Source organism: Streptomyces sp. NPDC038135, from assembly GCF_055601245.1.
Map to the genome: position 1 here is coordinate 257,160 of NZ_JBVJXS010000007.1, position 55,558 is coordinate 312,717.

The window sequence follows — 55,558 nt, forward strand, 5'->3', positions numbered from 1 at the left end:
GCCGGCCCTGGACCTGAACGGCAAGTAGACCTGACTCCCAGCGGGGGAACGGCCGCGGCGGCGCGGAGGGGGAGCCGTCGCGGCCGAGGTGTGTCCGGGTACCGGACTCGGCCAATCCTTGGCGGGAACCATGCGATCTTATCGAACCTGTGGGCGATTTTGTCTACTGTCACTACCGTCCGGAACTTCCCTCCACAGGAGCTGATGTGAGCCGTACCAAGAAGATCGTCGCCACCATCGCCCTTGTGCTCGGCGCCACCGCCGTTGCCACCAGCCCTGCGTTGGCCGACAGCCACATGCCGGTGGGACCGCAGGGCACCGTCGTCGCCCAGCTGGGCCAGCACGCGCCCTGACGCTGGGCACTGTGTGTGGGGCCGGGCCGCGATGCCCGGCCCCACAGCCATGTCGCGAGTGCCGTGAGGCCGCCCACCCGTAGCGCTCACCGCACGGGCAAGCGCACAACGCAGCGACGTCAGCGCACCGGCCGCGCCACCGGGTTCGCCTTGCAGTGGTGGACCTGGAGGATGAGGCCGTCGTCGGGGTGGCCGAGGCTGTCGACGAGTTCCACCTGGGCACGGGCCGTACCCCTGGCCGGGACGGTGACCGTCGCGGTGTTGTCGGCGAGCGCCGTGCCCTTCCTGTCGTCGAACTCGACCCGCACGGTGAAGTAGCCCTCGACGGCGTTGGGGTTGGTGACCTCGACGGTCGCGTACTGGGCCTTCTCCGTCGCGCAGCTCACCAGCCTGGCCTTCGCGGCCTTCAGGGACGGCGTCGGGCTCGGCGTGGCACGGGTCCCGCTGCCACTGCCGGACGTGCTTCCGCCGGTGGTGCCGTAGTCGTCGTCGTAGTCGCGGTAGTGGCCGGACCCCGACTTGCCGATGCCCGACGACGTGTCGTGGTCCTGGCTGGAGCTGCTGCAGCCGCCGCCACCGCCCGAGTGTCCGCGGCTGTGCCCGTGCCGGCCCGTGAAGCCGGTCAGGGCGAGCACCACCATCGCCGACACCGCCGCGAGCCTGATTGTGTGACCGCTTCGTCGCATACCGTCACCCTATCGGCCGACTGTCACGCCACTGTCACCGCACGGCCGCCGTCCCGTACCCGGCGGCGGCCGCCCGTCCGCTCAGGGCGGTTCAGGTGGTCCGGGCCGTGCCGGTGCCCTTCTCCGCGTCCAGCGCGTACACGCACCGGTCCTTGCTGCACGCGTACACCACGCCGTCCTTCACCACCGGGGAGCCGGTGATCTCGCCGCCGGTGGCCAGCTTCCAGCGCAGGCGGCCGTCGTCGGACTTGAGGGTGTAGAGGAGGTGGTCGGTGGAGCCGAAGTGGATGCGGCCCTCGGCGACCACGGGGGTGCCCACGACGTCGCCGCCGGACTGGAAGCGCCACTTGGGGGTGCCGGTGACGGCGTCCAGGGTGTATAGGCCCTTGCCGCTGCCCACGTGCACATGGCCGGCCGCCACCAGGACCGGCTCGACGGAGGAGCGGGCCTCGGTGGCGATGCGCCAGCGGTCGCGGCCGTCGGTGGCGTCCAGGGCGTAGACCGTGCCGAGGTAGTCGGCGAGGTAGACGCCGCCGCCGGTGACGGCGGGGCCGGGCGCGAAGGCGGGCGGGCAGAGGAAGACCGCGGGGGCCTCGAAGTGCCAGCGCACCAGACCGCTCGCCACCTCGATCGCGAGGACCCGGGTGCCGGCGGAGACGTACACGTAGCCGTCGGGGGCCGGGGTGATGCGGACCGGAACACCGCCGCAGGAGGCCGCGTCGCCGATCGGGTACGACCAGCGCTCCTCGCCGGTGCGGGCCTCCAGGGCGCGCAGCCGGGCGTCCTGCCAGACGAAGACGGTGCCGTCGTGGACGGCGGGGCCGGCCTCGGGGGACTCGAAGTCGGTCTGGCAGCCGCTGATCTCCCACAGCTTCCGGCCGTTCGCCGCCTCCCAGGCCTGCGCGCCGCCGCCGCGGGTGCCGGTGACGACCGTGCCGCGGTCGGCCTGCAGGGAGTACACCCAGGCGTCCGTGTTGAGCCGCCACAGGTCGCCGCCCTCGCGGGCGTCCAGCGCGAACAGGGTGGGGCCGTCGGAGGCGTGGACGCGGCCGTCCGCGACCGCCATCGACCAGGCCACGTCCCGGGTCTTGAAGCGGCGGCGGCCGGTGGCCACGTCCAGCGCGTGCACCTCGAAGGAGGTGACGTAGACCAGTTCGCCGTCGACCGCCGGGGTGCCCCAGACGTCGTTGGACATGCGGAAGCGCCAGGGGCGCCAGCCGTTCGCCGTCTCCGGGGGCAGGACCGGGACGGGCGGTACGGCGGGGTCGGCGCCGGCGACGCCCTGGCGGGGCCGGGACCAGCCGGCGACCAGGCCGGCCTCCGGCGGGGGCGCCTTGACGGCGGCGGCGCGGGCGTCGGCGACGCGCGGGCCGGGGCCGATGGGCACGGCCGCGCCGGCCAGCCGGACCGGTCCGGTGTCGGGGGCGCCGGCCGGGACCACGGGGTCGTAGGACGGCGGCGGGGGCACGGTGGCCCGGCCGCCGCTGCGCGGGCCGGGGGCGGTGGGCGCCGGCTTGGCTGCGGGGCGGCCGCCGCGACGGGACTCGATGAGGCCGACCGCCTTCTCCGGCAGCCAGGCGGACGCGGTGCCGCTGTCGTCGGAGCCGGAGCCGAACAGGTGCGGGGCGAGCTGGGCCTGGAGGTCGGCGGGGTTGGGCCGGCCGGTGGCCTCCATCTGCATGCAGGACTCGATCAGCGGGCGCAGCTCGTCCGGCAGGCCGGTGAGGTCCGGGCCCTCGCGGAGCAGCATGAACACCGTCTCGACCGGGTTGGCGCCGTGGAAGGGCGGGTGGCCGGTGGCGGCGAAGACCAGCATCGAGCCGAGCGAGAAGACGTCACTGGCGCCAGTGACGCTACGGGAGTCCTTGGCCTGCTCGGGGGACATGTAGGCGGGGGTGCCGACGGCGACGTTGGTCATCGTCAGGCGGGTGTTGGAGACGCCGGACGCGATACCGAAGTCGATCACCCGGGGGCCGTCCTCGACGACGAGGACGTTGGACGGCTTGAGGTCGCGGTGGACCAGGCCCGCGCCGTGGATGGACTGCAGGGCCTCGGCCACGCCCGCCGCGAGCCAGCGCACCGCCTGCGCCGGGAGCGGGCCGCACTCGTTCACTATCTCCTCGAGGGAGGGCGCGGGGACGTAGGCGGTCGCGAGCCAGGGCACGGCGGCGCGGGGGTCGGCGTCGACCACGGCGGCCGTGTAGAAGCCGGAGACCGCGCGGGCCGCCTCCACCTCGCGGGTGAAGCGGACGCGGAAGAGCTGGTCCTCGGCCAGCTCGGTGCGGACCGTCTTGATCGCCACGCGCCGGCCGGACGCCGAGCGTGCCAGATAGACCAGCCCCATGCCGCCGGCCCCCAGCCGGCCCAGCACCTCGAACGGCCCGATCCGCCGCGGATCGTGCTGCGTCAGCTGATCCACCACTTGCCTGCCACCTCCCCGTACGAGCCGCGCCACCCACATATGTACGCGACCGAAGTGCAGCGTCTCACCACCGCACCGCCATGGCGGCACGCACCCTGATTCTTCCTGGCCGGGCGGCCGGTTGCGAACCCGGTGACGAATCGGGGTGTATCGTGCCGAATAAGGTCATTTCATCGTCGCGGCGCCTGCCTCACCGTTCCAGCAGGGCGAACGACGCCCCCTGATTGTCGGTGACGACGGCCACCCTTCCGTACGACGTGTCGAAGGGCGGCTTCTGCACCCGGCCGCCGAGCCGCCGCACCGCGCCGAGGGCGTCGTCGAGGGCGGTGACGCGGAAGTGGACGAGGAAGTGCGGGGGCATCTCGGCCGGGAAGACCTCGGTCACCTCCGCGCGGCCGAAGTCGGGCTCGGTCCCGGTGCCGAACAGGGCCTCGTGGAAGAGGTCGCCGTAGAAGGTGTTGGCCGCGGCCGTGTCCCGGGTGTACAGCTCGGCCCAGACGAACGTGTTCGGCTCGCGGCGCCGGCCGAAGCCGGCGTGGGCGCCGGGCTGCCACAGGGCGAACACCGCGCCCTCGGGGTCGGCGGCGAGGGCGGCGGTGCCGAGGTCGCCCACCGGGAACGGGGCCATCACCACCTGCCCGCCGGCCGCGATGATCCGCCGGCCGAGGGCCCGGGCGTCCGTGGTCGCGAAGGACACCGTCCACACCGTGGGCATGCGGCCGTCGGTCTTCGGGGCCAGCGAGGCGACGCGGTCGCCGTTCAGCAGGGCCCACACCGAGGAGCCGTACGACTCCTCGAACTCCCACCCGAAGAGCTCGCCGTAGAACCGCTTGCCCGCCTCGACGTCGGGCAGCTCGGCGTCCACCCAGCAGGGGGTGCCCTCGGGGTACGCCTCTTCGTTCGCGGATGCCCTGTTTTCGGCCATGTCGTCAAAGTAGCGGGGTCGCGCGCGGCCCGCAGACCAGCCACACCATGCCCATTTCCCTCGTGCACCCCATTTGCAGTCGGCCGAATCGCGCTCAGATCACCCGTCGGTAAGCTGACGACATGACAGGACAAGTGCGTACCGTCGACGGCCGCGTGGCCGGCAGACGTGGGCAGGCGACCCGGCAGAAGCTGCTCGACTGCCTCAGCGAGATGCTCAGCTCCTCCCCTTACCGGGACGTCAAGGTCATCGATGTCGCCCGGAAGGCAGGCACCTCGCCCGCGACCTTCTACCAGTACTTCCCCGACGTCGAAGGGGCCGTCCTGGAGATCGCCGAGCACATGGCGGCCGAGGGCGCCGGGCTGGCGGAGCTGCTCGAGGGACGCTCCTGGGCCGGGAAGTCCGGCTGGCAGACCGCGCAGGAACTGGTCGACGGCTTCCTGGAGTTCTGGCGGCGCAACGACGCGATCCTGCGCGTGATCGACCTCGGCGCGGCCGAGGGGGACAAACGGTTCTACAAGATCCGCATGAAGGTCCTGAACTCGGTGAACGGATCTCTCACTGAGTCGATCACCGAACTGCAGACCAAGGGCCGGGTGGACAAGGACGTGAACCCGGCGGCGATCGCGGGCTCGCTGGTCACGATGCTCGCCTCGGTGGCCGCGCACCAGAAGGGCTTCTCCTCCTGGGGCGTCAAGCAGGCCGAACTCAAGCCCAACCTCGCCCTGTTGGTCCACCTCGGGGTGACCGGCAAGAAGCCGAGCAAGTAGCGGACGCACCTCCGTCCGGGCATCCGGACCGCAAGTGATCGCTTCATCGCAAGTCCTGTCTGGCCGGCGGCGGCCCACTCGAGTGGGCCGCCGCCGGCTTTTTCGCTACCCCCGCGCCGCCGGCAGCGGCCGGTCCCGCACCACGTGCTTCATCACCAGCGTCGAGGTGAGCCGCTGCACCCCGGGCAGGGTCGCCAGGCTCTCGTCGTACAGCCGCTGGAAGGCGGCGAGGTCCGCGGTGGCCACCCGGAGCAGGTAGTCGGGCTCGCCGAACAGCCGCTGGGCGTCCAGCACATGGTCCAGTTCGCCGACCGCCCGCTCGAACTCGGCGACGGTGTCCCGGTCCTCCTGCCGCATGGAGACGAAGACGAGCGCCTCGAAGTTCAGCCCGAGCGCGCCCGCGTCCACCACCGCCCGGTAGCCCTGGATGGCGCCGGAGCGCTCCAGCTCGCGCAGCCGCCGGTGGCAGGGCGAGACGCTCAGGCGCACCCGGGCGGCCAGCTCGGTCACGGTCAGCCGCCCGTCCTGCTGCAGCTCGGCAAGGATCTTCCGGTCCACGTCGTCCATGCGGAAGATTCTCCCTCCGAACCGGCGGTGCAGGGAAAACTTCAGGAACACTTTCGGGCCATTCACGCCTAATGTCGCCGGTATGGAACCGGGTCTGCTCTTCTCCTTCCTCGCCGTCGACCTGCTGCTGGTGTGCGTGCCGGGCGCCGACTGGGCGTACGTGATCGCGGCCGCCCTGCGCGGCGGCCGGGTGCCGCGCGCGGTGGCGGGGCTGGTCTGCGGGTACGCGCTGCACACGGTGCTGGCGACGGCGGGGCTCGCGGTCCTGGTGGCGGGCTCGCCCCGGTTGCTGACGGCCCTGACCGTGGTGGGCGCGGGCTATCTGCTGTGGCTGGGCTGGGGGGTGCTGCGCCGCCCGGCCGTGCCGGACGCGGACGCCGGGCCGCCGGCCGACGGGAGGCTCTTCCTGCGGGGCGCCACGATCAGCGGCCTCAACCCCAAGGGCCTGCTGCTCTACCTGTCCGTACTCCCCCAGTTCCTCACCCTGTCCGGCGACCGGCTGCCGGTGCCCGCGCAGACGGCGGCGCTGGGCCTGCTCCACATGGCGTGCTGCGCGGCCGTCTACCTCACCGTGGGCGCGCTCGCCCGCGTTCTGCTGGCCGCCCGCCCGGCGGCGGCCCGCGCGGTCACCCGCACGTCGGGGGCGGCGATGCTCGGCATCGGCGCGCTGCTGCTGGTGGAGCGGCTGGCGACGCTCTGAGGTCCGGCGGCGCCCCGCCGGGCGCGGTTCCGCGACCCGGTGGCGCCGCGGCCGGGCCGGGAGCGTCCGGGACGAGTACGGCGGCCGTCGGCGGCCATACTCGCCCCATGGCACAAAAGGATCTCCACGACATGCTGCGGTCCCTGCGGGTCTGGGCCCCCGGGGTGACCGAGCTGCGCCCCTTCGACCCGGAAACGGCTCCCCCGACGCCGCTGCCCCTGTTCACGACCTGGTTCGCGGAGGCGGTGGAGGCCGGTCAGCCGGAGCCGCACACGATGTCGCTGGCGACGACGGACGAGGAGGGCAGGCCGGACGTACGGATCGTCATGATGCACGGCGCCGACGCGGACGGCTGGTCCTTCGGGAGCCACTCGACGAGCCGCAAGGGCCGCGCCCTGGACGTCCACCCCTACGCGGCCCTGGCCTTCTACTGGCCGGCGCTGGGCCGCCAGGTGCGGGTGCGCGGCGCGGTGGCGTCGGCGCCTTCGCACGAGAGCCTGGCGGATCTGCACGCGCGCTCGACCGGCGCGCTGGCCGCGGCCCTGACCGGACGGCAGAGCGAGGACCTGTCCTCGCTCCAGGAGCTGCGGCAGGTGTCGGAAGCGGCCTGGGAGCGGGCCCGCGCCAACCCGGCCGAGCCCTCCCCCACCTGGACCCTCTACCGGCTGCGCCCGGAAGCGGTGGAGTTCTTCCAGGGCGACCCGGACCGCCGCCATGTGCGCCTCGAGTACCGGCGTACGGAGTTCGGCTGGAGCAAGAACCTGCTGTGGCCGTGACTCACCCCGCCCCGGCGCCCGTGCCGTCCCCGAAGCCCCACACCGCGAAGTCCGCCACGCCCCGGTATCCGATCCGCTGGTAGAGGCTGTTGCTGGTGGGATTGGCGAGGTCGGTGAAGAGGAGCACGTGGGCCACTCCGGCCGTCACGGCGGCACGGCTCACCTCCGCCGTCACCGCGCCCGCGTAGCCGCGGCCGCGCAGGGGCGCCGGTGTGTACACCGGGGCCACCCGGACCTGGCCCGCCGTCTCCGGGGTCGCGCCGGCCATGGCGACGGGCGTGCCGTCGGGGGTCTCCCAGAGGGTGACGCCGCCGTGGGCGATGCGGGCGTCGGCCCAGGGGCCCGCGCCCCGGCCGGCGTGCTGTCCGACCGCGTCCTTGAACTCGTCGTACCAGCGCGTCAGCAGATCCCGGTCCGCCGGGCCGGCCACCCGGGCGCGGCCTTCGGGCGGTGGCTGCGGGACGCTCAACCCGCTCAGTTCGTAGAGCCGTTGGCGCTGCCTGAGCCGGGTCGCCGCGCCGGTCCGCCGCTGCCAGGACGCGGCGAAGGCGGCCGTCGCGCCGCGTTCGCCGGAGACTCCGGCGAGCGGGTGGCCGGCGTCGGCCAGGCGGGTCGCGAGCGCGTCGGCACCCTCCGGACCGAGCGGGGTGAGGTGCAGCGGGAAGGGGGGCGTGTGGAGGAACACGGCGCGGACGCCGCCGGCTTCGTCCCGCAGCACGCCGAACAGCGGCGGCTCGTCGCCGTACAGGTGCAGGCCCCGGCTGCGCAGGGCGTCCAGCACGGTCAGCGGGACCGTGTGCAGGGCCGGACGGGAGCGCAGGAAGCCGCCCGCGCGGGCCGTCAACTCGTCCGGGTCGTCGGTCAGCTGCCAGTCGTCGGGGCGCATGCGCCCATGATCCGGGCCGGCCGTCCGGCGGGGACAGCGGTTTTCCCCGCCGCCGCGCGAACGGCGGCCCGGGCACCGGGCCGGAGAGCGGCGGGGACGGCTCCCGGCCACCGGTCCCGCCCACTTCCGCCACAGGCGTGATCAATCCGCAACCAATTCCGGTCTTGACCGAGACCCATCAACCGGGTGTGTGATTACGCTCGCGCTCATGGCCGACTCCCGTCCCTCCTCCGCGCGCCTCACCGCGACCCCCGCCGACCGCCCCGTCTACGTCATAGGCGCCGGTCCCGGCGGACTGGCCGCCGCGTACGCGCTGCGGGCGCGGGGGGTGCGGGCCGTGGTTCTGGAGAAGTCGGACCGGGTGGGCGCCTCCTGGCGGCGGCACTACGACCGCCTGCACCTGCACACCACCCGGCGGCTGTCGGCGCTGCCGGGGCTCGCGATACCCCGCAGGTTCGGGCGCTGGGTGTCCCGGGACGACGTGGTCCGGTACCTGGAGAAGTACGCCGAGCACCATGAGCTGGAGATCGTCACCGGCGTGGAGGTGTTCCGCGTCGAGCGCGCCGGGGACGGCGACGGCTGGGTGCTGCACGCCTCCGGCGGCCGGGAGCTGACCGGCAGCGCGGTGGTCGTCGCCACCGGCCACAACCACACCCCGCGGGTGCCCGACTGGCCGGGCCTGGACGGCTTCGGCGGGGAGTTCCTGCACGCCGGGCGATATCGCGACGCGCGGCCGTACGCGGGCCGGGACGTGCTGGTCGTGGGCATCGGCAACACCGGCGCCGAGATCGCCGTCGACCTGGTGGAGGGCGGCGCCGCCCGGGTGCGCCTGGCCGTGCGCACCGCCCCGCACATCGTGCGCCGCTCGACCGCCGGGTGGGCCGCCCAGTACACGGGCGTGCTGGTCCGGCGGCTGCCGGTGCCGCTCGTGGACCGGCTCGCGCGGTCCCTGGGCAGGTTCATCACCCCGGATCTCGCCGCCCACGGGCTGCCGCGCCCGGACAGCGGGCTGTACAGCAGGGTGCGCGAGGGGGCCATTCCCGTGCAGGACGTCGGGATCGTCGACGCGGTGCGCGGCGGGAAGGTGGAGATCGTCGCCGCCGTCGAGGGGTTCGAGGACGGGAAGGTGGTCCTCGCCGACGGCGGCCGCCTGACGCCGGACGCCGTGATCGCGGCCACCGGGTACGAGCGGGCGCTGGACGGGCTGGTCGGGCACCTGGGCGTGCTGGACGGACGCGGCAGGCCCGTGGTGCACGGGCCGCGCACCCCGGACGGGGCCCCCGGCCTGTACTTCACCGGGTTCACCAACCCGATCAGCGGCATGTTCCGGGAGCTGGCGATCGACGCGGAGCGGATCGCCAGAGCGGTGGCCAGGAGGCTCGCGGCTGGCGCCCGGCGGTGACCTCACCGCGCGGGCGGCGCTGACCTCCGGAACGGGTCAGCCGGCCCGCTTCAGGATCCACAGCCGGCCCGCGTCCGGATCGCCGAACAGGACGTACAGCTCCGGGTCCGCCTCGGTGCCGCCGAAGGACCAGTCGGTGTCCTCGCCGCAGTCGCCGTCGAGCCGCAGCAGGATGCCGTCGCGCCCGAGGTCGTCCCGGTGGTGCGGCTTCCAGGCGCCGTCGCCCGCGCACCTCACGTACGCGTGGTCGAGCCAGTCGTAGCCCGGGGGCTCGGCCGGCAGCCGCACCGCCGTCGCCCTCCCGTCGGGGCTCAGCCGCAGTTCCGCCCCGCCGCCGTGCCAGACCCCGGCGAGCCGGGCGGTGGTCAGCTCCGGGGGCCGGTACTGCTCGACGAAGCCCGTCTCGGTGGCGAGGATCCCGGCGCCAAGGGCCGCGAAGAAGAGGACCGCGGACCCGGCCGCCGCGCGCCACCACACGCCCCACTGCCGCCAGGCCCGCCCGCGCGCGCACCCGACCCAGAGGGCGGGCAGCACGCCCAGGGCCGTCAGGACCGGGACGGACGTGGTGAAGGACCACAGCGGTACGGTCAGCCCGCCCCAGACGACGGCCGGGCCGAGCGGCGCCACCAGGTACCGGAGCCAGGACGGGCCGCCGAGGCGGCGGCCGGCCAGGCGGGCGAGGACCACCGAGGGCAGGGTGAGGACGAAGGTCAGCGCCATGCCGAGCAGGGGCAGCAGCAGCGGCGCGAAGAGAAGCACGCAGATCGCGCCGAAGGCGCCGCCGTAGCCCGCTCCGTAGTCGTCCCGGCCCGCGTCGGCGACGATCCACCACAGCAGCCCCGCCGCGGGGAGCTGCGCCCCGCCCATCGCGACCGCCGCACTCAGGTCGGCGGCCGACCAGTACGCGTTCCCGCCCGGTCTTCCCGGTGCCTCTCCCCGCCCCATGGGCGCAGCCTACGAAGCCCCCACGCGGCCCTCACCGGCGCCCTGGCCCTCTAGGGCCTGTCTGACAATTCCCGCCTGCCGCGCGACGCCATGCACGCACTCTCGCCGCACCGGCCCCAGACCCGAGTACGTCCAGTACGCGGCCCTGGAGCCGGCCCGCCGAGAGCACGCACCTGACGCCGCGCGGCCGCCCTTCGGGCGACGACGCGAGTTGTGAGACAGGCCCTAGGCCGGCCGCACGAGGGCGGCTGCCGGGACCGCCGGGCGGCGGCGGATGACCAGGGCCATCAGGGCCGCCACCGCGCACAGGGTGCCGGAGGCGTACCAGACCATGTCGTAGGAGCCGAAGACGTCGCGGGCGGCGCCGCCGAGATAGGCGACCAGGGCCGCGCCGACCTGGTGGGAGGCGAGCACCCAGCCGAAGACGATGGCGCTGTCCTCGCCGTACTGCTCCCGGCACAGGGCCAGGGTCGGCGGGACGGTGGCCACCCAGTCGAGGCCGTAGAAGACGATGAAGAACACCATCGGGGGGTGCACCGACGGGCCCAGCAGCATCGGCAGGAACAGCAGCGAGACCCCGCGCAGGGCGTAGTAGACGGCGAGCAGGCGGCGCGGTTCGAAGCGGTCGGTGAACCAGCCGGAGGCGATGGTGCCGACGACGTCGAACACCCCGACGACCGCCAGCAGCGAGGCCGCCGCCGTGACCGGCATGCCGTGGTCGTGCGCCGCGGGCACGAAGTGCGTCTGGATCAGGCCGTTGGTGGAGGCGCCGCAGATCGCGAAGGTGCCGGCCAGCAGCCAGAACGGTCCCGTGCGGGCGGCGGAGGCGAGGACGCCGAGCGTGCGGCGGGCGGCGCCGGTGACCGGGGGCGGCTTGGGCACGAACTCCGTCGCGCCGTACGGCTTCAGGCCCACGTCGGCGGGGTGGTCGCGCAGCAGGATCCACACGAAGGGGACCACGGCGAGGGCGGCCAGGGCCACGGTGACGGCCGCCGGGTGCCAGCCGTGGTTCTCCACCGTCCAGGACAGCACCGGCAGGAAGATGAGCTGGCCGGAGGCGGAGGCGGCGGTGAGGATGCCGCTGACCAGGCCGCGCCGCTCGGTGAACCAGCGGTTGGTGACGGTGGCGGCGAACGCCAGCGCCATCGATCCGCTGCCGAGGCCGACCAGCAGGCCCCAGCACAGCATGAGCTGCCAGGGGGCCGTCATCCAGACGGTCAGACCGGCGCCGACGGCGATCACGGTGAGCGCGACGGCCACCACCCGACGGATGCCGAAGCGGTCCATCAGGGCGGCCGCGAAGGGCGCGGTGAGGCCGTAAAGCGCCAGGTTGACCGAGACGGCCGCGCCGATGGTGCCGCGCGACCAGCCGAACTCCTGGTGCAGCGGGTCGATGAGGAGACCGGGCAGGGAACGGAAGGCCGCCGCGCCGATGATCGTGACGAACGTGACGGCGGCGACGTACCAGGCGCGGTGCACCCGGCGGCGCCGGGCGGGCGGGGCCCGGTGCGGAGCGGCGGCTTCGGTTGTCTGAGTCACGTCATAGAGCGTCCTCGATCCGGTCGTGCGCAACGACTGGCCCGAAGGACAGCGTTCGCTAGGATCGGGCCATGAGCCTGGACGAGGACTTCCGCCCGCACCGCATCGTCGTGCTGGCCCTGGACGGCCTGCTCCCCTTCGAGCTCGGCATCCCGCACCGGATCTTCGGCCGCCCCGAAGACGCCGCGGGCCGGCGCCTGTACGAGGTGGTGACCTGCTCGGTCCGGCCGCCCGGCCCGGTCGACACGGACGCCGACTTCGCGGTGCACGTCGCGCACGGCCCCGAGGCGCTGGAGACGGCCGACACGGTGATCGTCCCGGCGTCGTACGAACTGGGCCCGCTCTACGACGAGGGCAGGCTGACCGACGAGCTGGCCGCCGCGCTCGCCCGTATCCGCCCCGGCACCCGCCTCGCCTCCATCTGCACCGGCGTGTACGTCCTCGCCGCCGCCGGACTCCTCGACGGCCGCCCGGCGACCACGCACTGGGCCGACGCCGAGCGGTTCCAGCGGCTGTTCCCGAAGATCGACGTGGACGCGGACGTGCTGTTCATCGACGACGGCGACGTGCTGACCTCGGCCGGGGTGGCCGCCGGGATCGACCTGTGCCTGCACATGGTGCGCCGCGACCACGGCACGGCCGTCGCCAACGACGTGGCCCGCCGCACGGTCGTACCGCCGCACCGCGACGGCGGCCAGGCCCAGTACATCGAGCGCCCCGTGCCCGACCTCCAGCTCGCCACGACCACCGCGGCCCGCGCCTGGGCGCTCGGCCGGCTGCACGAGCCGATCCAGCTCCGCGACATGGCCGCGCAGGAGTCCATGTCGGTGCGCACCTTCACCCGCCGGTTCCGCGAGGAGGTCGGCGTCAGTCCCGGCCAGTGGCTCACCCGGCAGCGCGTGGAGCGCGCCCGGCACCTGCTGGAGTCCAGCGAGCTGTCGGTCGACCAGGTGGCCCGGGACGCCGGTTTCGGCACGGCCCAGTCGATGCGCCAGCACCTGCAGCAGGCCCTCGGGGTGACGCCGACCGCGTACCGGCGGACCTTCCGCGCCGGGTCGGTGCGATGAACCGTCCACAGCCTGTGGACAAAGGCGGCCGGCTCCCGCGTCGCGGTCGGAACGGGCGGCCCGGTCACCGGACGGCGGCGCGCCCCCGCATCCGGCCTCGCGCCGCCGTCCGGTGCGACCCGCGCTCGGCGAGGACCCCGGCACCGCCGGGCCCTCGCCGTCCCCTCACGGCGAATCGTCGCCCACCAGCGTGTTCGCCTGATGACGCAACGTCAACACAGTTCAGATGATTGTCGGATCAAGCCTGGTTCGTGGTGCCGCGCACGGGTGCACCCGGGGCGCACCGCGGCACCGGACGCCTAGACCGCCTCGAAGGCGAAGTCCTCGTACGCGGACGGACCGCCCCCGTACGCCGACGCCGCGCCCTCCCGGGACTGTGAACAGCGGTCCAGTTCGCACCAGATGCTCTTGCCGGAGCCCTCGGGGCGCCAGCCCCAGCGGTCGGCCAGACAGTCGACGAGCGCCAGGCCCCGGCCGCCGGTCGCCTCGTCGCCGGCGCAGCGCGGGACGGGTGCGCGGGAGCTGGTGTCGGCCACCTCGAGCCGTACGGTGGCCGACGCGGCCGGGCCGGCGGCGTCCGCCGTGCCGGCTCCCGTGCCCGCGCCCGCCGCCGTGCCGGCCGCCGTCCCCGGCGTCTCCCCCGGCAGGGAGAGCCGCAGCACCGCCGGCCTGCCGGTGTGCACCACGGCGTTGGTCACCAGCTCGGACACCAGCAGGACCAGCGTCTCGGCCAACGGCTCGTCGGCCCCTATCCCGAGCCCGGAGAGCCGCGAGCGGGCCCATCTTCTGGCCCGCCCCACCTCCGCGGGGTCGGGCCGGATCTCCAGCTGCACTTGAAGCACCTGCACCGCTCACACCATCCGAACCGGCGGACACATGGCCCCGCACCGCACGAACGCCGCGACCCGAACCGCGACGCGCACCACGACGAGGGCCACGATCGTAGCCATTTTCTGCATGGCCAGGACAACGGCCAGAGCAAGGGTCACGGAACGTGATTCCCTTACGCGACAGCATGGTTGACGTACAGTCACCCCAACAAGCGCTTCGGGCATATTCCAGCGCGAAGGAGTACGCGTACGGCATACTGTGCGACGCGCTCGCCGGGGTGTCGAACAGGCGGCGAAACGGACGGGAGCCTGGGGCCGTTCCGCCCCGCGAGCAGCGGCGCGCACCGCGCGGTCCGGGGACGACCCGGGCGCACAGACGGCTCGGCACGAACTCGCGGCCACTCGCATCCCACACAAGGTACCCGAGGGGACGCGTGACTCCGGGACGTGACGAGTCACGTCAAGGACACAAGCCGATATCAACGCTCTGTGATGCCGGGACGCCACGATCCGCGACATCGTGGGCCAATGATTCCCCGAACCGGAGCCGCGTCCGCGCGTGTTGCGCGGCGAGCGCTACTCGGGAACGGTGAAGTACCGCGCGAAGGCCGGGACGACCTCCCCTTCGCCGACCCTGCCGTCGCCGTCGGCGTCGAGGGCCGTGGCGGTCGCCAGCGCGACGTCCTCCGGGACGCGCAGGACGCGCAGCACGCGGACGGTGTCGGGGACGGTGGCGCGGCCGTCGCCGTCCGGGTCCGCGACGGCCAGGGCCGCGTGCAGGAAGGGGCGGGCGATCTCGGCGAAGCGGTCGGGGTTGTCGCGCAGGCGCTTGACCGCGCCGGTGACGAACTCCTCGCGGCTGATGCGCTGGTCGCCGTCCCGGTCGGCGATGCCCGCCATGCCCTGCCAGAACGCCTCCGCTCCGGCGTAGAGCGCCTGTCCGCGGTCGGAGCGGGCGGGCACGGCGAACTCGGCGAGCAGGGCCTTGGCCGCGGCGCTGAAGTCCTCGCGGTCGATGTAGCCGTTGCCGTCCTGGTCGAAGCCGGCGAACCGGGCGGCGATCCTGCGCTCGTACTCGGTGCTGACCATGTCTTCTCGGGCCGCCTTCGTGTCGACGGGGGGGGTGATCCGGCTGGGAGCGTACGTCGGGCGCGGCGGGCTGGTGACGGGAAAACGGCGGTTGTGCCAAGACCGGGGGAATTTCGCGACAAGTCCGTGGCGGCGGGCGCGCGATGTGCTCGGGCCGGCGGGGGCGGGCCCGCGGCGGGCTCAGGCGGACAGCGGGTCGGCCTCGTCGGTGACGGCGGACTCGACGTCGGGGCGGACGTCGAAGAGGCGGCGGACGCCGAGCGCGCCGAGGACCCGGTTGACGTGCGAGCCGTCCTCCGCGCCCCGGTCCGGCAGGATCAGCCGCAGCCGGCCCTGGCAGGAGCGGATCAGCCGGCGGGCGGCGATGAGCACACCGACGCCGCTGGAGTCGCAGAAGAAGACCTCCGAGAGGTCCAGCACCAGGCTGTGGTGGCCCTCGGCGACCACGTCGTGCACCCGCTGGCGCAGCACCGGCGAGGTCATCAGGTCCAGCTCCCCGCCGACCCGGAGCACGGCCCACCCGTCCTGTTCGGCGCCGGTCACCTTGAATGTCACGGCCACGCCCCTCCGCTCGCCGGTTCGCGGAACCGCCCGGAAACGGAAGCAGTTCCTACGTTTCTTTCCGCGCGGCTGCCCAGCGGCCGTTCCCTGAAACTTCGCGTCGCAAACGGCACACGATCGACAAGGGGCTTGTTTCAGTCACTATCGATCCTGTTCGATCATAGTTGGACGCGGACCGAGTGAAGGATGTGTGAAGGGGGCACTATCACCTGCGACGTCTCGGGGGGCGCACATTGACACAAAGGGGCGTGCGTTGTCGGAGGTGCCGACTACATTCGAGACGACGGTGCAGACACGCTGGACCTGTCGGACGAGCGCGAGGGAGGGGCGACATGGCGCAGAAGGACGTACCGCCCCGCTGGGACCGCAAGATGCAGCAGCGGCTCGCCCGCGGTGAGGCAGCCGCCCTCGGCGAGCTCTACGACCGCTTCGCCTCCCTCGTGCACAACCTCGCCCACCGCGTGCTCGGCGACGAGCGGGCCGCCGACGGGGTCACCCGCGAGGTCTTCGCCCACGTCTGGGAACACCCCGACTCCTACGACCCCAAGCAGGGCCCGCTGCGCTCCTGGGTGGCCCAGGTGACCCACCGGCTGGCCGTGCAGCGGCTGCGCGCCACCGAGTCCGCCGCGCTGCCCCCGGGCGGGAGCGGCTCCGCCGAGGAGCTGGAGAGCCTGGAGAGCAAGGTGCGTCGCGCCTCGGTCGCCGCCCGCGCCGACTACATCGTCCACTCCATGCCCGCACCGCTGCGCGCCGCGCTCGAACTGGCCTACTTCCAGCGGCGCGACTACCGGCAGGCCGCCGCCGACCTCGGCGTCACCGAGGACGAGGCCCGCCGCCGGCTCCGCCTCGGCCTCCAGCTGCTGTCCACCGCCCACGACGCCGGCAGCCCGCGCGGGTACGGGGGTGCGGTGTGAACGGCCCCGAGTCCTTCGCGGCACACGAGGGCCCCGGCGACGGCCGCGAGCCCCGCATCCCGCCGCCCCGCGCCTCCGTCGAGGACAGCGGGCTGCCCCTGCCCGACCTCGCCGATCCTGGGGAACCGTCGCCCGTGCCGCTCGAGTTGTCGCACGACGTCCTGAAGTCGCTCCTCGGCGCCTGGGCCCTGGCGGCCTGCTCGGCGGCGGAGACGGCGGCCGTGGAGGAGCACCTCGGCGACTGCGGGGCCTGCGCGGACGAGGCGCGCCGGCTGCGCGAGGCCGTCGGCCTGCTGCACCAGCCGGAGAGCCTCGACCTGGACCCGGCGCTGCGCACCCGCGTCCTGCAGAGCTGCCTGACCCGCCGCCCGCCGCGCATCCCGGTGCCCGAGTGGGCGGCCCCGTACGACGCCGAGACCGCCCGGCTGGACGCGCTGCTGCAGGACTTCGGGGACGCCGAGTGGCACGCGCCGGTGCGGCTGCGGTGGTTCGAGGCCGACGAGGCGACGAGCCGCCGTACGACGGTGGCCGGGGTGATCGCCCATCTGCTGGCGGTGGACGGGCTGGTCGCGGTGGCGCTCGGCCTGGACGATCCGCTCACCGAGGCCGTCGGCGGCGAACGGACCCCGGCGGGACCGGCGGAGCGCACCAACGTGTTCTGGCGCTCGTCGCACTACCCGCCGACGCGGTCCGTGCGGGCGCCCTGGCGCGAGCAGAGCCACCGGCTGGTGCGGACGGTGTCCTTCACCGGCGGCAGCACCGGCGGACTCACGGTGCCGTACGGCGACTTCGGGCTGCCGCTGCACGACGCGATGCTGGACCGGGCCTTCGAGTGCTGGGTGCACGCGGAGGACATCGCGGAGGCGGTGGACTACCCCTACGAGCCGCCCGCGCCGCGGCACCTGCACCGGATGATCGACCTGGCGGCCCGGATGCTGCCGGTGGCGCTCGCCGAACGGCGGCGGGCGCGGCCGGCCGCGACGGGCCGGCCCCCGCGTCTGGTCACGGCCGGGCAGCCGGGGCGCAGCCTGCGGCTGGAGATCGAGGGCGCGGCCGGCGGGGAGTGGCTGATCCCGCTGGACTCGCCGGGCGCGGTGGGCTCCGCCGAGTTCGAGGTGGCCCATGTCGCCCTGGACGGCGTGGAGTTCTGCCGCCTGGCGGCGGGCCATGTGCCACCGGAGGACGCCGCGGCGGGACAGGTGGGCGACCGCGAGGCGATCCGGGACGTGCTGTTCGCGGCGGCGGGCCTGAGCCGGATGTGAGCGTGCGGCCCGGCCTAGGCGAACACCACCGTCCGGCGCCCGTTGAGCAGGATCCGGCGCTCCGCGTGCCACTTCACCGCGCGTGCCAGCGCCTGGCACTCGACGTCGCGGCCGACGGCGACCAGGCCCTCGGGGGTGACGTCGTGGCCCACCCGCTCGACCTCCTGCTCGATGATCGGGCCCTCGTCGAGGTCGGCGGTGACGTAGTGGGCGGTGGCGCCGATCAGCTTGACGCCCCGCGCGTGCGCCTGGTGGTACGGCTTCGCGCCCTTGAAGCTCGGCAGGAACGAGTGGTGGATGTTGATGATCCGGCCGCTGAGCCGCTTGCACAGGTCGTCGGAGAGGACCTGCATGTAGCGGGCGAGGACGACCAGTTCGACGTGCTCCTCGTGCACGATCTCCAGCAGCCGGGCCTCGCCTTCGGCCTTGGTCTCCTTCGTCACCGGGATGTGGTGGAAGGGGATGTTGTAGGAGCCCACCAGCTCCTCGAAGTCGGTGTGGTTGGAGACCACGGCCGCGATCTCCACCGGCAGGGCCCCGATCCGCGCCCGGAACAGCAGGTCGTTCAGGCAGTGCCCGAACTTGCTGACCATGAGCACGATGCGCATCTTCTCGTCGGCCCGGTTGAGCTGCCAGTCCATGTGGAAGGAGTCGCCGATCGCCGCGAAGCTCGCCCGCAGCTTCTCCACGGTCACCGGAGCCTCGGCCGAGAAGTGGACGCGCATGAAGAACAGGCCCGTGTCGTGGTCGCCGAACTGCTGGCTGTCCTCGATGTTGCAGCCGGTCATGAACAGGTAGCTCGACACGGCGTGCACGATGCCCTTCTTGTCCGGGCAGGAGAGGGTGAGGACATACTGGTCGGCCGGGTCGGCGGCGGCGCGGGCGGGCTGCTCGTTCATGCACCACAGGTTCCCACACCGGCCGTCCGCCGCGGACGGTCGTCCCGCAGGGCGGACGGGGTGCCGGCGGCCGGCGGCGCCGGTGGCCGCCCACGGACGGAACCGCCGCCCGCTACGCGGTCCTCGTCATGATCCGCAGGACCTCGAGGCTGCGCGGGGCGGTGTCCGGGTCGTCGCCGTCGCTGGCCGCGAGACGCAGGTGCGCGTCCCGGGCCGCCCGCACCGCCTCCGGCCACGCGTGGTGGTCGAGGTAGGCGGAGACCGGCGCGTCCGGGCCGACCTGGTGCATGATCCGCAGCACCCGCAGCACGGCCGTGTCGACCAGCGCCGCCTCCTGGGAGTCGCGGAATATCGTGCCGACGTACTTCTCCGCCGACCAGTTGTCCAGCCAGGTGTCCTCCACCAGCCGGTACACGGCGTCGGTTACGTCGCCGTATCCGTCCACACCGGCCAGCCAGACGTCCCTCTGGAAGACCGGGTCGGAGAGCATGTGCAGCGCGGAGCGCACATTGCTGCGCCAGCGCCACCACGGCATGTCGTTCAGTGGCATGCCGCCCATGGTGGAGGAGCGACGGCCGCGACGGGAAGAGTTCTCCGAACCTTGCACGGTCATCGATCGTACGTTCCCCACCACATCCGTCACACCGGCCCCCCGAATTCACCTCGGCGTCACCGTTCATTGACCGAGGGTCACTCTCGGGTTAGTGGTGTGAGGGAATCGTGCGTGTGCATGACCGGCAGGCGACGCATCCGCAGCACCTTCCCCCTCTCCTTCACCCGGCCCGTCAGAGCGGCCCTGCTCTCCGCGGGCGCACTGGCCGCGGTCACGTCGCTCACCGCCGGATGCGGGGTCGTCCCCGGAGCCACGGGGGGCTCCGGGGACGACCCGGTCAAGGTGATGACCTGGGCGCCGCAGAACACGGACGCCACCAACAAGCCGGGCATGCCGGCGATGGCCCGCGCCTACGGGAAGTGGATCAACGCCCACGGCGGCATCAACGGCCGCAGGCTCGAGATCCTGACCTGCAACGACCACAACGACAGCGTGGGCGCGGCGAAGTGCGCCCGGCGCGCGGCCGCCGAGGACGTGGTCGCCGTCGTCGGCTCCTACAGCCAGTACGTCGACTCCTACCTCGCCCCGCTGGAGAGCGCGGGCATCCCGTACATCGGCGGCTACGGCATCAGCAGCGACGAGTTCACCGGTCAGATGTCGTACCCGGTCAACGGCGGCCAGCCCGCCCTGCTGGCCGGTCTCGGCCGGGCGCTGGCCTCGGTCTGCGGACCGGTCGCCCTGGTGCGTCCGGACAGCATCGCCGGCGACCAGCTGCCCACCCTGCTGGACTCGGGCCTGAAGGAGGGCGGGCACGCGGCGACCGGCGACCAGCTCGCCGCCGAGAACGCCACCGAGTACGACTCCCAGGCCGAGCGGGCGCTGCGGTCCGCGACGCAGGACGCGACGAAGAAGGGCTGCGTGGTGCCCGCGCTCGGGGACCGCACCGGCACCTTCATGGACTCCTTCCGGCGGGCCCGCGACGCCTTCCCGGCGGTGCGCACGGCGACCGTGACGGGCAGCGTCGACCAGAGCGTCATCAACGCGACGGGCGGCGCCTCGAGCCCCTACGAGGGGGCGTACATCACCGGCTGGTACCCGGTGACGTCCGACCCGCGGTGGGACCCGATGAAGAAGGTGATCAACGAGGAGGCCTTCGGCGACAACCGCATCGACCCCGCGGACGCCGGAGTGCAGACCACCTGGATCGCCTACACCGTGCTGAAGGCCGTGCTGGAGAAGATCGGCCGCGGCGAGGTGAGCGCCGACAGCGTGCGGCACACCCTCAACAAGGGCCTGAAGGTGTACACCGGCGGCCTCACCCCGACCCTGCACTGGCCCTACGAAGGCAAGCTCGCCGGCCTCGGCCTGCCCCGCCTGGTCAACGCCGACGTGACCCTGCAGGTGGTCCAGGACGGCAAGCTGGTCGAGGCGAAGAAGACCGCGGGCTCGGGATTCGACGGAATCACCGACATGACGAGCACGCTCCAGGGAGCGGACCTCACCTGACCCGGCCCGCGGCGCGGCGCCCCGGCCGGCTCAGAGCTGGGTCGGCTGGCGCTGGGTCAGGCCGTACTTCGTCGCGATGGTGTTCCAGAGCGCCGCGGCCTTGACCTTCTCGGCGCTCGCGGTGCCGCTCTCCCGGTTGCCGGCCGCGGTCTGACCGGTGACCCGGGCGCGTCCCTTGTGGCAGCCCTTCCTGCCGCCGACCTGGTCGGCCCAGGCGGCGTAGTTGTTGTCGGCGGCGGCCGAGGCCTGCCAGGCCTTGGTGAGGGCGGCCGTCAGCTCGGCGTTGGCCGGCAGCCTGTCGACCGAGAGCTTGCCCAGCCGGGTCACGAGGCCGCTGCGCTGCTTGGCGGCGTTGCGCAGGTCGGAGGCGGCCTGGCCGAGGTTGTTGCACTGCTTGACGTTCGCCACCGCCTGGATCACCGAGGCCCGGCTGCTGCCGCTGTCGGCGAGCAGCTTGTCCAGGGCGATCGCCTGCTGCTCGGCCGGGTCGGCGGACTCGGCCGCCGAGGGCGAGTCCTGGGTGGCCGGGGCGGAGGCGGCGACGGTCTGGTTGTCGTCGCCCTTGTCCCCTTTTCCGCCGCTGAGCAGCGCGCCGGCGCCCACGCCCAGCACCACGATGCCCACGCCGGCGGCGGCGATCAGGGGCACCCGCGAGCGGCCCCCGCGGCCGCGGTCGTCGTCCCGCGGCGGCTCGTACGAGGGCCGCGCCGGGCCGGGGTAGGCGTTGTTCGGCTGCTGGACCCGCGGCATCTGCTGCGTGGTCCCGGCCGGGCCGGAGTCTGCGGGGCCGCCGCGGAAGAGGTTGTCGAACTCGGCGGGCGGCTGCCGCTCACCGCTCTGCGCCTGGGCGGCGAAGGGCGGGATGTACTGCGTGGCGTCCGCGTCGGAGTGGGCGGCCGGCGCGGGGGGCTGCTGGGCCCGCCCGAGGTACCGGGTGTCCTCCCCGGCCGACTCGGGCGGCAGCGCGCCCGGCGTCACCGGCGGTATGTACTGCGTCGCGCCCTCGTCGACGGGGGATCCCTGCACGGGCGGTATGTACTGGGTCGCGCCCTCGTCCGCGGGGACCGGCGGTATGTACTGGGTCGCGCCGTCGGCGGCCGGGGGCAGCGGGGCGCCCTGCGCCGGGTAGGCGGGCGGCAGGGGGCCCGAGGGGGCGCCCTGCGCCGGATACTGCTGGTAGGCGTCGGGCGTGCCGTAGCCGGGCTGCGGGCCCGCGCCATAAGCGGACTGCTGGCTCTGCCCGTACGCGGCCGGGCCGCCGTCGTACCCGGGCTGCGCGCCGCTCGGCCCGTAGCCCTGGCCGTGGCCGTACGCCTGGCCGTCGTACGACGGGGCCGGCGCGCCCTCGGGCGGCAGCGGGCCGGGACCGCCGGCGGGCTGCTGCTGTTCCGGGGCGCCCCACTGCTGGGCGGCCGCCGGCGGCCAGCCCTGGTCCTGCTGGTGCTGCGGCTGCTGCGGGTCGGGGCCCCAGGCGCCGCCCCAGGCCTGGCCGCCGGCGGGCGCCGCCGGGGCCGGGCTGCCCGTCGTGCCGGGCAGCAGGGGCTCGCCTCCGTCGGAGGGCAGCACGATGCCTTCGTGCGCGGGTCGCGCCGAGGGCTCCTCGCCCTGTCCACTCTGCGTCACCGGGACTCCTACGAATGGGGGACCTTCGGAATCGTCGGCTCACGCTACCGGGTCCCCGGAGCCGGGTGCCACGCAGCTCAGGACGCGATCTTCTCCCCAGTGACAGCGGTAACAAAACCACCCCGCGGCACGCTGTATAAGGCAACCGTCGTGCGTGCCCGTGCCGTTGGCCGTGCGTTCACGCGCCGCGGGGCTTTCGTTCAGGCGGCCGGCTGGAGGTCGAGGCGGGCGCCGAACTCCCTGACCACCGCTTCCTCCCGGAACGGCTCCAGGCGCTGCTGCAGGTCCTCCAGGTACTCGGCGCCCCGGTTGGAGCGCAGCGTCTCCAGCAGTTCCACCGCCTTGAGGCCGGTGCCGCAGGCCTGCTCGATCTCGCGCTGCTGCACCTGGGCCGTGGCGAGGAGCACATAGCCGATGGCGCGGCGCCGGACCCGGGTCGCGGGGTGGCCGGCCAGCGACTGCTCGGCGTACCGGGCCGCCGCCTCGGCCTGGCCGAGGTCTCGGTGGCAGTGCGCCAGCTCGTCGGCGAGATAGGCCTCGTCGAAGTGCGCGATCCACGCCGGGTCGTCCCCGGAGGCCGCGTCCGCCCGTTCCATCGCGCCGACCGCCCGGCCCTCCGCCGCCTGCGCCGCGCGGATATCGCCGAGCAGGGCGTGCCCGCGCGCCTCCGCCGCGTGGAACATCGCCTCCGCTCGCGGTGTCACCCGTCCGCGCGCGCCCTCCTGCGCGGCGCGCGCGAGCTGGGAGATCTCGCGCGGGTTGCCGAGCTGCGCGGCCAGGTGGCTCATGGAGGCGGCGAGGACGTACCCGCCGTAGCCGCGGTCGCCGGCCGCCTGGGCCAGCCGCAGCGACTGGATGTAGTAGCGCTGGGCCAGGCCGGGCTGCCCGGTGTCCACCGCCATGTAGCCGGCCAGCTCGGTGAGCCGGGCCACGGTCGCGAAGAGCTCCCGTCCGACCGCCTCCCGGTACGACCCGGCGAGCAGCCCGGAGACGACGCTGTTGAGGTAGTGCACGACCACCGGGCGCACGTGCCCGCTGCCGTACTGGTGGTCGAGGTCCGTCAGCGCCTGGGTCATGGACCGTACGGCCGCCACGTCGGACAGGCCCACGCGCGGGCCCGCCTGCCGGGACACCTGGGGGTCCGGCGCCGAGATCAGCCAGTCGCGGCTGGGCTCGACCAGCGCGGAGGCGGCGACGGAGGAGCCGGACAGGAAGTCCCGCCGGCCCACGTCGCTGCGCCACAGCTCGCAGACCTGCTCGATGGCCCCCAGTACCGTCGGCGAGAACTGGAGACCGACCCCCGAGGCGAGGTTCTTGCCGTTGGCCATGCCGATCTCGTCGATCGTGACCGTACGGCCGAGCTTGCGCCCGAGCGCCTCGGCGATGATCGCCGGGGCCCGGCCCCGCGGCTGCTGGCCGCGCAGCCAGCGGGCCACGGACGTCTTGTCGTAGCGCAGGTCGAGCCCGTGCTCGGCGCCGCACATGTTGACCCGCCGGGCCAGTCCGGCGTTGGAACACCCCGCTTCCTGGATGAGTGCCTGCAGCCGTTCGTTCGGCTGCCTCGCCACGAGAGGCCTTGCGGCCATGTCCTACCCCCTGCGAACCCCTGGAGCGTGAAGATCCGGCCGGAGGGTTCCGGCCGAGCAGATCACTGCCCAGCTGACATACCGTCAATGCGTGACATGTGCGGTTTGCCGGGGTGTAGGCAGTTGCCACCCCCATCCCTGGCTACCCAGCTCCCGCCCCGGTTCCTCCCGCGCGCCCCCACTCGTGCACCCATGCGCCCCAAATGCGAAAAGGATGCTCCTCCCCCGCGCGCGCTCCGGCCGTAACCCGAGGTGAGCGCGGGAGTTGAGTGAGCGTGGAAGAGACGATCGCGGGCACCCAGGCCGCCCAGATTCCGCAGCAGCGCGGGCAGTCGCTGCTGGAGACCGCCGTGCGCTACGCCGAGGAGCGGCACTGGGACGTGTTCCCGGGCACCTGGCTGGAACCGGTCGGCGGAGGGGAGCGCTGCTCGTGCGGCGACGCCTCCTGCCCCGCGCCGGGTGCGCACCCCGCGCGCCCCGACTGGGCGGGCCAGGCGACCGGCAGCGCGACCGTGGTCCGGCGGATGTGGCAGCAGCAGCCGGCGGCGTCGGTCCTGCTGCCCACGGGGCTCACCTTCGACGCGGTGTCCGTCCCGGAGAGCGCCGGGTTCCTGGCGCTGGCCCGGATGCAGCGGATGGAGCTGACCCTCGGCCCCGTGACGCTGACCCCGGACCGGCGCATGCAGTTCTTCGTGCTGCCGGGAGCTGCCACCAAGGTCCCCGGCCTGGTGCGCACGCTGGGCTGGTCGCCGGCCTCGCTGGATCTGGTGGCGCTGGGCGAGGGGGACTACGTCGCCGCTCCCCCGACCCGGTTCGGCTCCCGGGGCGCCGTGCAGTGGGCCTGCCGGCCGACCCCCGCCAACCGGTGGCTGCCGGACGCCGAGGAGCTGATCCCGCCACTGGCCTACGCGTGCGGCCGGGACCGCTGACGGCCCGCACCGCGGGCACGGTCGCATACCGGGGAGGAGCGGGAGCGCCGTAGCCTTCCTGCATGACCGAAGCTGCGGTGTGCGTACGGGGGCTCTGGAAGCGATTCGGGCAGCAGGTTGCCGTCGGGGGCATCGATCTCGACCTGCCCGCCGGGAAGTTCATCGGGCTGGTCGGCCCGAACGGCGCCGGGAAGACCACGACCCTGTCCATGGTGACCGGGCTGCTGCGCCCCGACGAGGGCTCCGTCGAGGTCGTCGGACACGACGTGTGGCGCGACCCGGTGGCCGTCAAGGCGCGGATCGGCGTACTGCCCGAAGGGCTGCGGCTGTTCGAGCGGCTGTCGGGACGCGAGCTGCTCGGGTACTCGGGCCGGCTGCGGGGGCTGCCCGGCGCCGAGACCGACGAGCGGGCCGCGCAACTGCTGGACGTGCTCGACCTCGCCGGGGCGCAGCACAAGCTGGTCGTCGACTACTCGACCGGCATGCGCAAGAAGATCGGCCTCGCGGCCGCCCTCCTCCACAACCCCGAGGTGGTCTTCCTCGACGAGCCGTTCGAGGGTGTCGACCCGGTGTCCGCGCAGACGATCCGGGGCGTGCTCGAGCGGTACACGGCCTCCGGAGCCACCGTCGTGTTCTCCTCCCACGTCATGGAGCTGGTCGAGTCGCTGTGCGACTGGGTGGCCGTCATGGCGGCGGGCCGCATCCGCGCCACCGGACCGCTGGCCGAGGTGCGCGGCGAACACCCGACGCTGCAGGCGGCCTTCCTGGAGCTGGTCGGGGCGCGCGGCCGGGACTCCGCGTCCCGGCTGGACTGGCTGGGCGGCGGTGCGGCCCGATGACGGGCACCACCACCGTCCTCGTACGGCTGAAGCTGTCGCTGCTGCGCAACGGGCTGCGGCAGTCCGCGGGCCGACGGGCCGCGTTCGTCGCCTCGGCGGTCGTCGCGCTGCTGTTCGCCATGCTGCAACTGCTGGGCCTGCTCGCGCTGCGCGGGCACGCGCACGCCGAGGCCGTCGCCGTGCCCGGGACCGCCGTGCTGGCACTGGGCTGGGCCGTGATGCCGCTGTTCTTCCCCGGCGGCGACGAGACCCTGGACCCCACCCGGCTGGTGATGCTGCCGCTGCGCCCGCGCCCCCTGGTGCGGGCCCTGCTGGCCGCCTCACTGGTCGGGGTAGGGCCGCTGTTCACGCTGCTGGTCCTGTCCGGATGCGCGTTGTCGGTGGCGCACGGGGCCGCCGGGTACGTCACCGCGGTGATCGCCGTGGTCCTCGCGCTGCTGGTCTGCGTGGCGCTCGCACGGGCCGTCGCCGCCGCCAACGTACGGCTGCTGACCAGCAGGAAGGGGCGTGATCTGGCCGTACTCAGCGGGCTGGTGATCGCCGTCGGGGCCCAGCTCGTCAACTTCGGCGCCCAGCGCCTGGGTTCGGCCGGGCTCGGGCCGCTGCGGCCGGTCGCGGACGTGCTGTCCTGGGTGCCGCCGGCGTCCGCGGTCGGCGCGGTGCGCTCGGCGAGCGACGGGGCGTACGGCGTCGCGGCCGGCCGACTGCTGCTGTCGCTCGCCGCGTCGGCCCTGCTGGTCGCCGTGTGGGCGCGGAGCCTCGACCGGCTGATGACCGCGCCGGACGGGTCCACCCTGCGGGACGCGGACGCCGGCGGCGGGGACCGCTCCACCGCGGGCGGGCTCGGCCGGCTGCTGCCCGGCGGGCGCACGGGCACGGTCATGGAACGCGCCCTGCGCTACGTCTGGCGCGACCCGAAGACCAAGTCGGCCTGGGTGACCTCGCTGGCCATCGGGCTGATCGTGCCGGTCTTCAACGCCGTCCAGGGCACCGGTTCCATCTACTTCGCGTGCTTCGCCGCCGGGATGCTCGGCATCCAGATGTACAACCAGTTCGGCCAGGACACCTCGGCGTTCTGGATGGTGGCCATGACGATCTCCTCGCCGCGCGACGCCTACGCCGAACTGCGCGGTCGCGCGCTGGCCCTGCTGGTGATCACCCTGCCGTACGCCGCGCTCGTCACGGTGCTGACCACCGCGCTGCTGGGCGCCTGGGAGCGGCTGCCCGAGGTGCTGGGGCTGTCCCTGGCCCTGCTGGGGGCCATGCTGGCGACCGGCGCCTGGACCTCGGCCGGCTTCCCGTACTCCATCCCGCAGGAGGGCCACAAGAACGTGGCGCCCGGGCAGGCGGGCCTCGCCTGGATCTCCGTCTTCGGCGGCATGGTCGCCTCCGCCCTGCTCTGCGCCCCGGTCATCGCGGTGACGATCTGGCTGAACGTCATCGCGGGCGGGGACGCGTGGAGCTGGGTGCTGCTGCCGCTGGGGGCGGCCTACGGGGCGGGGATCGCCTTCGGGGGCCTGCGCCTGGCCGCGCCGCGCACGGCGGCCCGCCTGCCGGAGATCCTGACGGCGGTGAGCAAGGGGTGAGCCGGGAGGGGGGTCAGCCCGCCGCGAGGCGTTCGAGGAAGGGCTCCACGGCCGCCCGCCATGCCATCGGCTGGTCGTAGTGGACGAGGTGGCCGGCCTCGGCGACCTCCGCGTACTCGCCGAGGGGCAGCACCCGCACCATCTCCTGCGCCTCGGCCCGCCCCAACTCCCCGTCGAGACCGCGCACGACGAGCGTGGGGCAGCGCACCTGGGCCAGCTCCTCCCAGTGGGCGTCGTACACCCAGCTCTCCCGGGTGCGGAGCATCTGGTCGGGTTCGAAGACGGGGCGCCAGCCGTCGGCGGACTCATGCATCACCTCGGCGTAGAACTCGCCGCGCGAGGGGTTGGGCCGCTCCACCCAGGGATCGTCCTCGCCGAACCACTTGCGGACGTCGGCCAGGGTGGCGAAGGGGACGGGCCAGGAGCGGAACCATTCGGCCCACTCCCGCTGCGAGGCCGCGCCGAGCGCGGAGGCCCGCATGTCGCAGACGACCAGTCCGCGCACCAGGTCCGGGCGCCGGGCGGCGAGCTGCCAGGCGGTCAGGGCGCCCATGGCGTGGCCGACGAGGACGGCGGGGCCGAGACCGAGCTGCTCCAGGGCCGCCTCCGCGTCGTCGACGTAGGCCTCCCGGCCGTAAGCGGCCTGCGGGGGCTTGTCGCTGCGGCCGTGACCGCGCTGGTCGAGGGCGACCGCGCGATGGCGCTCGGCGAGCCAGCGGGCGGTGGCCGCCCAGTGCGAGGCGCGGCCCATCAGGCCGTGCAGTAACAGCACCCCCGGAGCGCCCGGCTCCGCCTCCGGTTTCGGAGGGTCGGCATACTCCCAGGCGGCCAGGCGCACCCCGCCCGTTCCCATCACGTCGATACGCCGTGCCATCGGCCTGGTACCCCCCAGCTCCGCCTGCCTCGTACCGGTGTACTGCCGTTCTCGCCGTCCGTCGTCCCTGCCGTCGCAGACTATCGAATGCCTTTTCGAAAATACTGCCTCTGCTACCAACACCCCTCATTCGAGTGACGCCCCCCGAGGAATGATCGCCGCCGCCGAGGGGATCTTTCTGGCGGGAGGCGGACCACTCGGGGAAAAGCGGTCCGAGGGGAATGACCCTGAGAGCTCGGGGCTCCGGGTCAGCAACAGGGGAGGACAGGCCCCGGCGCCGACAGGCGCCGGGGCCCTCCCGTGTCAGCGCTTGGCGACGAACACGTGCGAGGCGACGTCCGCCTCCAGCTCGGCCGCCTCACCACCGCTGCCGACGAGCACCCCGCCCGCCGACTCCGTCACGCTCACCACCGAGCCGGGCTGCACACCCGCACGGCGCAACGTGTACATGAGCTGCGCGTCCGTCTGGATCGGCTCCCCGATCCGCCGGACCACGACCGTCTTGCCGTCCGTCCCCGCGTCCAGATCGGCCAGCGACACCATGCCCTCGTCCAGGAACGGGTCCGCCCCGTCCTTCTCGCCCAGCTCCTCCAGGCCCGGGATCGGGTTGCCGTACGGCGACTCGGTGGGGTGGCGCAGCAGCTCCAGCACCCGGCGCTCCACGGCCTCGCTCATCACGTGCTCCCAGCGGCACGCCTCCGCGTGCACCTGCTCCCACTCCAGGCCGATCACGTCGACCAGCAGACACTCCGCGAGCCGGTGCTTGCGCATCACACGCGTGGCCAGCCGGCGCCCCTCGTCCGTGAGCTCCAGATGGCGGTCGCTGGCCACCGACACCAGACCGTCGCGCTCCATGCGGGCCACGGTCTGGCTCACCGTCGGCCCGCTCTGGTCCAGCCGCTCCGCGATGCGGGCGCGCATGGGGACTACGCCTTCCTCTTCGAGCTCGAGGATGGTGCGGAGATACATCTCCGTGGTGTCGATCAGTCCGGACATACGTGCCCCTCGATTACCTCTGCCGGAACCTGCCCGGCGCGTGCGCTGGCCCTGACTTCAATTCTGCCGGATACCACCGACAACCGTGCCGCACCGAGCGAACGAACGACCCACGCGCGCGACCGCCTCCGGCGCCCGGCGCACACCCGCGCCCCCGCGGCCGCCCGCCGTATTGACACCGCACTGGTCCAGACCGCACGGTGATCCGCGACACAGACGCTGCGAAGGGGCACCGCATGAGCGACGGCACACCCGCCGACCTGTTCTTCGACGCCGCCATCGGCCTGCTGCAACGGGTCCGCGAGGAGGAGGCCGGGGCGATCAGCGCCGCCGCCACCCTGCTCGCCGACACCGTGGCCTCCGGCGGCCGCCTGTTCGCCTTCGGCGCCGGCCACTCCTCGCTGGCCGCCCAGGACGTCGTCTACCGGGCCGGCGGCCTCGCGCTCATGAACCTGCTCACCGTCCCCGGAGTCGTCGGCGTCGACGTCACCCCGGCCACCCTCGGCTCCGCCCTGGAACGCGTCGACGGACTCGCGAGCGCCGTCCTGGACACCTCCCCGCTCCGCGCCGGCGACGCCCTCGTGATCATCTCCCTCTCCGGCCGCAACGCCCTGCCCGTGGAGATGGCCACCGGCGCCCGCGCCCGCGGCGTGAAGGTCATCGGCGTCACCTCGGTCGCCTACGCCGCCGAGACCACCTCCCGGCACTCCTCCGGCACCTTCCTGAAGGACCACTGCGACGTCGTCCTCGACTCGAAGATCTCGGTCGGCGACGCGGAACTCACCCTCGACACCATCCCGGCGCCCTTCGCCCCGGCCTCGACCGTGGTCACCACCGCCCTGATGCAGGCCGTCGTCGCCACCGCCGCGGCAGCCCTCGCCGACCGCGGCATCGAACCCCCGCTGCTGCGCTCCGGCAACGTCGACGGCGGCCACGACTGGAACGCCCGGGTCATGACGGAGTACGGCGACCGCATCTTCTACCGGCACTGACGCCGGGGCCACCGGCGCTGACACCGGGGCTCTCGGCACTGGCATCGGGGCCACCGGCACTGACACCGGCACGAGGGCCACCGGCACTGACACCGGCACGGGGGCCACCGGTGCTGACACCGGGGCTACCAGCACTTGCATCGGGGCCACCGGCGCTGACACCACGGCCGCCGGCCAGGCCCTACTCCCCGGCCCGGGGCGCCCGCGCCGCGTCCGCGAGATCCAGCGCCGCCCCCACCCGCGCCGCCACGTCCTCCGCGTACGCCGCGTCCGAACGCTCGAAGCGGTTCCGGGCGGCCCCGCGCAGGAACGTGACCACGCCCAGCGTCCGGCCCCGGCTGCGCAGCACGGCGCACAGTGCGTGCACCGCGTCCTCGGGCCACTGCCGGGCCAGCGCCCAGTCCCGCGCCCGCTCGGCCGGCACCGACCCCGCGTCCGCGCGCACGGTGCCGGCCCGCTCGACGCACTGCAGCACCGGGTGCCCCGCCTCGTAGCGCAGCGGCAGCCCGGCCGCGCCCGTGACCAGGCTCGGTCCCGGCGCCCCCGCGGGGGACGCGGCCAGCCGCACCAGCCGTACCGGAGACGAGTCGTCGCCCTCCGCGCGCGGGGCCCCCGCCAGGCGGTCGAGCAGCGCGTGGTCGGCGAAACCGGCGAGCGCGAAGTCCAGATGGACGGTGGCCGCCTCCGCCGGGTCCTCGCACTCCGCGGCCGCCCGGGCGGCCCGGTGGAGCTGATTGGAACGGAAGCGCAGCAGGGACGCCTCCTGCTCGCCCTGCTTGGCCTCCGTGACGTCCAGGAAGAGCCAGCCCACCCCGAGCGGCACCGGTTCCTCCGCGAGCGGCGAGGCCAGCCGCACGAACCCGCTGCGCCAGCAGCGCCGCCGCTCGCCCTCGGGCCCGCGCACCGCCACCCACATCTCGGCGGGCGCGGGCGGCGCGCCCTCGGCCAGCACATGGGTGAGGGCGCTCTCCAGCTCCTCCACCCCCTGGGCGAGCAGCTCGCCCAGGGGCCGCCCCAGTGCCGACGTCCGCCCGATGCCCAGAGCCCGCGCCGCGTGCCCGTTGACGACGGCCGGCCGCAGATCGGCGTCCACGAGGACCACGCCCCAGGACGCGTCCTCGAACAGCGCCTCGCTCAGCGCGATCGACCGCTCCAGGTCGATCTGCGCGTGCACCTCGCTGAAGGCGCAGTACACCCCCGCCGGCTTCCCGTCCGGTCCGCGCACGGCGGCGGACTGCGTGCGCACGAGCACCCGCCCGCCGTCCTTGGTGACCAGCGCGAACTCGTGCACCTGCCGGCCCGGCGCGTGCATGGCGGACATCAGGCGCTCCTGGACCTCCTCGGCGTCCGCGCTGCGCACCGCCCAGCCGGCGAACCCGTGCCGCCCGACCGCCTCGCCGACCGTCCAGCCCAGGATGCGCTCCGCCTCGCGGTTCCAGTGCGTCACCACCCCGTCGGCGTCGAACGCGCACAGGGCCGCGTCCATGCCGTCCAGCAGCGCGGCGAGCAGATCGGAACCGCCGGGCTCGTCAGGGCAGTCGGCGCCGGCCGGCCCGTGCGGGCCGCCCCGCTCGGGCTCGTCGGGCCCCAGCTCGTCGGTGGTCCCACTCCGCCGGGAAGCACTCACCTGGACCCCCTGGACGCTGCGTCCGCGCACGCACGGCGCTCGGTTCGCTCACTGGCCTTCATTCAACTCGAACGTGACGCAGCCCACATCCTGTTCCCGCAAGATTGCCGCAATCATTGCCCGGCCGACGCCATGAGCCGCAGGTCGACCCACTCGTCGCGCTCCCCGTCGAGCACGTACCGGTCGACCTCCACGAACCCGTGCCGCCCGGCGAACCGCAGCCCGTCCTCGTTCACCGCCAGCACACACGTCTCGACGGTCTCCGCCCCCAGCCCGCGCGCGTGCGCCAGCCCGTCCTCGTAGATCACCGACCCGAACCCGCGCCGCCGGAACCCGGGCAGCACCCGTGCGATCACGGTCGCCACCCGCTCCTCCCCGGTCGGCGGCCGAACGGTGGAGCACCCGACCAGCTCCTCCCCGAGATAGGCGTTCACCAGCCGGTACCGCCCCACCCGCGTCCGCGCCCCCGCGAGGGACATGGCAGCGGGCGGCACCACCACGTTGTGCACGTACCGCCACTGCTCGAGCATGCCGTCGCCGTCCACGGCCCGGATCCGAAGGTCACCCATGCCCGGCAAGCTAGGGGCACCCCTCGCGGCCCGTCCACCGCATTGGGCCGCCGGGCGGCCGGGGTCCTCGATAAATCCCTTGAGCATCCGCGAAGCGCTTCTTAGGGTGTGGGTTACACGAGAAGGGAGGTGGTTCGGCAGATGTATGAGAACCGGACGCGTGAGGTGGCTGCGGGCTAGCGGTCCGCCACCACATCCAGTGCGGTGCCGGACCAGCGCGTGACAGACGCGTGCAGCCGGCCCAATCCCAAGCAGTCACCCGACCCGCGAGCTCGCCGGTACGTCCGGCCGGCTTCGCCGCCTTCCGGTGGTGGAACCGAGCTCGCGGGTCGTCTGCGTGTGGGGTCAGGGGCTCAGGCGTTGCAGGGTCCAGGAGCCGTCGGGGCGGCAGGTGTAGCGCAGGCGGTCGTGGAGGCGGTTCTCGCGGCCCTGCCAGAACTCGACCGTCTCCGGGGCGATGCGGAAGCCGCCCCAGTGCGGCGGGACCGGGATCTCCTCGTCCTCCGGGTAACGCGCGTCCAGTTCGGCGTAGGCCGCTTCCAGTTCGGCGCGGGACGCGATCACGGAGGACTGGGCGCTGGCCCAGGCGCCCAGCCGGGAGCCGCGCGGGCGGGTGCGGAAGTAGGCGGCGGTCTCCTCCCGGCCGGTGCGGCGGGCGACGCCGGTGACGATGACCTGGCGGGCGATCGGGTGCCAGGGGAAGAGCAGCGACACGTACGGGCCGGCGGCGAGTTCGCGGGCCTTGCGGGAGCCGTAGTTCGTGTAGAAGACGAAGCCGTCGGAGTCGAACTGCTTCATCAGGACCGTGCGGGAACTGGGCCGGCCCGCCGCGTCCGCGGTGGACACGACCATCGCGTTGGGTTCGTAGAGCGTGCCGTGCAGGGCCGCCCGTGCTGCGTCCTCGAACCAGCCGGCGAACTGGTCCATCGGGTGTGCCGGCAGGTCCTTCTCGTCGAGGCCCGCGGCCCGGTACTGCTTGCGCATGGCGGCGGGGTCCAGCAGCGGGTCGGGGCTGGGTTCGCGGTCGGTCACGCGGTCATCCTGCCGTATCGAACGCGCATGGCACTCAGTGTCGCGTGGGCTCCCCAACTGTGGCACTCGGGGTTATGGTGCTGCTTCCGCCGCGGTTTGGGTGACCACCGGCCGATCGGGGCATCACCGGTGTGACCGCCGCCGACATTCATTAGGAGCCGCCTGATGTCCGATTTCGTACCCGGACTCGAAGGGGTCGTCGCGTTCGAGACGGAGATCGCCGAACCCGACAAGGAAGGCGGTGCCCTGCGGTATCGGGGCGTCGACATCGAGGACCTGGTCGGGCACGTCTCCTTCGGGAACGTGTGGGGTCTGCTGGTCGACGGCGCCTTCAACCCCGGCCTGCCGCCGGCCGAGCCGTTCCCGATCCCGGTGCACTCCGGTGACATCCGGGTGGACGTGCAGTCGGCGCTCGCCATGCTGGCCCCCGTCTGGGGTCTGAAACCGCTGCTGGACATCGACGTGGAGCAGGCGCGGGCCGACCTGGCGCGGGCCGCGGTGATGGCGCTGTCGTACGTCGCCCAGTCGGCGCGCGGGCAGGGGCTGCCGATGGTGCCGCAGCGGGAGATCGACAAGGCGGGTTCGGTGGTCGAGCGGTTCATGATCCGCTGGCGGGGCGAGCCGGACCCGAAGCACGTGGCCGCCGTGGACGCCTACTGGACCTCGGCCGCCGAGCACGGCATGAACGCGTCCACCTTCACCGCCCGGGTCATCGCCTCCACGGGCGCGGACGTCGCGGCCGCGCTGTCGGGTGCGGTCGGTGCGATGTCCGGTCCGCTGCACGGCGGTGCGCCCTCGCGGGTGCTCGGGATGATCGAGGAGATCGAGCGCACCGGGGACGCGGAGGCGTACGTCAAGCAGGCCCTGGACCGCGGCGAGCGCCTGATGGGCTTCGGGCACCGGGTGTACCGGGCGGAGGACCCGCGGGCGCGGGTGCTGCGGCGTACCGCGCGGGAGCTGGGGGCGCCGAGGTTCGAGATCGCCGAAGCGCTGGAGAAGGCCGCGCTGGAGGAGCTGCACAACCGGCGGCCGGACCGGGTGCTGGCGACCAACGTGGAGTTCTGGGCGGCGATCATGCTGGACTTCGCGCAGGTTCCGGCGCACATGTTCACGTCGATGTTCACGTGTGCGCGGACGGCCGGGTGGTCGGCGCACATCCTGGAGCAGAAGCGGACGGGGCGCCTGGTGCGGCCGTCGGCGAAGTACGTGGGGCCGGGGCCGCGCAGCCCGCGGGACATCGAGGGGTACGCGGACATCGCCCACTGAGCGTGCCGCTGGGGGGCGCGGGCGGGCCGCCCGCGCCCCTCTTTCGGCACGGGGTCACGCCGGTGCCAGCAGGTCCCCGTGGTGCCGCTGGGCCGCCAGCGGGTGGGCCCTGAGCTTGCCCTTGAGTTCGTTGTAGCCGTACTCGGCGTACAGCGGGTTGGCCGGGTCGGTGGTGATGCCGGGGGCCGTGCCGGCGTGCGGGAAGGGCAGCGGCTCGATCCGGGCGTCCAGGCGGGGGTTGTAGAAGAACGGGACGGAGAAGCGTTCCGTCGCTCCGGGCGGGCTGACCACGCGGTGGTTGGTGGCGAGCAGGTAGCCGTTGGTCGCGACCTCGAGGAGTTCGCCGAGGTTGACGACGAAGGCGCCCTCGATAGGCGGCACGTCGTGGAAGCGGCCGTCCGCGCGCTGCACCTGGAGGCCGCCGACGGTGTCCTGCAGGAGCAGGGTGAGGAAGCCGTAGTCCTTGTGGGCGCCGACGCCCTGGTCGGCGCCGTCGCCCGCGCTGCCGGGGTAGCGGACGAGTTTGAGGTGCGGGTGGGCGTGCGCGCCGAAGACGGGGTCGTAGAAGCCGGCGGGGGCGCCGATGGCGGTCAGGAGTTCGCGCAGCAGGCGCTGGGCGACGGCGCTCAGCCGGTCGATCCAGGCGAGGGCGGCGGTACGCAGTGCGGGGAGGGCGGCCGGCCACTGGTTGGGGCCCTGCAGCCACCAGTAGGGCGGTTCGCCGGGGCCGGGAACGCGGGCGGGGCGTTCGGCGCCTATGTCGAGCTGGTCGCGCCAGTCGCGGGCGCCGGCGGTGCGTTCGTCGCCGGTGCGGGTGTAGCCGCGGAAGTGCGGGGAGCCGACGTTGTCGAGGGCGAGCCGGTCGGCCTCGGGGAGGTCGAAGAAGGCGCGCATGGCGGTGAGCAGCGCGTCGGTCTCGGCCTGGGTCACGCCGTGCCCGACGAGCTGGAAGAAGCCGACGTCGTGGGCGGCGCTGTGCAGCTGGGCGTGGAGCAGGGCGCGGGCCCGGGGGCCGCGGTCGGCGGCCGAGAGGTCGATGATGGGGAGCTGGGCGTACGACGGGTTCGTCGCGGTGTGCGTCGTCATGGGTGCGTCCGCTGGGTCTACGGGGCGCGGGCGGCCGCCGAGGGGTGTGGGCGGCCCCCGGGTGCCGGAAAAGGGAGAAGAGCGAGGAGGGGGCTGGGTCAGGCGGAGAGGCGCCGACAGCCCATGCTCGTGACGCGCACGTAGTCCACGTGGCGGCGTCGGACGAGCATCGGAAGCATGGGGGAAAGCGTACTGCGGTTCGCGTGATGCGCCTGTGGCCGGGCTCACTGCGCCGGGGCCACGGCGGGCGGGGTCAGAGCTTGCCCTGGATGTGGACCGTGCGGTGGCCGTCCAGTCGCCCGGCCAGCCGGGCGCGGAAGTCGTCGGTGAACGGGGGCCAGTTCCAGAACTCGAGGCCGAGGTGGCCGAGGGCGTAGTAGTCGTCGCCCCAGGTCCAGTCGGCGACGGGCACGGTGGCGGCGCAGGCGGGGCAGCGGACGTCGGCGGCGCCCGTGGTGGCCCAGAGGTCGATGGCCCGGCCGAAGGGCTCCCATGCCTCGTCGATGTGGTCCCCCGCGTCGGTGTGGAGGCGGACGGTGCCGGCGCAGCGGGGGCAGCGGGCCCATCCGGCGTCTCCCTGGCCGCCGGTGAAGACGGTGCGCCCGGTGTGCACGGCCAGGCCGTCGTACGGCTCGTCGTCCGCGTCGGCCGGGGCGACGGCCCGGTGCCAGTCCGGGCCGGGCGGGTGCCCGAGCGGCTGTCCGAGCACGCAGTCGGTGCGCTCGGCCCGCACGATGCCCTCGGCGACCAGCCAGTCGGTCAGCGACCGGGCCAACCGCGGCGCCTCCTCGGGCGTCGCGTCGAGGTCGACGAGGATCTGGAAGTGGTCGCCCATGGCGGAACCTTAGCCTCGGCCACTGACAGCGGCTCAGTCCAGGGCCGTCTCCACGAGCGCCGCCCACTGGGCGACCACGCGCTCGCGGCGGGCGGTGTCGTCGGTGAGGAGGTTGGCGAGGCCGAGTCCGCGGGCCATGTCGAGCAGGCCCTGGACGGTTTCGCGGACACCGGGGCGGGACTCGTCGGCGCCGAGGAGTTCGACGGCGATGCGGTGGGACTCGCGGCCGACGCGGGCCTCGAGTTCGGTGACGCGCGCGCGGAGCTGTTCCTCGTCGCTGGCGGCGACCCACAGGTGCAGGGCGGCCCGGAAGAGGGGGCCGGTATAGAGGCCGACGACGGCGGAGACGACGGCGCGCCGGTCGGCGGCACCGTCGGGGAAGAGTTCGCGCAGGGCGGTGGAGCGCTCCTCGGCGACGTACTCGACGGCGGCCGTGAACAGGTCCTCGCGGGTGGGGAAGTGGTGCTGGGCGGCGCCCCGGGAGACGCCGGCGCGTTCGGCGACGGCGGCGACCGTGGAGCCCGCCCAGCCGTGTTCGGCGAGGCAGGCCACGGCGGCCTCCAGGAGCCGCTGCCGGGTGGCCCGGCTGCGGTCCTGTTTGGGTACGCGGTCGCGTTCCGCCGTACTCACACCACCCATGCCGCATCCCGTCTTTCCAGGAAGGCCGTCATCCCCTCCCTGGCCTCGGGCGAGGAGAACAGCCGGGCCGAGAGCGCGGTCAGGGCGGCCGCCTCCCGGTCGAAGGTCTCCAGCACCCTAGCCGTGAGCAGCCGTTTCGTCTCGGCCAGGGCCTGGGGCGAGGAGCGGCGCAGGCCGTCGAGGACGGGGGCGAGGACTTCGTCGACGTCGTCGGCGGTCGCGGTGAGCAGGCCGAGCCGTACGGCTTCGGCGGGGTCGAAGCGTTCGCCGGTGAGGTAGTAGCGGGCCAGGGCGCGCGGGTCGGCGCGCGGCATGACGGGCAGGGAGATCACCGCCGGGGCGACGCCGATGCGGACCTCGGTGAAGGCGAAGGTGGCGGTGGTGGCGGCGGCGGTGATGTCGCAGGCGGCGAGCAGGCCGAGGCCGCCGGCCCGGACGTGTCCGGTGACTCGGGCGAGCACGGGTATGGGCAGCTCCACGATCTGCCGCAGCAGGCCGACCAGCGCCTCCGGATGCGGTGGGTCGCGCAGGTCGGCCCCGGCGCAGAAGGTGGTGCCGGTGTGGGTGAGGACGACGGCGCGTACGCCGGGGTCCTCGGCGCAGTCGGCGAGCGCGCCGGAGAGGGCGTCGACGAGGGCGGCGGACAGTGCGTTGCGGGTGGCGGTGGCGTCGAGGCTGAGGGTTTCGACGGCACGCGCGCGTGTACGTGAGACGAGGGTGCTCAAGGGTGCTCCCGGAGCTGTCGGCGGAGGATCTTCCCGGAGGCGGCGCGGGGCACGGTGTCGATGAAGGTGACGCGGCGGACGCGTTTGTAGGGGGCGACGCGTTCGGCGACGTGCAGCATGACCTCGTTCTCGGCGAGGTCCCCGGCGGCGGGCTGGCGGACGACGAAGGCGTGCGGGATCTCGTTGCCGTCGTCGTCGTGTGCGCCGATGACGGCGGCGTCGGCGATGCCGGGGTGGGTGAGCAGCAGGGCCTCCAGTTCGGCCGGGGCCACCTGGAAGCCCTTGTACTTGATGAGTTCCTTCACCCGGTCGACGACGAAGAGCCAGCCGTCGTCGTCGACGTGCCCGACGTCGCCGGTGTGCAGCCAGCCGTCGGGATCGATCATGGCGGCGGTGGCGTCGGGGCGGCCGAGGTAGCCCTTCATGACCTGCGGGCCGCGGATGAGGATCTCGCCGGGTTCGCCGGTGCCGAGGTCCTTGCCGGGGTCGTCGAGGGAGACGATGCGCATCTCGGTGCCGGCGATGAGGCGGCCGACGGTGCCGGCGGGCGCGTGGTGCAGGGCGTCGAGCGGGACGACGTGGGTGCCGGGCGACAGTTCGGTCATGCCGTAGGCCTGGCCGATCGGGGGCAGGCCGAGGCGTTCGGCGCAGGCGGCGGCGAGGCGTGCGTCGAGGGGGGCGGCGGCGCTGATGACGTGCTTGAGGGAGCTGAGGTCGTAGCGGGCGACCGCCGGGTGTTTGGCGAGGGCGAGGACGATCGGCGGGGCGACGTACAGGCCGGTGATGCGGTGGGTCTCGATGGCGGCGAGGAAGGTCTCGAGGTCGAAGCGGGGCAGGACGACGACGGTGGCGCCCTTGCGCAGGGGGGCGTTCATCAGGGCGGTGAGGCCGTAGATGTGGAAGAACGGCAGCACGGCGAGGATGCGGTCGCCGGGTCCGGCCGGGACGGGGGCTTCGAGCTGGGCGAGGTTGGTGGCGATCTGCCGGTGGGTGAGCATCACGCCCTTGGGGACGCCGGTGGTGCCGGAGGAGTACGGCAGGGCGGCGATGTCCTCGGCCGGGTCGATGCCGATCTCGGGCTCGGGGGCGGTGGTGGCGAGCATGTCGATGAGCGAGCGGTGCCCGGGTGCGCTGTCGCACACGAATATCTCCCGCACCCCGCCCGCGAGTTCGGCGGCGCGGCGGGCGGTGCCCAGCAGCGGGGAGATGGTGACGATCCAGCGGGCGGCGCAGTCGGCCAGCTGTTTGGCGAACTCCTCGGGGGTGGCGAGCGGGTGCACCGTGGTGACGGAGGCGCCCGCGCGCGTGGCCGCGTAGAAGGCGGTCGGGAAGGCGATCGTGTTGGGGCTGTGCAGGGCGAGGACGTCGCCCTTGCGGACGCCGGCGTCCACGAGGGCGGCGGCGATCCGCCGGTGGAACCGGTCCACTTGCTCGTACGTGAGGGTGGTGCCGTCCGTGCCGTCGATGAGGGCCGGGTGGTCGCCGTAGCCGGCGGCCTGGCCCAGGACGACGTCGTGGATGGGAAGGTCTACGGGCGGGACGTCTGCGTACTCGCTGCGGAACACGGTTCCTCCAAGCGGCCGTCGCTGCGGCCTAGTACGACTTGGGCAGGCCGAGCGTCTGGTGGGAGACGTAGTTGAGAATCATCTCCCGGCTCACCGGCGCGATACGAGACACGCGCGAGGCCGTTATCAGTGAGGCGAGGCCGAACTCGCGGGTGAGGCCGTTGCCGCCGAGGGTGTGCACGGACTGGTCGACGGCCCTCACGCAGGCCTCGGCGGCCGCGTACTTGGCCATGTTGGCGGCCTCGCCCGCGCCGATGTCGTCGCCCGCGTCGTAGAGGTGGGCCGCCTTCTGCATCATGAGCCGGGCCAGTTCCAGGTCGATGTGCGCCTGGGCGAGGGGGTGCGCGATGGCCTGGTGGGCGCCGATGGGGGCTTTCCAGACGGTGCGCTCGCGGGCGTACTCGACCGCCCGGGCGAGCGCGTAGCGGCCCATGCCGATGCCGAACGCGGCGGTCATGATGCGCTCGGGGTTGAGCCCGGCGAACAACTGGAGCAGACCGGCGTCCTCGTCGCCCACGAGCGCCTCGGACGGCAGCCGCACGTCGTCCAGGACGAGTTCGAACTGCTTCTCGGCGGCGTTCAGTTCCATGTCGATCGGGCGCCGCTGGAAGCCCTCGGCGTCCCGGGGGACGATGAACAGGCAGGGCTTGAGGCGGCCGGTGCGGGCGTCCTCGGTACGGCCGACGATGAGCACGGCGTCGGCCATGTCGACGCCGGAGATGAAGACCTTGCGGCCGGTGAGGAGCCAGTCGGCGCCGTCCTTGCGGGCCGTGGTGGTGATGCGGTGGGAGTTGGAGCCGGCGTCGGGCTCGGTGATGCCGAAGGCCATGAGGCGGGTGCCGTCGGCGAGTCCGGGGAGCCAGGTCCGCTTCTGCTCCTCCGTGCCGAAGCGGGAGATCACCGTGCCGCAGATGGCCGGGGAGACGACGAGCATGAGGAGCGGGGAGCCGGCCGCGCCCAGTTCCTCCAGGACGATGGAGAGTTCGGTGATGCCGCCGCCCCCGCCGCCGTGCTCCTCGGGGAGGTTGACGCCGAGGTAGCCGAGCTTTCCGGCCTCCGCCCACAGTTCGGTGGGGTGGCGGCCCTCGGCGAGGGTCCGGGCGATGTAGTCGCGGCCGTAGCGCTTGCCGAGGGCGGCCACCGCGGCGCGCAGGGCCTTGTGCTCGTCGGACTCGATGAGGGTGCTCATGGTGTCTCCCGGAGTTCGTGTACGACCGCCAGCAGCGTTCCTGGCTCCACCTGCCGGCCCGTGGTGGCGTGCAGGGCGGTGAGCGTGCCCGTGACGGGCGCCGAGATCTGGTGCTGCATCTTCATCGCCTCCAGCCAGATCAGCGGCTGGCCGGCCCGCACCGTCGCTCCCTCGGTCAGCCCGTCGGCGACGCGGACGACCGTGCCCGGCATGGGGGCGAGCAGGGAGCCCGGGGCGAGCTGGGCCGCCGGGTCGGGGAAGCGGGGCAGTTCGGTGAGCGCGGTGGAGTTCACGTACACCCGGTCCGTGCCGTACCGCGCCACCTCGAACCGGCGCTGGACGCCGTCCACTTCCAGTACGACGAGACGGGCGTCGGTGTGCACCACCCGGACCCCGTCGGCGGTGGGGCCCTGCCGGGTGTGCCGGTGGTGGACCTCGTGCTCCTCGCCGGCCATCTCGTACCGCTTGGCCTGCGGTTGCGAGGGCACGTTGCGCCAGCCGCCGAAGCGGGAGCGGCCGTGGGCGTCGGCGAGGGCGGCGGCGAGCGGGGCGTGCGGGTCGGGGGCCGGGGCGGTGAGGGCGGCGAGGTGGCGGTCGTAGAAGCCGGTGTCCATGCGGCCGGCGGTGAACTCGGGGTGGCGCAGGGAGTTCACCAGCAGGTCCCGGTTGGTCACCGGGCCGTGCAGCGCGGCGCGTTCCAGCGCGCCGGCGAGCCTGCGGACCGCCTCCGCGCGCGTGGGGGCGTGGGCGACGACCTTGGCGAGCATCGGGTCGTAGTGGACGCCGATGGTGTCGCCGTCGGCGTAGCCGGTGTCGAGGCGGACGCCGGCGGGCACGTCGAGGCGGTGCAGGGTGCCGGTCTGGGGGGCCCAGTCGCGGGCCGGGTCCTCGGCGTACAGGCGCACCTCGACGGCGTGGCCGTGCGCCCGCGGCGGCTCGCTCGCGAGGGGGTGGCCCTCCGCGATCCGGATCTGCTCCGCCACCAGGTCGACGCCGAACACCGCCTCGGTGACCGGGTGTTCCACCTGGAGGCGGGTGTTCATCTCCAGGAAGTGCGCCCGGCCGTCGGCGACCAGGAACTCCACGGTGCCGGCGCCGACGTAGGACACCGCGCGCGCGGCGCGTACCGCGAGCGTGTCCAGCTCCTCCCGGAGCCCCGCGGTCAGGCCGGGCGCCGGGGCCTCCTCGACCACCTTCTGGTGGCGGCGCTGGAGGGAGCAGTCGCGGGTGCCGAGGGTCCACACCGTGCCGTGGGTGTCGGCGAGGATCTGCACCTCGACGTGGCGGCCGCGTTCCAGGTAGGGCTCGGTGAAGACCTCGCCGTCGCCGAAGGCGCTCGCGGCCTCGGCGCGCGCGCCCTCCAGCGCGTCCGGCAGGTCCGCCAGGCGGCGCACGATCCGCATCCCGCGCCCGCCGCCGCCCGCGGCGGCCTTCACCAGCACCGGCAGGTCGGCCTCGGTGACCTCGCCGAGGGGCGCGATGCCCATCAGCTCCTTCGCGCGCGTCTTGGACGCCATCGCCTCGATCGCCTCCGGGGGCGGACCGATCCAGACGAGTCCGGCGTCGAGGACGGCCCGGGCGAACGCGGGGTTCTCGGAGAGGAAGCCGTAGCCGGGGTGGACGGCGTCGGCGCCGGCCGCCAGGGCGGCCTTCACGATCAGGTCGCCGCGCAGGTAGGTCTCGGCGGGCGTCGCGCCCGGGAGCCGTACGGCGGTGTCGGCCACGCGCGTGTGCAGCGCGCCGGCGTCCGCGTCCGAGTGCACCGCGACCGTGCGGATGCCCAGTTCACCGCAGGTGCGGAAGATCCGGCAGGCGATCTCGCCGCGGTTGGCGGCCAGCAGGGTCGAAATCATGAGCCTCACATCCGGAAGACGCCGAAGCCGCCGCGCGCGCCCTCGAAGGGCGCGGTGTGGACGGCGGACAGGCACAGGCCGAGGACGGTGCGGGTGTCGCGCGGGTCGATGACGCCGTCGTCGTACAGCCGCCCGGACAGGAACATCGGCAGCGACTCGGACTCGATCTGCTGCTCCACCATGGCGCGCAGGGCGGCGTCCGCTTCGTCGTCGTACGGCCGGCCCTTCGCCGCGGCCGACTGCCGGGCGACGATGGACAGCACGCCCGCGAGCTGCTGCGGGCCCATGACGGCGGACTTGGCGCTGGGCCAGGCGAACAGGAAGCGCGGGTCGTAGGCGCGGCCGCACATGCCGTAGTGCCCGGCGCCGTAGGAGGCGCCCATCAGGACGGACAGGTGGGGGACGCGGCTGTTGCTGACCGCGTTGATCATCATGGCGCCGTGCTTGATGATCCCGCCCTGCTCGTACTCCTTGCCGACCATGTAGCCCGTGGTGTTGTGCAGGAAGAGCAGCGGGATGTCGCGCTGGTTGGCGAGCTGGATGAACTGGGCGGCCTTCTGCGACTCGGCGCTGAACAGGACGCCCTGGGCGTTGGCCAGGATGCCGACCGGGTAGCCGTGCAGTGTGGCCCAGCCGGTCGTCAGGCTCGTCCCGTACAGCGGCTTGAACTCGTCGAAGTCGGAGCCGTCGACGAGCCGGGCGATGACCTCGCGGGGGTCGAAGGGGGTCTTCAGGTCGCCGGGGACGATGCCCAGCAGTTCCTCGCCGTCGTACTTGGGCGGCTGCGCGAAGGGGGGATCGGGGTGCGCCTTGCGGTGGTTGAGGCGGGCGACGACCCGGCGGGCCTGCCGGAGCGCGTCCCGCTCGTCGACGGCGAAGTGGTCGGCGAGGCCCGACACGCGCGCGTGCATCTCCGCGCCGCCGAGGGACTCGTCGTCGCTCTCCTCGCCGGTCGCCATCTTGACCAGCGGCGGACCGCCGAGGAACACCTTGGCGCGCTCCTTGACCATGATCACGTGGTCGGACATGCCGGGGACGTAGGCGCCGCCGGCGGTGGAGTTGCCGAAGACGACGGCGACGGTCGGGATGCCGGCCGCCGAGAGCCTGGTGAGGTCCCGGAAGATGGCGCCGCCGGGGATGAAGATCTCCTTCTGGGAGGGCAGGTCGGCGCCGCCGGACTCCACCAGGCTGATGCAGGGCAGCCGGTTGGCGAGGGCGATGTCGTTGGCGCGCAGTGCCTTCCGCAGGCTCCAGGGGTTGCTGGCGCCGCCGCGCACGGTCGGGTCGTTCGCGGTGATCAGGCACTCCACGCCCTCGACCACGCCGATGCCGGTGACCAGCGAGGCGCCCACCGTGTAGTCGCTGCCCCAGCCGGCGAGCGGGGACAGTTCGAGGAACGGGGTGTCCGGGTCGAGGAGCAGTTCGATGCGTTCGCGGGCGAGCAGTTTGCCGCGCTCGCGGTGCCGCTGGACGTACTTCTCGCCGCCGCCCGCGAGGGCCTTGGCGTGCTCGGTGTCCAGGTCGGCGAGCTTGGCGAGCATGGCCTCGCGGTTGGCCCGGTAGTCGGGGCCGCCGGTGTCGAGGGCGGAGGACAGGACGGTCACAGCAGGGCCTCCGGGATGTCCAGGTGGCGGGAGCGCAGCCATTCGCCGAGGGCCTTGGCCTGCGGGTCGAAGCGGGCCTGGGCGGCGACGCCGGCGCCGAGGATGCCGGTGACGATGAAGTTGAGGGCGCGCAGGTTGGGCAGCACGTGCCGGGTGACGGGCAGGTCCCGGCTCTCGGGGATCAGCTCACGGAACCGGTCGGCGGTCAGTTCGTGAGCGAGCCACCGCCAGGCCTCGTCCGACCGCGCCCACACGCCCACGTTGGCGTTTCCGCCCTTGTCGCCGCTGCGGGCTCCGGCGACCAGACCGAGGGGCGCCCGGCGGACCGGCCCGGGCGGCGGCGGCTCGGGCAGGGCGGGTTCCGGTACGGCGTCCAGCGCGGCCGTGTCCGCGGCCGGTGCCACCGGGACACGCCGGCCGTCGTGGAGGACGGCCACATGGTCGACGGCGCCATGGGGCACGTACACGTCCTCGAAGACTCCATAGGGGGCGCCCTTCCCCGGTGGGGCGAGCACATGGAAGCCGGGGTAGCTGGCCAGCGCCAGTTCCACGGCGGCCCCACTCAGGGCCCGTCCCACGAGCCGCTCGTCCGGGTCCCGGACGACCAGGCGCAGCAGGGCGCTCGCGGTCTCCTCGGTGTCCGCGTCGGCGCGGTCGGTGCGCACGAGGTCCCAGCGCACCTCCCGCGGCGGCGACTTGGCGAGCGCGTCGGTGAGCTGCTCGCGCACGAGGGCGGCCTTGGCCTCGACGTCGAGTCCGGTGAGCACGAAGACGACCTCGTTGCGGAAGCCGCCGAGGCGGTTGAGCCCGACCTTGAGCGTCGGCGGCGGAGCCTCCCCGCGCACTCCCTCGATCCGCACCCGGTCCGGGCCGTCCTGGCTCAGCCGCACGGTGTCCAGCCGGGCGGTGACGTCCGGCCCGGCGTACCGGCCGCCGGCCGTCTCGTACAGCAGCTGGGCGGTGACCGTGCCGACGTCGACGAGGCCGCCGGTGCCGGGGTGCTTGGTGACGACGCTGCTGCCGTCGGCGTGGATCTCGGCGAGCGGGAAGCCGGGACGGCGTACGTCGCCCTCCCCGAAGAAGGCGTAGTTGCCGCCGGTGGCCTGCGTCCCGCACTCCAGCACGTGCCCGGCGACGACGGCGCCGGCGAGCCGGTCGTACTCCCCCGGCCGCCAGCCGAAGTGGGCGGCTGCGGGCCCGGTGACCAGGGCCGCGTCCGTCACCCGCCCGGTGACGACCACGTCCGCGCCGGCCCGCAGACACTCGGCGATCCCGAAGCCGCCCAGGTAGGCGTGGGCGGCGAGGGCGCCGGGGTGGGCGGCGGCGAGATCGTCGCCCTCGACATGGGCGACCCGCACCGGCAGGCCGAGCCGCTCGCTCAACTCCCGGACCTTCTCCGCCAGTCCGGCCGGGTTCAGGCCGCCGGCGTTGGTGACGATCCGCACCCCGCGCTCCTGGGCGAGGCCGAGGCAGTCCTCCAGTTGGCGCAGGAAGGTGCGGGCGTACCCGGCGGCCGGGTCCTTCAGGCGGTCGCGGCCGAGGATGAGCATGGTGAGTTCGGCGAGGTAGTCACCCGTGAGGACGTCGACCTCGCCGCCGGTGAGCATCTCGCGCAGCGCGTCGAAGCGGTCGCCGTAGAAGCCGGAGAAGTTGCCGATGCGCAGCGGGTTCACCGCGTTCCCTCCCGCGGCGGGCGGCCGGCGCCGGGCGGGCCCGCGAAGGCCTGGGCGATGCCGAGCCAGCGGTCGGCGTCCGGGCCCTCGGCGCGCAGGGCGAGGTCGGCGCGGTGGGCCCGCTGGGTGACCAGCAGGCAGAAGTCCAGCGCGGGCCCGGTGACCCGCTGGGCGGCGTCCTGCGGCCCGTAGGTCCAGAGGTCGCCGGAGGGGGCCCGGAGTTCGACGCGGAACTCCTCGGCGGGCGGGGTGAGTCCGTGGACGGCGTGGGCGAAGTCGCGGGTCCGCACCCCGAGCCTTGCCACATGCCTCAGCCGGTCGGTGGGCGGGCGTTCCACACCGAGGGCGTCGGCGATGTCCAGCCCGTGGGCCCAGGTCTCCATGAGGCGGGCGGTGGCCATGGAGGCGGCCGACATGGGCGGCCCGTACCAGGGGAACCGGCTGCCGGCCGGTGCGTCGCGCAGGGCCCGCCGCAGGTCGTCCCGTCCGGCACGCCACCCCGCCAGCAGCTCGGCGGACGGCAGCCGCGCGCCGTCCTCCGCGCCCTCGTCCACGAACGAGTCGGGGGCGGCCAGCGCCTTCTCGACCAGTGCCTGGAAGGCCCCGGCGTCGATGACGGCCAGCAGGGCCGAGCGGTCGGTCCAGGCGAGGTGCGCGATCTGGTGGGCGACGGTCCAGCCGGGCGCCGGAGTGGGCCGGGCCCACTCCTCCGGTCTCAAGTCCGCGACCAGAAGGTCGAGTTCGTCGTTCTCGGCACGCAGGTCGTCGATGACGGGCGTCGGGTCGGCCATGAGGGGGAGCATGGCAGCGGGGCCAGAAACAATCAAGCGTGCTTGCATTCTTTTCTGGCCGGGGTCGGGAATCCGTCGGGCCGTGACGCGGAGCCGCCGGAAAAAGGCCGCGCGGCGCCCCGCGCTCCGGGCCTACCGTCGCGGCATGGTCGATGAGGACGGTTACTTCGGGGAGTCCGTCGCGGCTTCGTACGACGAGTCGGTGGCGGAGATGTTCGCGGACGGGGTCGTCGCTCCGGCGGTCGGCGTGCTGGCGGAGCTGGCCGGTGACGGGCGGGCGCTGGAGCTGGGGGTCGGGACCGGGCGCCTGGCGCTGCCGCTCGTGCGGCGCGGGGTCGAGGTGCACGGCGTCGACCTGTCACGGGCGATGGTGGACCGGCTGCGGGCCAAGCCGGGCGGTGACGCGGTCGGGGTGACGGTCGGAGACTTCGCGACGACCAGGGTGGACGGCGCCTTCCGGGTCGCCTACCTGGTCTTCAACACGATCATGAACCTCACCTCGCAGGACGCCCAGGTGGACTGCTTCCGCAACGCGGCCGGTCATCTGGAGCCCGGCGGCTGTTTCGTCGTCGAGGTCATGGTGCCGGACCTGCGCCGGCTGCCGCCGGGACAGAACGCGGTGCCGTTCCGGGTGGAGGAGGGGCGGCTGGGCTTCGACCTGTACGACGTGGCGACGCAGTCGGTCAGCTCGCACCACGTGCGGACGGCGGACGGACGGGCGACGTACTCCTCGGTTCCGTTCCGCTACGTGTGGCCCGCCGAGCTGGACCTGATGGCCCGGCTCGCGGGGCTGCGGCTGCGCTCGCGGTGGGACGGGTGGACGCGGGAGCCCTTCACGAGCGACAGCCGGCAGCACGTGTCGGTGTGGGAGAAACCGGCCGGCTGAACACCGGGCGCACCGGCCGGACGGCGGTCAGGCCTCCGAACTCCGGGCGCGCGGCCCGGACGACGGTCAGGCCTCGGGAGCCGGGCACGGAGCCCGTGCGACGGTCACGCCTCCGGACTTCGAGCGCGCGGCCCGGACGACGGTCAGGCTTCGGGAGCCGGGCACGCAGCCCGGGCGGCGGTCAGGCCTTCGGACTTCGGGTACGCGGCCCGGACGACGGTCAGGCCTCCGAACTCCGGGCGCGCGGCCCGGACGACGGTCAGGCCTCCGAACTCCGGGTACGCGGCCCGGACGACGGTCAGGCCTCGGGGGCCGGGGTCGGGAGCTTGCCGCGCCCGACCTGGGACCTGACCGCGCCGATGGTCGCCGCGATCACCAGGGCGATGGCGGCGGCCTCCGTGGCGGAGAGCGCCTGGCCGAGGATCAGGAAGCCCGCCGTGGCCGCGATGGCCGGCTCCAGGCTCATGAGGATGGCGAAGGTGTGGGCGGGCAGGCGGCGCAGCGCCAGGAGTTCCAGGGTGTAGGGCAGCACCGAGGAGAGCAGCGCCACCGCCGAGCCGAGGGCGAGGGTGGTGGGGTTCAGCAGGCGGCTGCCGGCCTCGGCGATGCCGAGAGGGAGGAACAGCAGCGCGGCCACCGCCATCGCCAGCGCCAGCCCGTCCGCCTGCGGGAAGCGGCGGCCGGTGCGGGCACTGAAGATGATGTAGGCGGCCCACATGGCGCCCGCGCCCAGGGCGAAGGCCACGCCTACGGGGTCCAGATCGCTGAAGCCCCCGCCGCCCAGAAGGAAGACGCCCGCCAGGGCGAGCGCCGCCCACAGCGCGTTGATCGCGCGGCGGGACGCCAGCACGGACAGCGTCAGCGGGCCGAGGACCTCCAGGGTGACCGCGGGGCCCAGCGGGATGCGGGCGACCGCCTCGTAGAAGAGGCCGTTCATCCCGCCCATGGCGATCCCGAAGGCGATCACGGTGCCCCAGTCGGTGCGCGAGTGGCCGCGCAGCCGGGGCCGGCAGACCACCAGCAGGACGACGGCCGCCGCGAAGAGCCGCAGGGTGACGACGCCGAGCGCGCCGGCCCTAGGCATCAGGGTCACCGCGACCGCCGCACCGAACTGCACCGAGATGCCGCCGGCCAGCACCAGACCGACCGGCCCGAGCGAGCCGAACGAACCGAAACGGCGCGGCCCGCCTCCGGAGGTAGCCGGCACGTGCTGCGTCGAGGGGGCGGTGCGGCTTGAGGTGCTCACGGGCGGTCCTGTGGCTGGCTGGGATCAGGGATGGGAGTCAGGACTCGGATCATGTCCATCTCGATGTACTTCCAAGTCCAGGGTAGTGGACTCCGTCAGGAGTGTGAACCCGGTATGCAACTGTTCCGCATGCTGGACGCCGCCCGTTCACATACCGACACCCCGCCCGTCCTTCGGCCCCCAGGCCGCCAGCACCTCGGTGTCCGTCGGTGAGGACGATCCGGTCGGCGGCGGCCACCTCGGGCTCGGCGAGCACGGCCTCCAGGGCGGGGAGGACGCCATGGATGTCGGACAGGACCGCCACCCGGCCCTGTTCCGCCTCCCCGGTCACCTCTCCGCCTCCGTCTTCCGCGCTCACTCCTCGGCCCTGTCTTCCGCAGTCACCTCTCGGCCCCCGTCTTCCGCGCTCACTTCTCGGCCTCCGTCTTCCGCGGTCACTTCGCCGCTCCCGTCCCGCCGCCCGGACCGTCCAGCCCGTCCGACCCGCCCGGACCCACCAGCCCGTCCGACCCGTCCAGCCCCTTCAACGCCTCCGACCCGCCCAACCCGTTCGACGCCTCCGACCCGTCCAGCCCGTCCGGCGCTTCCGCTCCGTCCAGCGCCTCCGCCAGTACCTCCGCCAGGTGCCGTCCCCGTACCCCGGCCAGTTGCTCGAGCTGGGTGCGGCAGGAGAAGCCGTCCGCGAGGATCAGCGTCCCCTCGGGCGCCGCGCGCACCGACGGCAGGAGCTGGTCCTCCGCGCAGGCGCGGGAGACCTCGAAGTGGCCCTTCTCGAAGCCGAAGTTGCCCGCGAGGCCGCAGCAGCCGCCGCTCAGCTCGCCGGTCAGGCCCGCGGACTCGCGCAGCGCGCGGTCGGCGCCGTCGCCGAGGACCGCGTGCTGATGGCAGTGGGTCTGCCCGGCGACCGGGCGGCCGACGGCGGGCGGGGCCCAGCCGGGGGCGTGCCGGCGCAGGGTCTCGGCGAAGGTGAGGACCGCCGACGACAGCCCGGCCGCGCGCGGGTCGTCCGGCAGGAGTTCCGGCAGGTCGGCGCGCAGGGCCGCGGCGCAGCTCGGTTCCAGGACGACGACGGGGAGGCCCCTGCGCAGCACCGGTTCCATCAGGTCCAGGGTGCGGCGCAGCACGGTGCGCGCCCGGTCGAGGCGGCCGGTGGAGATGTAGGTCAGGCCGCAGCAGACCCCGCCGCCGGCCGGTCGGGACGGTGGCAGCTCCACCCTGAGCCCGGCCGCCTCCAGCACCCGCACGGCCGCCCGGCCGACCGAGGGCGAGAGGTGCTCGGTGAAGGTGTCGGGCCACAGCACGACCGGCTCTCCGGTGCTCCGCCGCTCGCGCCGCCGCCACCAGCGGCTGAACGTCAGCGGCGCCAGCCGGGGGATGTCCCGCTCCGGGGCGATTCCGGCCAGCCGCTTGCCGATCCGGGCCGGCAGCCGCAGCGAGGCGAGCCGGTTGAGCGGCCGCGCCGCGCCGGCCCGGGCCGCCCAGCGCAGCCACACCGGCAGCCCGCCCATGCTGTAGTGGGCGGCCGGCCGGCGCCGGTGCCGGTGCCGGTAGTGGTGGTGCAGGAACTCCGCCTTGTAGGTGGCCATGTCGACGCCGACGGGGCAGTCCGAGCGGCAGCCCTTGCAGGACAGGCACAGGTCCAGCGCGTCCCGGACCTCGGTGGAGCGCCAGCCGTCGGTGACCAGTTCGCCCGCGAGCATCTCGTGCAGCAGCCGGGCCCGGCCCCGGGTGGAGTGCTCCTCCTCGCCCGTCGCCCGGAACGAGGGGCACATCACGTCGGGTCCGGCCGCCGTGGCCGTACGGCACTTGGCGACGCCGACGCAGCGGCGGACGGCGGCCCGGAAGTCGCCGTCGTCGGCCGGGTAGCCGAAGGCGACGTCGACCGGGCGGCGGGGCAGCACGGCGAAGCGGAGGTTCGCGTCCAGCGGGTCCGGGCGGACCAGCATCCCGGGATTGAGCAGGTCGTCCGGGTCCCAGATCCCCTTGGCCCGCTCGAAGAGCCGCACCGTCTCCTCGCCGTACATCCGCGGCAGCAGCTCGGCGCGGGCCTGGCCGTCGCCGTGCTCCCCGGACAGGGAGCCGCCGTGGGCCACCACCAGGTCGGCGAGGTCACCGGAGAAGCGCCGGAAGCGGGCCACTCCCGGCTCGGTGAGCAGGTCGAAGTCGATGCGGACATGGATGCAGCCGTCCCCGAAGTGGCCGTACGGAGTGCCGCGCAGGCCGTGGGAGGACAGCAGGGCGCGGAAGTCCCGCAGATAGGCGCCGAGCCGCTCCGGCGGCACCGCGCAGTCCTCCCAGCCGGGCCAGGCCTCCCTCCCGTCCGGCGTCCGGGTGGCCGTACCGCTCGCGTCCTCGCGGACGCGCCACAGGGCCCGCTGCGCCGCGGGTGCTGTGACCACGAGGGAGTCGACGACGTCGGCCGCGCGGGCGATCTCCTCCGCACGCGCGCGGGCCTCGGCCGCCGTCCCGCCGCCGGTCTCCACGAACAGCCAGGCGTGCCCTCCCGGCAGGCCGGCGGGCTCCGGGACGAGGTCGGCCGCCATGCCCTCCACCGTCAGCGGCCCGAACGGGAGCAGCCCCGCCGCGGCCTCGGCGGCCGCGCTCTCGTCGCCGTATCCCAGCACCGCCAGCGCACGCGCGCGCGGAGTCTCCACCAGCCGTACGACCGCCTCGGTCAGGATGCCGAGGGTGCCTTCGGAGCCGCAGAAGGAGCGGGCTACGTCGGCGCCCTTCTCGGGCAGCAGGGCGTCCAGCGCGTACCCGGAGATACGGCGGGGCAGTTCGGGGAAGCCGGTGCGCAGCCGGGCCAGGTCGCCCGCCACCAGGTCGCGCAGCCCCTCCGGCGCCCCGGCCCAGTCCCGCCCGAGCCGCAGCCGCCGACCGCGCGCGGTGACGACGGACAGTTCGCGCACGCTGTCCGCGGTGGTGCCCCAGGCGACCGAGTGGGAGCCGCACGAGTTGTTGCCGATCATCCCGCCGAGCGTGCACCGGCTGTGCGTGGAGGGGTCGGGGCCGAACCTCAGTCCGTGCGGTGCGGCGGCCTCCTGCAGGCGGTCGAGGACGAGCCCGGGCTGGACCACGGCGGTGCGCGTGCCCGGGTCCAGCTCCAGCAGCCCGTTCATGTGCCGGGTGAAGTCCAGGACCACGCCCGTGCCGGTCGCCTGCCCCGCGATGGAGGTGCCCCCGCCGCGCGCCACCACCGGCACCCCGCGCGCCCGGCACACCTCCAGCACGGCCGCGACGTCGGCCGCGTCCCGCGGGGCCACCACCCCGGCCGGCACCCGCCGGTAGTTGGACGCGTCCATCGTCACGAGCGCCCGGGACGTGGTGTCGAAGCCGACCTCGCCCCGGACGGCCCCGCGCAGCTCCGCCGCAAGACCCGAGAGATCCGTCATGCGTCCAGGATGCATCCGCTCACGCACAGTCACCGGAAGTTCTCCACAGCCGGACCCGATTAGTCGTACGACCGCACAAGTCCATGACCCGGCGGACTCGTCTCATCGGACGGACACGGTTCCGTCCCGTTTCGCGCAGCGGATACCCTCCGAAGCGTGGCCGACATCCAGATCCCCGCTGACATCAAGCCCGCCGACGGACGCTTCGGCGCTGGCCCCTCCAAGGTGCGGACCGAGGCGCTGGACGCCCTCGCCGCCACTGGCACGTCCCTCCTGGGTACCTCCCACCGCCAGGCGCCCGTGAAGAACCTGGTCGGCAAGGTACGCGAGGGCATCTCCGAGCTGTTCTCCCTGCCCGAGGGCTACGAGGTGGTCCTCGGCAACGGCGGCTCGACCGCCTTCTGGGACATCGCCACCCACGGTCTGATCGAGAACAAGTCCCAGCACCTCAACTTCGGCGAGTTCTCCTCGAAGTTCGCCAAGGCCGCGAAGCTCGCCCCCTGGCTGGCCGAGCCCACGGTCGTCGCCTCCGACCCGGGCACCCACCCCGAGGCGCACGCCGAGGCGGGTGTCGACGTCTACGCGTTCACCCACAACGAGACCTCCACCGGTGTCGCCATGCCCATCAAGCGCGTGGCCGGCGCCGACGAGGGCGCGCTCGTCCTGGTGGACGCCACCTCCGGCGCGGGCGGCCTCCCGGTCGACGTCGCCGAGACGGACGTCTACTACTTCGCCCCGCAGAAGTCCTTCGCCTCCGACGGCGGCCTGTGGATCGGCGTCTTCTCCCCGGCCGCGATCGAGCGCGCCGAGCGCGTCCACGCCTCCGGCCGGCACGTCCCGGAGTTCTTCAGCCTGCCGACGGCGATCGACAACTCCCGCAAGAACCAGACGTACAACACCCCGGCCCTCGCCACCCTCTTCCTGCTGAACGAGCAGCTCGAGTGGATCAACGGCCAGGGCGGCCTGGACTGGTCCACGGCCCGCACCAAGGACTCCTCGACCCGCCTGTACGGCTGGGCGGAGGAGTCCAAGTACGCCACCCCGTTCGTCGCCGACCCGGCCAAGCGCTCGCAGGTCATCGGCACGATCGACTTCTCCGACGAGATCGACGCGGCCGCGGTCGCCAAGGTGCTGCGCGCCAACGGCATCGTGGACACCGAGCCGTACCGCAAGCTCGGCCGCAACCAGCTGCGTATCGCGATGTTCCCGGCGATCGACCCGGCGGACGTCGAGGCGCTGACGAAGTGCGTGGACTACGTGATCGAGAAGCTCTGACCCTCCGGGTACGAGCGGGAGGGCGCCCGGTGCTTCACGCACCGGGCGCCCTCTTCTCATGCCGCCGGGCGAAACGCCGCCCTCATGCCGCCGGGCGAAAGGCCGTTCTCATACCGCCGGACCGGCCACGCCGTTCACGTCGCCGTGCAGGTCAGCTTCGGCACCGTCCCGCCGCCGGGCGCGCCGCCGAAGCCGAAGCTCGTGGAACCGGCCACCGGCACACTGCCGTTGTGAGCGGCGTTCACAGCCGTCACACCGGTGCCGCTCTGGGTGTAGGCGGCGTTCCACATGGACGTGATCTGCTGTGAACCGCTCCACGTCCACGTCACCTTCCAGGACTTGAGGGCGGCGGTCCCGGTGTTCGTCACCGTCACCTGGGCGTTGAAGCCGCTCCCCCAGTCGCTGCTGACGGTGTAGGCGGCGCCGCAGGCGGCCGAGGCGCCGCCCCCGCCACCGCCGCCGTCGCCACCGCTGCCGGAACCCGGGAACAACGGCGCCTTCACGCTCGCCAGGTACCCGTCCTTCACCGTGTCCACGGTCGTCCAGTCGTCCTTCAGGATGCCACCCGTGTCACCGGAGTTGGGGTTCCACGACCAGAAGGTCCACTGGAAGGCGTCCGCGCCGTGGGTCGACGTCGGCCGCAGGTAGTCCACCAGCGCGGCCAGCCACTTCTGGTCCACGGCCGACTGCAGGGTGGTGCCGAACTCGCCCACCCACACCGGCGCGATGTTCTGCTTGAAGAGGTAGCCCCAGTACTTGTCCCAGATCCCCGGCATGTTGGCGGGGAAGGACGGATCGGCGAACCAGCTCTGCTGGGCCACGCTGGTGGCGTAGTCGTGCGCGGAGTACACGACGCGGTTCGGCACGTCGAGGCGGACCGGGTACTGCCCGGCGCCCATCAGGTTGCCGCCCCACCAGCCGGAGACGCCGTTGTACGACTGCACGCCCTCGACGAAGACCAGCAGGTCCGGGTTGACGGAGAGCACCGCGTCGCCGCCCCGCTCGGCCGCGAGCCGCCAGTCGGTGGCCTGGTCGCCGCAGCCCCAGCAGGCCGGGTCGTGCGGCTCGTTGTGCAGGTCGATGCCGATGACCGTGTCCTGGCCCTTGTACCGGGCCGCCAGCGCCTTCAGGTCGGCGATCCAGGTCGACTCGGGCACGGAGGCGGTGTACCAGAGGGCCGACTGGCCGCCGGAGTCCGGCCGGTGCCGGTCGAGGATGACCTTCAGGCCGTCCTGACCGGCGTAGGACACGATCCGGTCCATGACCTGGAGCGAGTTCAGCCCCTGCAGATCGGCGTTCTTGCCGCCGGAGAAGTCGATGCTCTCGGGCATCGTGCCGGCCCTGAACACGTCGTCGCTGTAGGGCAGCCGGATGGTGTTGTAACCCAGCGACCGCATCTGGTCGATCATGCTCTTGTAGTCGCGCGACCAGAGGCCGTGCGCCACGTGGTTGCCGGTCTCGAACCCGAACCAGTTGATCCCCGCGATGCGCACCGGCTGTCCGGCCGCGTCCAGGATCTGCCGGCCGCTGGTGTGCCAGTAGCCGGCTCCGGGGGCGGCGGCCGCGTGCGCCTGGTGTGCGCCCGCCAGGGGCAGCAGGAGCGCGGCGGCGGCAGCGCACAGCGTTCTTCGCAAGCTGCGGAACATGTGCCTCGGTTCCTCTCGGGAGGCGCGGCCCCGGAACGGATGGGAGCGCTCCCATGCGCCGCACCCCTCCAGGAAACCCAGACGCCATGACCACGTCAAGGGGCCCGGTGCGCCGACTCCACCGTGGCGGCGGCGCTCAGCGGCGCCGGCGCAGCAGCCGCAGCCCCAGGAGGACGACCGCGCCCACGGCGACGACGGCGGCCCCCACCTTGAGGCGCCCGCCGCTGCCGCCGGCTCCGTCGGACGCGGAACCGCCGTTCGCGGACGGGGACTTGGCGGAGTGGTCGCCCGGCGCGTCCTGCGCCTGGACCGAACTCCCGGCGCCTTCGCTGCCGTACATCAGCCGGGTCCCGTCGGCGGAGTACGTCAGGGACTCGCCCTGCCCCTGCAGGGGCACGTCGAGCCGGCCCTCGCGCTTGATGCGCCCGCCGTTCCAGTCGTAGTAGATCCCGCCGAAGTACCCGCGCACGGCGAGCTGCTCGCCGTCCGGGGAGAAGGCGGCGTCGGTGGCCCACAGGTCGACCGGGGCGACGGGGCGGAAGACGTTCGTGGCGGAGGTGGAGAGCGTCGAAGGCCCCT

The 55,558-nt window shown here is 73.7% G+C and carries 50 protein-coding genes (2 of these 50 only partly in view); 17 read left to right on the forward strand and 33 right to left on the reverse strand.

Translation table 11 applies throughout. The features are described 5' to 3' along the window. Together afsS and ACZ7JA_RS21495 are read left to right on the forward strand one after the other, a co-directional pair. Nucleotides 1–28, forward strand: partial view of a regulatory protein AfsS gene (afsS, locus tag ACZ7JA_RS21490; RefSeq protein WP_389303265.1) — the end only. Its footprint begins 158 nt before the window's first position; only the last 28 of its 186 coding nucleotides appear in the window; the start codon falls outside the window, past its left edge; its stop codon occupies nt 26–28. A gap of 178 nt (nt 29–206) precedes the next feature. Then, on the forward strand, nt 207–353 hold the full coding sequence (locus ACZ7JA_RS21495; RefSeq protein WP_389303263.1) for a hypothetical protein: 147 nt from the start codon (nt 207–209) through the stop codon (nt 351–353). Nucleotides 354–472: 119 nt separating this feature from the next. Here ACZ7JA_RS21495 and ACZ7JA_RS21500 read toward each other — a convergent pair whose 3' ends face one another. The 3 genes from ACZ7JA_RS21500 to kbpA all read right to left on the reverse strand — a co-directional run bounded on the left by ACZ7JA_RS21500 (nt 473) and on the right by kbpA (nt 4,386). Further along, nucleotides 473–1,039: a hypothetical protein gene (locus tag ACZ7JA_RS21500; protein WP_389303261.1), complete on the reverse strand. Its 567-nt coding sequence runs from the start codon at nt 1,037–1,039 to the stop codon at nt 473–475. Between the two features lie 91 nt (nt 1,040–1,130). Continuing rightward, nucleotides 1,131–3,461: an outer membrane protein assembly factor BamB family protein gene (locus tag ACZ7JA_RS21505; RefSeq protein WP_389303259.1), complete on the reverse strand. Its 2,331-nt coding sequence runs from the start codon at nt 3,459–3,461 to the stop codon at nt 1,131–1,133. A 190-nt stretch (nt 3,462–3,651) separates the two neighbouring features. After that, complete coding sequence (gene kbpA, locus ACZ7JA_RS21510) at nt 3,652–4,386, reverse strand: AfsK-binding protein KbpA (RefSeq protein ID WP_351665027.1); 735 nt, start codon at nt 4,384–4,386, stop codon at nt 3,652–3,654. A 134-nt stretch (nt 4,387–4,520) separates the two neighbouring features. On the opposite strand from kbpA, the gene ACZ7JA_RS21515 reads away from it, so the two are divergent. Then, nucleotides 4,521–5,156, forward strand: coding sequence for a TetR family transcriptional regulator (locus tag ACZ7JA_RS21515; RefSeq protein ID WP_351665063.1), 636 nt, complete (start codon nt 4,521–4,523; stop codon nt 5,154–5,156). 105 nt (nt 5,157–5,261) lie between these two features. Here the strand turns inward: ACZ7JA_RS21515 and ACZ7JA_RS21520 are convergent, their stop codons facing one another. Beyond that, nucleotides 5,262–5,723, reverse strand: a complete 462-nt coding sequence (locus ACZ7JA_RS21520; RefSeq protein ID WP_351665029.1) for an Lrp/AsnC family transcriptional regulator — start codon at nt 5,721–5,723, stop codon at nt 5,262–5,264. An 82-nt stretch (nt 5,724–5,805) separates the two neighbouring features. On the opposite strand from ACZ7JA_RS21520, the gene ACZ7JA_RS21525 reads away from it, so the two are divergent. Then, a complete protein-coding gene (locus tag ACZ7JA_RS21525; RefSeq protein WP_404028335.1) occupies nt 5,806–6,423 on the forward strand; it encodes a LysE family translocator in 618 nt (205 codons plus the stop codon). Between the two features lie 107 nt (nt 6,424–6,530). Further along, a complete protein-coding gene (locus tag ACZ7JA_RS21530; RefSeq protein ID WP_450743387.1) occupies nt 6,531–7,199 on the forward strand; it encodes a pyridoxine/pyridoxamine 5'-phosphate oxidase in 669 nt (222 codons plus the stop codon). 1 nt (nt 7,200) lies between these two features. Here ACZ7JA_RS21530 and ACZ7JA_RS21535 read toward each other — a convergent pair whose 3' ends face one another. Continuing rightward, nucleotides 7,201–8,085, reverse strand: coding sequence for a GNAT family N-acetyltransferase (locus ACZ7JA_RS21535; protein WP_389450050.1), 885 nt, complete (start codon nt 8,083–8,085; stop codon nt 7,201–7,203). A gap of 208 nt (nt 8,086–8,293) precedes the next feature. Here ACZ7JA_RS21535 and ACZ7JA_RS21540 point away from each other — a divergent pair, with 208 nt between their 5' ends. Continuing rightward, complete coding sequence (locus tag ACZ7JA_RS21540) at nt 8,294–9,487, forward strand: flavin-containing monooxygenase (RefSeq protein ID WP_351665037.1); 1,194 nt, start codon at nt 8,294–8,296, stop codon at nt 9,485–9,487. Nucleotides 9,488–9,523: 36 nt separating this feature from the next. Here ACZ7JA_RS21540 and ACZ7JA_RS21545 read toward each other — a convergent pair whose 3' ends face one another. Next, nucleotides 9,524–10,432: a hypothetical protein gene (locus ACZ7JA_RS21545; RefSeq protein ID WP_450743382.1), complete on the reverse strand. Its 909-nt coding sequence runs from the start codon at nt 10,430–10,432 to the stop codon at nt 9,524–9,526. Between the two features lie 225 nt (nt 10,433–10,657). Continuing rightward, a complete protein-coding gene (locus ACZ7JA_RS21550; RefSeq protein WP_389450056.1) occupies nt 10,658–11,971 on the reverse strand; it encodes an MFS transporter in 1,314 nt (437 codons plus the stop codon). 71 nt (nt 11,972–12,042) lie between these two features. Between ACZ7JA_RS21550 and ACZ7JA_RS21555 the strand changes: the two genes are divergently transcribed. Beyond that, nucleotides 12,043–13,038: a GlxA family transcriptional regulator gene (locus tag ACZ7JA_RS21555; RefSeq protein ID WP_351665813.1), complete on the forward strand. Its 996-nt coding sequence runs from the start codon at nt 12,043–12,045 to the stop codon at nt 13,036–13,038. Nucleotides 13,039–13,337: 299 nt separating this feature from the next. Here ACZ7JA_RS21555 and ACZ7JA_RS21560 read toward each other — a convergent pair whose 3' ends face one another. The 3 genes from ACZ7JA_RS21560 to ACZ7JA_RS21570 all read right to left on the reverse strand — a co-directional run bounded on the left by ACZ7JA_RS21560 (nt 13,338) and on the right by ACZ7JA_RS21570 (nt 15,518). Continuing rightward, complete coding sequence (locus ACZ7JA_RS21560) at nt 13,338–13,871, reverse strand: ATP-binding protein (RefSeq protein WP_351666193.1); 534 nt, start codon at nt 13,869–13,871, stop codon at nt 13,338–13,340. 573 nt (nt 13,872–14,444) lie between these two features. Further along, complete coding sequence (locus ACZ7JA_RS21565) at nt 14,445–14,957, reverse strand: EF-hand domain-containing protein (RefSeq protein ID WP_389450065.1); 513 nt, start codon at nt 14,955–14,957, stop codon at nt 14,445–14,447. 180 nt (nt 14,958–15,137) lie between these two features. Then, nucleotides 15,138–15,518 carry an STAS domain-containing protein gene (locus ACZ7JA_RS21570; RefSeq protein WP_351665817.1) on the reverse strand — a complete coding sequence of 127 codons (381 nt, stop codon included), beginning with the start codon at nt 15,516–15,518 and terminating at the stop codon, nt 15,138–15,140. A gap of 332 nt (nt 15,519–15,850) precedes the next feature. Between ACZ7JA_RS21570 and ACZ7JA_RS21575 the strand changes: the two genes are divergently transcribed. Together ACZ7JA_RS21575 and ACZ7JA_RS21580 are read left to right on the forward strand one after the other, a co-directional pair. Further along, nucleotides 15,851–16,432 (forward strand): RNA polymerase sigma factor, encoded by a 582-nt coding sequence (locus tag ACZ7JA_RS21575; RefSeq protein WP_351665819.1) that lies wholly within the window; start codon nt 15,851–15,853, stop codon nt 16,430–16,432. Further along, entirely contained in the window at nt 16,429–17,694 is a 1,266-nt protein-coding gene (locus ACZ7JA_RS21580) for a zf-HC2 domain-containing protein (RefSeq protein WP_470809788.1), read from the forward strand. The genes ACZ7JA_RS21575 and ACZ7JA_RS21580 overlap by 4 nt, the downstream gene beginning before the upstream one ends. 14 nt (nt 17,695–17,708) lie before the next feature. Here the strand turns inward: ACZ7JA_RS21580 and purU are convergent, their stop codons facing one another. Both purU and ACZ7JA_RS21590 read right to left on the reverse strand, forming a co-directional pair. Continuing rightward, entirely contained in the window at nt 17,709–18,593 is an 885-nt protein-coding gene (purU, locus tag ACZ7JA_RS21585) for a formyltetrahydrofolate deformylase (protein WP_351665823.1), read from the reverse strand. Nucleotides 18,594–18,705: 112 nt separating this feature from the next. Next, on the reverse strand, nt 18,706–19,206 hold the full coding sequence (locus ACZ7JA_RS21590; RefSeq protein WP_351665824.1) for an SCO4402 family protein: 501 nt from the start codon (nt 19,204–19,206) through the stop codon (nt 18,706–18,708). A 117-nt stretch (nt 19,207–19,323) separates the two neighbouring features. Here ACZ7JA_RS21590 and ACZ7JA_RS21595 point away from each other — a divergent pair, with 117 nt between their 5' ends. After that, nucleotides 19,324–20,652 (forward strand): ABC transporter substrate-binding protein, encoded by a 1,329-nt coding sequence (locus ACZ7JA_RS21595; RefSeq protein ID WP_351665825.1) that lies wholly within the window; start codon nt 19,324–19,326, stop codon nt 20,650–20,652. A gap of 30 nt (nt 20,653–20,682) precedes the next feature. On the opposite strand, the gene ACZ7JA_RS21600 is transcribed toward ACZ7JA_RS21595, so the two are convergent. Next, nucleotides 20,683–22,275: a hypothetical protein gene (locus ACZ7JA_RS21600; RefSeq protein ID WP_403682109.1), complete on the reverse strand. Its 1,593-nt coding sequence runs from the start codon at nt 22,273–22,275 to the stop codon at nt 20,683–20,685. Nucleotides 22,276–22,475: 200 nt separating this feature from the next. Then, nucleotides 22,476–23,861, reverse strand: coding sequence for a transcriptional regulator (locus ACZ7JA_RS21605; protein ID WP_351665828.1), 1,386 nt, complete (start codon nt 23,859–23,861; stop codon nt 22,476–22,478). A 275-nt stretch (nt 23,862–24,136) separates the two neighbouring features. On the opposite strand from ACZ7JA_RS21605, the gene ACZ7JA_RS21610 reads away from it, so the two are divergent. From ACZ7JA_RS21610 to ACZ7JA_RS21620, 3 genes are all read left to right on the forward strand, one after another. Next, complete coding sequence (locus ACZ7JA_RS21610; RefSeq protein ID WP_470809795.1) at nt 24,137–24,790, forward strand: bifunctional DNA primase/polymerase; 654 nt, start codon at nt 24,137–24,139, stop codon at nt 24,788–24,790. 62 nt (nt 24,791–24,852) lie between these two features. Beyond that, entirely contained in the window at nt 24,853–25,629 is a 777-nt protein-coding gene (locus ACZ7JA_RS21615; protein WP_351665831.1) for an ABC transporter ATP-binding protein, read from the forward strand. Continuing rightward, a complete protein-coding gene (locus ACZ7JA_RS21620; RefSeq protein WP_470809798.1) occupies nt 25,626–27,215 on the forward strand; it encodes a transporter in 1,590 nt (529 codons plus the stop codon). The genes ACZ7JA_RS21615 and ACZ7JA_RS21620 overlap by 4 nt, the downstream gene beginning before the upstream one ends. Nucleotides 27,216–27,228: 13 nt before the next feature. Here the strand turns inward: ACZ7JA_RS21620 and ACZ7JA_RS21625 are convergent, their stop codons facing one another. Next, on the reverse strand, nt 27,229–28,089 hold the full coding sequence (locus ACZ7JA_RS21625) for an alpha/beta fold hydrolase (RefSeq protein ID WP_351665835.1): 861 nt from the start codon (nt 28,087–28,089) through the stop codon (nt 27,229–27,231). A gap of 303 nt (nt 28,090–28,392) precedes the next feature. Then, the gene (locus ACZ7JA_RS21630; protein WP_020940714.1) at nt 28,393–29,085 is read right to left on the reverse strand and encodes a metal-dependent transcriptional regulator; all 693 of its coding nucleotides are present in this window, start codon (nt 29,083–29,085) and stop codon (nt 28,393–28,395) included. 236 nt (nt 29,086–29,321) lie between these two features. Between ACZ7JA_RS21630 and ACZ7JA_RS21635 the strand changes: the two genes are divergently transcribed. Beyond that, complete coding sequence (locus ACZ7JA_RS21635) at nt 29,322–30,077, forward strand: SIS domain-containing protein (RefSeq protein ID WP_389303224.1); 756 nt, start codon at nt 29,322–29,324, stop codon at nt 30,075–30,077. Between the two features lie 181 nt (nt 30,078–30,258). Here ACZ7JA_RS21635 and ACZ7JA_RS21640 read toward each other — a convergent pair whose 3' ends face one another. The 3 genes from ACZ7JA_RS21640 to pdxH all read right to left on the reverse strand — a co-directional run bounded on the left by ACZ7JA_RS21640 (nt 30,259) and on the right by pdxH (nt 33,305). Then, nucleotides 30,259–31,704, reverse strand: a complete 1,446-nt coding sequence (locus tag ACZ7JA_RS21640) for a PAS domain-containing protein (RefSeq protein ID WP_351665839.1) — start codon at nt 31,702–31,704, stop codon at nt 30,259–30,261. 113 nt (nt 31,705–31,817) lie between these two features. Further along, nucleotides 31,818–32,273 (reverse strand): GNAT family N-acetyltransferase, encoded by a 456-nt coding sequence (locus ACZ7JA_RS21645; RefSeq protein ID WP_351665841.1) that lies wholly within the window; start codon nt 32,271–32,273, stop codon nt 31,818–31,820. Between the two features lie 345 nt (nt 32,274–32,618). Further along, nucleotides 32,619–33,305 (reverse strand): pyridoxamine 5'-phosphate oxidase, encoded by a 687-nt coding sequence (pdxH, locus tag ACZ7JA_RS21650; RefSeq protein ID WP_351665842.1) that lies wholly within the window; start codon nt 33,303–33,305, stop codon nt 32,619–32,621. Nucleotides 33,306–33,470: 165 nt separating this feature from the next. Here pdxH and ACZ7JA_RS21655 point away from each other — a divergent pair, with 165 nt between their 5' ends. Further along, complete coding sequence (locus ACZ7JA_RS21655; RefSeq protein WP_351665844.1) at nt 33,471–34,571, forward strand: citrate synthase 2; 1,101 nt, start codon at nt 33,471–33,473, stop codon at nt 34,569–34,571. A 54-nt stretch (nt 34,572–34,625) separates the two neighbouring features. On the opposite strand, the gene ACZ7JA_RS21660 is transcribed toward ACZ7JA_RS21655, so the two are convergent. The 10 genes from ACZ7JA_RS21660 to ACZ7JA_RS21705 all read right to left on the reverse strand — a co-directional run bounded on the left by ACZ7JA_RS21660 (nt 34,626) and on the right by ACZ7JA_RS21705 (nt 46,531). Then, nucleotides 34,626–35,657: an isopenicillin N synthase family dioxygenase gene (locus tag ACZ7JA_RS21660; protein WP_351665846.1), complete on the reverse strand. Its 1,032-nt coding sequence runs from the start codon at nt 35,655–35,657 to the stop codon at nt 34,626–34,628. Between the two features lie 253 nt (nt 35,658–35,910). After that, a complete protein-coding gene (locus tag ACZ7JA_RS21665) occupies nt 35,911–36,492 on the reverse strand; it encodes a hypothetical protein (RefSeq protein ID WP_450743371.1) in 582 nt (193 codons plus the stop codon). Between the two features lie 33 nt (nt 36,493–36,525). Beyond that, nucleotides 36,526–37,131 carry a TetR/AcrR family transcriptional regulator gene (locus tag ACZ7JA_RS21670; RefSeq protein ID WP_470809805.1) on the reverse strand — a complete coding sequence of 202 codons (606 nt, stop codon included), beginning with the start codon at nt 37,129–37,131 and terminating at the stop codon, nt 36,526–36,528. Next, nucleotides 37,119–37,856, reverse strand: coding sequence for an enoyl-CoA hydratase family protein (locus ACZ7JA_RS21675; protein WP_450743369.1), 738 nt, complete (start codon nt 37,854–37,856; stop codon nt 37,119–37,121). The genes ACZ7JA_RS21670 and ACZ7JA_RS21675 overlap by 13 nt, the downstream gene beginning before the upstream one ends. Next, a complete protein-coding gene (locus ACZ7JA_RS21680) occupies nt 37,853–39,421 on the reverse strand; it encodes a 4-coumarate--CoA ligase family protein (protein WP_470809807.1) in 1,569 nt (522 codons plus the stop codon). The genes ACZ7JA_RS21675 and ACZ7JA_RS21680 overlap by 4 nt, the downstream gene beginning before the upstream one ends. Before the next feature lie 28 nt (nt 39,422–39,449). Next, the gene (locus ACZ7JA_RS21685) at nt 39,450–40,610 is read right to left on the reverse strand and encodes an acyl-CoA dehydrogenase family protein (RefSeq protein ID WP_389450095.1); all 1,161 of its coding nucleotides are present in this window, start codon (nt 40,608–40,610) and stop codon (nt 39,450–39,452) included. After that, a complete protein-coding gene (locus ACZ7JA_RS21690) occupies nt 40,607–42,463 on the reverse strand; it encodes an acetyl/propionyl/methylcrotonyl-CoA carboxylase subunit alpha (protein ID WP_470809809.1) in 1,857 nt (618 codons plus the stop codon). The genes ACZ7JA_RS21685 and ACZ7JA_RS21690 overlap by 4 nt, the downstream gene beginning before the upstream one ends. Before the next feature lie 5 nt (nt 42,464–42,468). Beyond that, nucleotides 42,469–44,067, reverse strand: a complete 1,599-nt coding sequence (locus ACZ7JA_RS21695; protein WP_393436000.1) for an acyl-CoA carboxylase subunit beta — start codon at nt 44,065–44,067, stop codon at nt 42,469–42,471. After that, entirely contained in the window at nt 44,064–45,740 is a 1,677-nt protein-coding gene (locus ACZ7JA_RS21700; RefSeq protein ID WP_470809812.1) for an acyclic terpene utilization AtuA family protein, read from the reverse strand. Before ACZ7JA_RS21700 ends, ACZ7JA_RS21695 begins: the two co-directional genes overlap by 4 nt. Continuing rightward, nucleotides 45,737–46,531, reverse strand: a complete 795-nt coding sequence (locus tag ACZ7JA_RS21705; protein ID WP_470809814.1) for a TIGR03084 family metal-binding protein — start codon at nt 46,529–46,531, stop codon at nt 45,737–45,739. Before ACZ7JA_RS21705 ends, ACZ7JA_RS21700 begins: the two co-directional genes overlap by 4 nt. A 145-nt stretch (nt 46,532–46,676) precedes the next feature. Between ACZ7JA_RS21705 and ACZ7JA_RS21710 the strand changes: the two genes are divergently transcribed. Further along, a complete protein-coding gene (locus ACZ7JA_RS21710) occupies nt 46,677–47,417 on the forward strand; it encodes a class I SAM-dependent DNA methyltransferase (protein ID WP_470809816.1) in 741 nt (246 codons plus the stop codon). 298 nt (nt 47,418–47,715) lie between these two features. On the opposite strand, the gene ACZ7JA_RS21715 is transcribed toward ACZ7JA_RS21710, so the two are convergent. Together ACZ7JA_RS21715 and ACZ7JA_RS21720 are read right to left on the reverse strand one after the other, a co-directional pair. Beyond that, nucleotides 47,716–48,663 carry an EamA family transporter gene (locus ACZ7JA_RS21715; RefSeq protein WP_403682067.1) on the reverse strand — a complete coding sequence of 316 codons (948 nt, stop codon included), beginning with the start codon at nt 48,661–48,663 and terminating at the stop codon, nt 47,716–47,718. Between the two features lie 434 nt (nt 48,664–49,097). Continuing rightward, nucleotides 49,098–52,058, reverse strand: coding sequence for an FAD-binding and (Fe-S)-binding domain-containing protein (locus tag ACZ7JA_RS21720; protein ID WP_470809818.1), 2,961 nt, complete (start codon nt 52,056–52,058; stop codon nt 49,098–49,100). Between the two features lie 156 nt (nt 52,059–52,214). Between ACZ7JA_RS21720 and serC the strand changes: the two genes are divergently transcribed. Continuing rightward, on the forward strand, nt 52,215–53,333 hold the full coding sequence (gene serC, locus ACZ7JA_RS21725; protein ID WP_351665870.1) for a phosphoserine transaminase: 1,119 nt from the start codon (nt 52,215–52,217) through the stop codon (nt 53,331–53,333). 134 nt (nt 53,334–53,467) lie between these two features. Here serC and ACZ7JA_RS21730 read toward each other — a convergent pair whose 3' ends face one another. After that, nucleotides 53,468–54,979, reverse strand: a complete 1,512-nt coding sequence (locus ACZ7JA_RS21730; RefSeq protein ID WP_470809820.1) for a cellulase family glycosylhydrolase — start codon at nt 54,977–54,979, stop codon at nt 53,468–53,470. Between the two features lie 136 nt (nt 54,980–55,115). Further along, a protein-coding gene (locus tag ACZ7JA_RS21735) for a WD40 repeat domain-containing protein (protein ID WP_470809822.1) crosses the window boundary here: on the reverse strand, nt 55,116–55,558 show its 3' portion. 523 nt of this gene lie beyond the right edge of the window; only the last 443 of its 966 coding nucleotides appear in the window; the start codon falls outside the window, past its right edge — the gene reads right to left on this strand; it ends in the stop codon at nt 55,116–55,118.

Excerpts from the sequence above, each read along its gene's own strand:
- ACZ7JA_RS21500 (WP_389303261.1), bottom strand. The coding sequence starts at position 1,039 with ATGCGACGAAGCGGTCACACAATCAGGCTCGCGGCGGTGTCGGCGATG.
- kbpA (WP_351665027.1), bottom strand. The coding sequence starts at position 4,386 with ATGGCCGAAAACAGGGCATCCGCGAACGAAGAGGCGTACCCCGAGGGC.
- ACZ7JA_RS21520 (WP_351665029.1), bottom strand. The coding sequence starts at position 5,723 with ATGGACGACGTGGACCGGAAGATCCTTGCCGAGCTGCAGCAGGACGGG.
- ACZ7JA_RS21525 (WP_404028335.1), top strand. The coding sequence starts at position 5,806 with ATGGAACCGGGTCTGCTCTTCTCCTTCCTCGCCGTCGACCTGCTGCTG.
- ACZ7JA_RS21530 (WP_450743387.1), top strand. The coding sequence starts at position 6,531 with ATGGCACAAAAGGATCTCCACGACATGCTGCGGTCCCTGCGGGTCTGG.
- ACZ7JA_RS21535 (WP_389450050.1), bottom strand. The coding sequence starts at position 8,085 with ATGCGCCCCGACGACTGGCAGCTGACCGACGACCCGGACGAGTTGACG.
- ACZ7JA_RS21540 (WP_351665037.1), top strand. The coding sequence starts at position 8,294 with ATGGCCGACTCCCGTCCCTCCTCCGCGCGCCTCACCGCGACCCCCGCC.
- ACZ7JA_RS21545 (WP_450743382.1), bottom strand. The coding sequence starts at position 10,432 with ATGGGGCGGGGAGAGGCACCGGGAAGACCGGGCGGGAACGCGTACTGG.
- ACZ7JA_RS21555 (WP_351665813.1), top strand. The coding sequence starts at position 12,043 with ATGAGCCTGGACGAGGACTTCCGCCCGCACCGCATCGTCGTGCTGGCC.
- ACZ7JA_RS21565 (WP_389450065.1), bottom strand. The coding sequence starts at position 14,957 with ATGGTCAGCACCGAGTACGAGCGCAGGATCGCCGCCCGGTTCGCCGGC.
- ACZ7JA_RS21575 (WP_351665819.1), top strand. The coding sequence starts at position 15,851 with ATGGCGCAGAAGGACGTACCGCCCCGCTGGGACCGCAAGATGCAGCAG.
- purU (WP_351665823.1), bottom strand. The coding sequence starts at position 18,593 with ATGAACGAGCAGCCCGCCCGCGCCGCCGCCGACCCGGCCGACCAGTAT.
- ACZ7JA_RS21590 (WP_351665824.1), bottom strand. The coding sequence starts at position 19,206 with ATGACCGTGCAAGGTTCGGAGAACTCTTCCCGTCGCGGCCGTCGCTCC.
- ACZ7JA_RS21595 (WP_351665825.1), top strand. The coding sequence starts at position 19,324 with ATGACCGGCAGGCGACGCATCCGCAGCACCTTCCCCCTCTCCTTCACC.
- ACZ7JA_RS21605 (WP_351665828.1), bottom strand. The coding sequence starts at position 23,861 with ATGGCCGCAAGGCCTCTCGTGGCGAGGCAGCCGAACGAACGGCTGCAG.
- ACZ7JA_RS21615 (WP_351665831.1), top strand. The coding sequence starts at position 24,853 with ATGACCGAAGCTGCGGTGTGCGTACGGGGGCTCTGGAAGCGATTCGGG.
- ACZ7JA_RS21620 (WP_470809798.1), top strand. The coding sequence starts at position 25,626 with ATGACGGGCACCACCACCGTCCTCGTACGGCTGAAGCTGTCGCTGCTG.
- ACZ7JA_RS21625 (WP_351665835.1), bottom strand. The coding sequence starts at position 28,089 with ATGGCACGGCGTATCGACGTGATGGGAACGGGCGGGGTGCGCCTGGCC.
- ACZ7JA_RS21630 (WP_020940714.1), bottom strand. The coding sequence starts at position 29,085 with ATGTCCGGACTGATCGACACCACGGAGATGTATCTCCGCACCATCCTC.
- ACZ7JA_RS21635 (WP_389303224.1), top strand. The coding sequence starts at position 29,322 with ATGAGCGACGGCACACCCGCCGACCTGTTCTTCGACGCCGCCATCGGC.
- ACZ7JA_RS21645 (WP_351665841.1), bottom strand. The coding sequence starts at position 32,273 with ATGGGTGACCTTCGGATCCGGGCCGTGGACGGCGACGGCATGCTCGAG.
- ACZ7JA_RS21655 (WP_351665844.1), top strand. The coding sequence starts at position 33,471 with ATGTCCGATTTCGTACCCGGACTCGAAGGGGTCGTCGCGTTCGAGACG.
- ACZ7JA_RS21660 (WP_351665846.1), bottom strand. The coding sequence starts at position 35,657 with ATGACGACGCACACCGCGACGAACCCGTCGTACGCCCAGCTCCCCATC.
- ACZ7JA_RS21665 (WP_450743371.1), bottom strand. The coding sequence starts at position 36,492 with ATGGGCGACCACTTCCAGATCCTCGTCGACCTCGACGCGACGCCCGAG.
- ACZ7JA_RS21670 (WP_470809805.1), bottom strand. The coding sequence starts at position 37,131 with ATGGGTGGTGTGAGTACGGCGGAACGCGACCGCGTACCCAAACAGGAC.
- ACZ7JA_RS21685 (WP_389450095.1), bottom strand. The coding sequence starts at position 40,610 with ATGAGCACCCTCATCGAGTCCGACGAGCACAAGGCCCTGCGCGCCGCG.
- ACZ7JA_RS21690 (WP_470809809.1), bottom strand. The coding sequence starts at position 42,463 with ATGATTTCGACCCTGCTGGCCGCCAACCGCGGCGAGATCGCCTGCCGG.
- ACZ7JA_RS21705 (WP_470809814.1), bottom strand. The coding sequence starts at position 46,531 with ATGGCCGACCCGACGCCCGTCATCGACGACCTGCGTGCCGAGAACGAC.
- ACZ7JA_RS21710 (WP_470809816.1), top strand. The coding sequence starts at position 46,677 with ATGGTCGATGAGGACGGTTACTTCGGGGAGTCCGTCGCGGCTTCGTAC.
- ACZ7JA_RS21720 (WP_470809818.1), bottom strand. The coding sequence starts at position 52,058 with ATGACGGATCTCTCGGGTCTTGCGGCGGAGCTGCGCGGGGCCGTCCGG.
- ACZ7JA_RS21730 (WP_470809820.1), bottom strand. The coding sequence starts at position 54,979 with ATGTTCCGCAGCTTGCGAAGAACGCTGTGCGCTGCCGCCGCCGCGCTC.